We start from the raw sequence: 56,889 nt of genomic DNA on the forward strand, positions 1-56,889 counted from the left end.
CTACCAGGAACGGCTGGATGCGTTGGGCTTCGTGCCCTCCATGAGCCGCAAGGGCAACTGCTGGGACAACGCGGTGATGGAGCGCTTCTTCGGCGCACTGAAAAGCGAGTGGACCGACGCCCGGACCTACCGTACCCGCGAGGCCGCCCGACTGGATGTCGTGGAGTACATCGAAATGCAGTACAACAGCGTCCGACCCCACACGGCCCTGGGCCAACTTACCCCCCGGGAGTGGGAAAAGGCCGTTGCTTAGAGGGGTGTCCGTTCTCACTTGACCAGAACAGTTCGGGGCGGTCCATCATTGCCACGCCGCTTGCAGCGGAATAACCCTGCCTGAATGTTGCGAAGGATCGACGGTGAACAGCAAACGGCGTTCCCATGCCTCCATCGCGGCGCGCTTTTCATCGTCATAGCGGTGGAGGTCATAGACTGCGGCCATGCCCTTCCTGGTGTGGCCAATGGCGAGCTCGGCGATATGCTCCGGCACCCGTGCAGCGGCAAGGCCAGTCCGCATAGTCCGCCGCAAGTCGTGTGGCCGCCAACGGGTTTCGAGTTCCATTCCAAGTTCATCCGCACAGCGCAGCACGGCCTTTGCAATGGCGGCAGTCCCCGGCGCACGGTCCCCTCGGGCCGCGAAGACGAACGCCCGGCTTTCGTTTGTCTGCGCTGCCTGTTTCAGTAGCGCCTGGGCGGTCCCGCTCAGGGGCACGGTGTGAGCGGTTTCGGTCTTTCCGCGCCGGTTCGCAGGGATGGTCCAGATATCGCCGTGGACTTCGGACCACTTCATGCCGGCCACCTCCCCCGGCCTCTGCCCCGTTATGAGGATCATGCGCAACACTAGGAGCGTCATTGGATGCATACCCTCTGGCGGCTCCTCCCGGGTCCAAAGCGCCCGCATTTCTCCGTCCGTCAGGATGCGATCCCTTCGCTTAGGAGACAGGCTCGAGGCCACCTTGCGCGGTTTGATCCCGGCGGAAACGTCCACTTCCACCAAGCCGCGATCCTCCGCCCATCCGAATAGCTGCTTGGTGTACGTCAACAGTAGGGCTGCGGTGCGGCCGTGCGTCGACGCCACGTCCTCAACCACCTCGATCAGGTGATGTTTCCGAATGTCCCGGATCTTGCGGTCACCCAATGCACTGGCCAGGTGGTTCTCCATAATCCCGCGCACACTCGCCAGCGAGCGAATCCCGGCCTTCGATTTCAGGAAGCGTTTGAGGGCTTCGCGGACGGTGGCTTGCGCGCGTTCTTCGCGCCTTTGCTCAAGGATATCGGTTCCGCCGTCGATCTCCTGGCGGAACTCCCCTGCCCGTTTTCGAGCAGCCGCCAGTGACCAGGTGCCGTAGTCGCCAATTGTCATCAAGCGATCCTTGCCTTGCTTCGACTGGTACCGCAGGACGAAGGCCTTCTTTCCTCCGCTGGTGACACGGATACCGAAGCCCTTCGGGGCTTCTTTATGGTCATCGAAGACCAGGCGTCGGCCCTTCTCCGGTGGTTCCAGTTTCGCGAGTCGCGCCTCGGTCAACGTTGGCATGTGAACATTCCTCACTTGCTGTGACGGTCACAGTATGGTCACAGTATAGGAGGATATTTCTTGACACTCAATGTCACTTGGTGTCAGGATCGAAACCACTACCAAACAGGTAGTTGCGAACGGAACGCCCCTTGTGACAAGGGTTTCCGGAAAGGGCTTGGCGCTGACTGTTAATCACTAGGTCGGCGGTTCGAGCCCGTCCCGGGGAGCCAGATACAGAAAAAGGGCCAGGTCTTGTGACCTGGCCCTTTTTCGTGGTGCCGAAGGGCTTCGCAATCCCTAGTCGGGCTCGTGCTCGAGGGCCTCCAGGGACCCGAGATAGATTGCGATGGCGCGCCGGTCGGCATCCGTCAGGTGAGCGGTTCCATGATCGATCACCTCGGCCATACTGCCTCCCGCAAAGTCGCCATCCCGTGTCAGCCCCATTTCCAGATAACGGGCGATATGCCGCTCGCCCCAACGGCCGATTCCAGTCTCACGATCGGGGGTGATGTTCGGCGCGACGTCGCCATCGGGCAGCCGTGCCCCGGCCCCGATGCGGTTCAGGTCGAGGCCCCCGGTGCGGGTCCTCGGGGTATGGCACTCCATGCAGTGACCGAGGGCGTGGGTCAGATACGCCCCGCGATTCCAGTCGTCCGACTGGTCCGGGTCGGCCTCGAAGGTGCCCGGCTCGAAATGCAGCCATTTCCAGCCGATCAGTGACGGACGAAAGCGGGCGTACCAGACCAGGTCATGGGGCGTGTTCTCGCGGGCCACTGGCTCCACCTCGGACTGCAGAAAGGCCCACAGGGCCTCTACATCGCGTGGCTGCATTCGGGTGTACGCGGTGTACGGAAACGCCGGGTAGTAATGCCGCCCGTCCGGACCCCGCCCCTCCAGCAGGGCGCGCTTGAATTCGTCCTCGGACCAGTTGCCGATGCCGTGTTCCGGGTGCGGCGTAATGTTCGGGCCGTAGAAGGCCCCGAACGGGCTTTCGATTGCCCGGCCCCCGGCCAGAAATTCCCCGTCGTCCGCCGTATGACAGGTTACGCAGCCTCCCGCCCGCAGCACATACTCGCCATAGGCGATCTGCTCGTCGCGACCGGCCGACGGGTCATGTTCGCCGATCGAGACTTCCGCCTGGGCGACCGCGCCCACCAGAAAAAGGGCTGACAGACCGGCTGTCAGCCCCTTCGTGCTCATCACCACCGCGGATCAGTCGCGGCGGAAGTCGTCGTGGCAGGCCTGGCAGGACTGACCGAGGTTGCGGAAGCGAATGGCGTATTCGTCCTCGTTGCCGGCCTCCACTGCGGCGTGCAGCGCCTCGGCGGCTTCGCGGGTGTCATTCGAGAGCTCTTCGAAGCGCTCCCAGTTATCCCAGATCTCTTCCTTGGCATCGGTTTCCGGAAAATCGCTTCCCTCCGGAAAGAGGCTCGGGATGTCCTGAGTCAGAGCCACAAGCTGGCTCGTATGCATCTTCAGGTTGTCGCCGAATTCGGCGCCGTCCACGACCACCGCGGCAAACGCCCCCACATTACCCCCAATCGCGCTCATCACCCCCTGGCGGTAGTCGATCGTGGGGCCGTGGTCCTCGAAGGCGTGAGCGGTGCTTGCGGCACCCAGCCCGAGGGTCAGGGCGGTAGCGACGGTGGTGGCGGTCAACAGACTTGCGGCTTTCTTCATGGCGTGTACTCCCTTTAAGAAACAAAGACTTCGCCTGTATCCGGCGAACGGAATATGCAAGTTAACTATAGTCGGTTCACCCGCCGGTTTTCCATTGGATGGACCTGTTCGCATCCGGCGCCCCGGGCTTTCACCGTTGACCCCAGGATTTGCGCGGGGTTCCCGCCGAACCCGGTACAATCCCCCTGTACCCACCACCTTATTATCCCCATGCACGAACACGCTCCCTCGGCCGTAGACGAGACCACCCTACGCAAGGCTGTCATCCACGCCGGTCTGGAGACCAACCGGCGGGGTCTGAACCAGGGCACCTCCGGCAATATCAGCGTGCGTCTGGGTGATGGCATGCTCATCACGCCCTCCGGCGTGGCCTACGAGGCCCTGCAACCGGAGGACCTGGTGTTCGTGAATGGCGAAGGCCGGTGGGATCCGGACCGGAAGCCCTCCAGCGAGTGGCACTTCCACCGCGCCATCCTGCAGGCGCGTCCGGATCTGGGTGCGGTCATCCATGTGCATTCGGTATATGCCAGCGTAGTGGCGATCCAGGGCCTCGATATCCCGGCCCTGCACTACATGGTCGCGGCCGCTGGCGGGAACTCGATCCGCTGCGCCCCGTACGCCACCTTCGGCACCGAGGCCCTCTCGCAGCGGGCGGTCGAGGCCATGCGCGATCGCACGGCGTGCCTGCTGGCCAATCACGGGATGATTGCGGCCGGGCCGGACCTGGCACAGGCCCTGTGGCTCACCGAGGAGGTCGAGCTGCTGGCGCGCCAGTATGTGCTGAGCCTGCAGATCGGGGGGCCGCAGCTGCTGGACGATGCGGAAATGGAGCGCGTCCTGGAGAAATTCCGCCACTACGGACCGCAGCGTGACGACGCCCCGTCCGGGAGCGATTAGGCAGCCGGTTCAGGGGCTAGTCAGAGACCCGGGATCGCGTCGTCCGGGTCGGGTAGCGGCGCCGAGCGCGGGGCGAAATCGGTGCGTTCGCGGGTCTCGAGGTAATGGCGCAGGGCCCAGGTTACGGACGGGAAGGCGCGATCCTCCGGCAGCGCGTCGAACCGGAACAGGCCCACTTCCTCCGATTCCGGCCCTGGCGCGATCGCGTCACTGAGCAGTCGCGCGCGGTAGATCATCTGTACATGTCCCACGTGTGGAACGCTGTAGACGCCCAGCAGCTGATCGGTCTCCAGTACGGCGCGGGCCTCCTCCCAGGCCTCGCGTCGGGCCCCCTCCGCCGGGCTCTCGCCCTTTTCCATGAAACCGGCCGGGAGCGTCCAGTAGCCTCGGCGTGGGTCAATGGCCCGACGACAGAGCAGGACACGGTCTTCCCAGATGGCCACGCTGCCGACGATGATTCGGGGGTTCTCGTAGTCAACGAAGCCACAATGGTCACAGACGCGCCGTTCGCGATCATCACCCTCCGGGATGTGCAGGTGAAAGCTGGGATCAAGACCGGACGGGTTGCGACTCATGGCGGCACCGTGAAGGGTGTTCAGGGACTACAGCAAAGCACGTTGGAAGAACCCGACGCCGCTTGAACACGCAACGCCGGCGACGGTCCACTATAGAGAAAAGCGCACCGAGGCAGTACAGAGGGGATTATGACCACACGCACACGCTTTACCGTCGGTGAGCTCGTTCACCATACCAAGTTCGATTACCGCGGTGTGATCGTTGATGTGGACCCGGTCTACGCCGGGTCTGACGAATGGTACGAAACTGTGGCGAAGAGCCGTCCGCCGAAGGATCAACCGTGGTATCACGTGCTGGTGGACGGTTACTCGCACAGCACGTATGTGGCCGAACGCCATCTGGAGCCGGATACTCGTGGCAAGCAGATCGAGCACCCGGCCCTCGGACAGTTCTTCGACCACTTCATGAACGGTCGCTATTTGCGCCACGGCGATCCCGGCGCCCATTAATCCGCGTTTGATGAAGGCATGATTGCCGGATCGGTGTATCCGGACCTGCCGCCTATCCAGCCACCACGACAGGGAAGAACATGGCACAGGACAACCGTCGCAGCCGCGTCGTCACCGAAGGCCCCCGCCGCACGCCAAACCGCGCCATGCTGCGCGCCGTCGGCTTTGGGGATGATGACTTCCAGCGTCCGATCGTGGGTATCGCCAACGCCCACAGCACCATTACGCCCTGCAACATGGGCATTGGTGCCCTCGCCGCCCGTGCCGAGCAGGCGGTACGCGACGCCGGGGGGATGCCACAGACCTTCGGCACCATCACGATCTCCGACGGCATCTCCATGGGGACGCCCGGAATGAAGTACTCGCTGGTTTCGCGCGAAGTGATCGCCGACGCCATCGAGACCGTGGTCAATGGCCAGAGCCTGGATGGCATCCTGGCCACCGGCGGCTGCGACAAGAACATGCCCGGGGCGATGATCGCCCTCGCCCGCCTCAACGTCCCCGGGATCTTCGTCTACGGTGGCACCATCAAGCCGGGCCACTACAAGGGGCAGGACCTGACCATCGTCAGCGCCTTCGAGGCGGTCGGCCAGCATGGTGCCGGTAACCTGTCCGACGAGGACCTGCTGGGCGTGGAGAAGGGCGCCTGCCCGGGGGCTGGCTCCTGCGGTGGCATGTTCACCGCCAACACCATGTCCAGTGCCTTCGAGGCCATGGGCATGAGCCTGCCCGGCTCGTCGACCCAGGCCGCGGAGGATCCCGAAAAGGGGGATTCCGCCGCGCGCTCGGCCGAGGTGCTGCTGGAGGCCATCCATGCGAACCGACGTCCGCGCGATATCCTGACCCGCGAGGCCTTCGAGAACGCCCTGGCCGTGGTCATGGCCCTGGGCGGTTCGACCAACGCGGTACTCCATCTGCTGGCCATCGCGCACGCCGCCGACGTGCAACTGGACATCGACGACGTCGAGCGCATCCGCCGCAAGGTCCCGGTGCTGTGCGACCTGAAGCCTTCCGGGCGCTATGTGACCACCCAGTTCCATGCGGTGGGCGGCACCCCGCAGGTGATGAAAATGCTGCTGGAAGCCGGCCTGCTGCACGGCGACTGCCTGACCATCACGGGCGCGACGCTCGCCGAGACACTGGCGGACATCTCCGCGACGCCTCCCGCGGATCAGGACATCATCCGCCCCATGGACCGCCCCCTGTACCCGCACGGCCATCTGGCGATCCTCAAGGGGAATCTGGCAACCGAAGGTGCGGTTGCCAAGATCACCGGCCTCAAACGGACGGCGATCTCCGGGCCTGCACGCTGTTTCGATTCCGAGGAGGAATGCCTGGACGCGATCCTGGCCGGCCAGGTGCAGGCGGGCGACATCCTCGTCATTCGCTACGAGGGCCCGCGAGGCGGGCCCGGGATGCGCGAGATGCTGGCACCGACGGCCGCCATCATCGGCGCCGGTCTCGGGGATGCCGTCGGCCTGATTACCGATGGCCGTTTCTCGGGCGGTACCTACGGGATGGTGGTGGGCCATGTCGCGCCCGAGGCCGCGGCCGGCGGCACGATTGCGCTGGTGCGGGATGGCGACCTCATCGAGATCGATGCCGCCGATAATCGCCTGGCGCTCCAGGTCGAAGACGCCGAACTGGCACGCCGGCGCGCCGAATGGTCGGCGCCGGCCCCGCGCTTTGATCGCGGGATCCTTGGCAAGTACGCCCGTCTTGTAGGATCGGCGAGCCGTGGTGCCGTGACCGACGATTTCAGCGGATCGTGATCCGGAACCCGTATCCATGACCCACCCGGATCCCCGGCATCCCGACTTCAGCATGATGCCGCCGGTGATCGGTTTCCTGCTGGTCACTAACGTCGCCCTGTTCCTGGCCATGCCCTGGCTGGGCGACTGGCTGATCAGCCATTTCGGCCTCTGGCCCATCGGGACGCCGGCGACGGTCCATCAGGACGGCACCTGGATGCGGGTGCCGGACTTCCAGCTCTGGCAACTGGTGACCTACGGCTTCCTGCACGGTGGCCCGGTCCACCTGTTCGTGAATCTGTTTGCCGTGTGGATGCTGGGCGTGCAGATCGAGAACGCCTGGGGTTCACGCACCTTCGCCGTGTACTTCCTGGTCTGCGTGATTGGCGCCGGGCTGGTGCAGCTGGTGGTGACCGCCCATGGTAACGGCGACATGATCTATCCGACCATCGGGGCCTCGGGCGGGGTGTTCGGGGTGCTTTTGGCCTTTGGGATGATGTTCCCCAACCAGCGCCTGTTCCTGATCTTTCTGCCGATCCCGATCAAGGCCAAGTACTTCGTGATTGGCTACGGCGCGCTGGAGTTGTACCTGGGGATTTCCGGCACCCTGGCGGGCATCGCCCACTTCGCCCATCTGGGCGGCATGGCCTTCGGTTTTCTGATGATCCAGTACTGGCGCGGGCGGCTCCCGATCCGGCCGCGCCAGCGCCGTTTCTGGTGGTGACGCGAACCCCTCAGGTCGCCGAGCGAGCGCGCAGATAGGCCGCGAAATCGTCCTTCAGCTCCGGATGGTTCAACGCGAACTCCACGGTCGCCTCCAGGTACCCCAGCTTGGATCCGCAGTCGAAGCGGCGTCCCTCGAAATTGAAGGCCGTCACCCGCTCCAGTTCCAGCAGGCGTGCGATCGCGTCCGTCAGCTGGATCTCGCCACCGGCGCCCGGTTTCTGCGTGGCCAGCATCTCGAAGATCTTCGGAGTCAGGACGTAGCGACCGACTACGGCCACATTCGACGGGGCGTTGTCCGGCGCGGGCTTCTCGACGATGCCTTTGACATCCCAGCTGCGCGGCCCGGTCTGGACCGGATCGATGATCCCGTATTGATGGGTACGATCCTCCGGCACTTCTTCCACCCCGAGAACGCTGCAGCCATGCTCGGTGTACTGCTCCACCATCTGCCGGGTCGCCCCCCCGTTGGCTGATTCGATCAGGTCATCGGCGAGGATCACGGCGAAAGGTTCATTGCGGACAATGGGATGGGCGCAGGCGACCGCGTGGCCAAGACCCAGTGCGTCCGACTGGCGCACATACACGCACGTGACTTTGGGGGGGACGATGTTCCGGACCTGTTCGAGAAGCTCCTTCTTCCCCCGTTCCTCCAGTTCGTGTTCGAGTTCGTAGGCCTTGTCGAAATGGTCCGGAATGGAGCGCTTGTTGCGGCCGGTGACGAACACCAGCGTTTCGATCCCCGCGGCCACCGCCTCTTCCGCCGCATACTGGATCAACGGCTTGTCCACCACCGGCAGCATCTCTTTCGGGTTCGCCTTGGTGGCCGGAAGGAAGCGGGTACCCATCCCGGCGACCGGGAACACGGCAGTGCGGATCGGGGCGTGACTCTGGCTCATTCCATCTCCTTAAGGAACACTGATTCATGTACATGCTCGCGCTCGAGTCGCTTTTGCGTGCGAACAAGGCGCGGTGACTGCCGTGCAGTCATTCTGCACAAGGGAGCCGCAACGCCGTGCGCAGGCAAAAGCGGCCGAGCCCCTTCGGGGTTGGCACCCCAGGTTCCCCGATCCTGCGTGGCGGCCCTTGCCGGTAGATCCACTACCGGCTGCGTACCGCGCCTTGTCTCGGAAAACCTGGGGTACCAACGCGAGTGCGTACATGAACCAGTGTTTCCTTACCAGCGAACCCCCAGCCCATGCGTCCTGCCGGACCCATCGACCGGGGGCTGAAAACGGGCGGCGCTGCACACGCCGTCCGCTGCGGGCTACTCGACGACGATCAGGTCGAGATTCATCTCCACGGTGCGCTCGCCGATCCCCGACACGTCCGTCAGGGCCTGCACCGAGGCGAAGTCACCGTGTGCCTCGCGGTGCTCCACGATCGCCCGCGCCTTGACCGGGCCTACGTTCTCCAGTGCCGCCAGTTCGTCGGCCGACGCACTGTTCAGGTTCACCGGCTGGCCACCGGTTGCGGTCAGCATCACCAGCGGCAGGACACAGAGTGCCGCAAGGGCCCAGCATTTCGCGCATTGGAAAATCGGCTTCATCACAAACCTCCCTTTCTTCATTGGACAATCGGTGCATCCATGCACCAACGGCATCCTAGCCGGAACGATCCCGCTCGAAAAGCCCCGGACCCCAGTGGCGTTATACGGCCTGTGCCAAACGTGAGACGAAGGTCTCCATTGCCGCTGCCGGATCCGCCGCACGGGTGATGGGACGCCCGACCACGATCGCGCTCGCGCCCGCTGCAATGGCGCGTTCCGGGGTCATTACGCGTTTCTGATCGTCGCCGCCGGCCGTCTCCAGTCGAATCCCCGGCGTGACCAGTAAGGGCTGCTCTCCCAGGCGCCGACGCAGCACACTTGCCTCCTGTGCGGAACATACCAGCCCTTCGAGCCCGGCTCTGGCAATGGCCAGTTCTCCCAGCAATTCGACCTGTTCGGAGGGTTCCCGGCTGATGCCGGTCTCGCGCAGGGTCTCGGCGTCGCTTGAGGTCAATACCGTCACCGCCAGGAGCGCCGTTGTGTCATTCGTCTCGCGCACCGCCTCGTGTGCTGCGCGCATCATCTCCAGGCCACCGCTGGCGTGTACGTTGATCAGCCATACCCCCGTGCGGGCCGCGGCCCGGCAGGCCGCCGCCACGGTGTTCGGGATGTCGTGGAATTTGAGGTCCAGAAAGACGCGGAACCCCAAGTCGTGCAAACGGTGCAACAGCTCGGGGCCGGCAACGACGAACAGTTCGAAGCCGACCTTCAGTGCGCACTGGGCCGGGTCCAGTTGGCGGGCAAAGCCAAGAGCCTCGTCGGCGTCTGCGAAGTCCAGCGCCACGATCAGCCGTGTTGCGGGTTCCGGGATTGTGTTCATGGATGGGGACTCCCTTCACGGATCAGCGCCTCCTCGGCGGCCTCCGTCGTCTGGTCGATGTCGAAATCAAGCCCGCGCAGCGTATCCCAGCGTCGGCAGCTCGGGCACTGCCATACATGCGCCCGGCCCTGATAGCCGCAATTCACGCATTGATACAGATGCTGACTCCCGAGCTGGTCGGCCAGCGCCTTCTCGAACGCCGAGAACTCGGTACTGTATTGCTGTACGGCTGGCAGGATCTTCATCCAGCGAACCGCCTCCAGCAACCCCGACGTGGGTACGGGCCGCTGGGACAGAATGAGACCCAGTTCGGTGAGGGCTGCATCCAGTCGGCCGGTGCGCCGATAGAGCCGCATCAGCGCGATTCGAGCCATGGTGATGCCGCGATTGCGCGCCAGGTCGTCCAGCAGATCTTCGAGCTGCCCCAGCCGGTTCTCCCCCGGCAATTCCTGGTGCAGGCGCTCGATCCGCGGCACAAGAAGCGGCGCCAGTTGCGGGGTGCGGGCCACGGCGTCCCGACCAAAGCGGATCGCCTCGCGGATCTCGCCCGCCCGTGCGGCAATCTCCGACTGGATCAGCAGGGCACGCGACAGGCCCGGAACCAGCTCCTCGGCCTGCTCCGCCCGTGCCCGCGCCGCGTCCCAGTCGCCCTGATCCAGGGCAATCTGTGCCAGTTCGCAATGGTAGTGCGCGATTCGCTGGTGTTCATGCGGGACACCGTGCCCCTTGAGCCGGTCCCCCACCTCGATCGCCCGCTCCCATTCCCGCTGCGTCTCGTAGACCTGACGCAGGCCCTCCAGTGCCGGTACAGCCTGATGGGGGGAATCCGCTAGTTCGCGAAATACGGCCTCGGCCCGATCGAGGACGCCGGCGAGCAGGAAATCCTCACCGAGTTCGCACAGGGCCTGCGCGCGCTGGGCGTCCGGCAGCGTTGGGCGCGCGACCAGGTTCTGATGGATCCGGATGGCGCGGTCGACCTCCCCACGCCGCCGGAACAGACGGCCGAGGATGACATGGGTCTCGAAGGTCTCGTGATCCACCTCCACCATCTCGATGAAGGCCTGCAATGCATCATCGGTGCGGTCGTCCAGCAGGTGCCGAACGCCCTCGAGATAGCGATCCAGGGACGGTTCGCGTTCTTCGTGGTCTTCCGGGACGCCGTAGCGCGCAAGCCACCAACCGCTTGCCGCCGCGATCGGCAGCAGTAGCCAGAACCAGTCATCGATCATGAGCGAGAACGGTTCCCGGCTGCGAAAGGATCGGAAAGGGAGAGGCGGCGTCGCATGGGTTCACGCGACTAGTAGAAATCCCGCATCGGCGCGGTACGCAACTGCTCGACCTCGACTTTGAGGGCGTGGTTCTGTTCGCGAAGGTCGGCGATCTTTTGCTGGAGGCGGCGGAGTCGCAGCCACAGTACAAGCGAAGCGAGGACGACTCCGAACAGTGCAGCGATCCCGAGAAACACCACCATGGGTGCCTCGATCTGGATACCCGGCAACGCCAGCGTCACCAGATCCTCGTTCAGGACCACGAGAATGCCGACAGCGGACGAGATGATGATCAACGCGGCGAATGCCACGCTGTTGCGAATCTTCTGTCGACGCCGGTCATTCATGGGGAGGATCAGTGTTCCCCTACGCGTTCTCTGCTATTGAATCGTTGACCCGTTCGCGCAGTTCCTTGCCGGGCTTGAAATGGGGCACATGCTTGCCGGGCAAGGCCACGCCTTCACCGGTCTTCGGATTGCGACCCAGCCGCGGGGGCCGGAAATGCAGGGAGAAACTCCCAAAGCCGCGAATCTCGACTCGTTGCCCGTTCGCCAGCGCATGACTCATGCGTTCGAGCAATGCCTTGACCGACATCTCGACGTCCCTGGCAGGCAAATGAGGTGTCTTTCGGGCGAGGTTCTCGATCAATTCCGATTTGGTCATCTGGCACTCGTCACAGACAGGGAGGAATTCCGGTTTCCCGGAACAAAATGGCCCACGGCACCTTCCGGCACCGTGGGCCGCCGCAGGACGGACTTAGTCGTTCTTGTCCATCTGTTCCTTCAGCAGGTCGCCCAGGGTGGTGCCACCGCCGGCATTGCTGCCGTAGTCGGACACCATCTCGGCTTCTTCGGCACGATCCTTGGCCTTGATCGACAGGCTGATGGCGCGGGTCTTCTTGTCGACACCCATGAATCGGGCCTCGACGGTGTCGCCAACCTTCAGGACCGTGCTGGCATCTTCCACGCGATCCTGGGAGATGTCGGCCGCACGCAGGATGCCGTCGATGCCGTCGGCCAGTTCGACCACAGCCGCCTTGGCGTCCACTTCCTTGACGGTACCGGACACGATGCTGCCCTTGCTGTGCTCGGCCACGAAATTGGCGAACGGATCGCGGTCCAGCTGCTTCAGGCCCAGCGAGATGCGCTCGCGCTCGGGATCCACGGACAGGACCACGGCCTCGACCTCGTCACCCTTCTTGAAGTTGCGGATCGCCTCTTCGCCGGCCTCGTGCCAGGACAGGTCGGACAGGTGGATCAGGCCGTCGATGCCGCCTTCCAGACCGACGAACACGCCGAAGTCGGTGATCGACTTGATCTGGCCACGGACCTTCTCGCCACGGTTGTGATTGGCGGCAAAGTCGTCCCACGGGTTGGACTGGCACTGCTTCATGCCCAGCGAGATACGGCGGCGCTCTTCGTCCAGGTCCAGGATCATGACCTCGACCTCGTCACCGATGGCGACCATCTTGCCCGGGTTGACGTTCTTGTTGGTCCAGTCCATTTCGGACACGTGCACCAGGCCTTCCACGCCGTCTTCGATCTCCACGAAGCAGCCGTAGTCGGTGATGTTGGTGACCTTGCCGAAGATGCGGGTGCCGGTCGGGTAACGGCGGGTGATGTTCTCCCACGGATCCTCGCCCAGCTGCTTCAGGCCCAGCGAGACGCGCATGCGCTCGCGGTCGAACTTGAGCACCTTGACCTCGACTTCCTGGCCGATCTCGACCACGTCGGACGGGTGCTTGACGCGCTTCCAGGCCATGTCGGTGATGTGCAGCAGGCCGTCGATGCCGCCGAGATCCAGGAACGCACCGTAGTCGGTGAGGTTCTTGACGATGCCCTTGACCTGTGCGCCTTCCTGCAGGTTTTTCAGCAGCTCTTCGCGCTCGGCGCTGTATTCCTGCTCGACCACGGCACGACGCGAGACCACCACGTTGTTGCGGCGACGGTCCAGCTTGATGAGCTTGAATTCCAGCTCTTTGCCTTCCAGGTACGCGGTATCGCGCACCGGACGAACATCCACGAGTGAACCCGGCAGGAACGCCCGGATATCGCCCAGCTCGACGGTGTAACCGCCCTTGACCTTGCCGGAGATCTTGCCGGTGACGTACTGCTCTTCTTCCATCGCACCTTCGAGACGGTCCCAGGCCTTGGCCCGCTTGGCCTTCTCGCGCGACATGCGCGTCTCGCCGAAACCGTCTTCCGGGGTCTCGAGGGCCACTTCGACGACATCGCCGACCTTGACCTCGAGCTCACCCTCTTCGTTCATGAACTGCTCGGTGGGAATGACCCCCTCGGACTTCAGGCCGGCGTTCACCACGACGACTTCCGGGGTGACCTCAATGACGGTGGCACTGAGGATGGCACCCGGCTGCATCTGGGTGTAGGCCATGCTCTCTTCGAGCAGTTGCGCGAAACTTTCACTCATGGATTTGTGAACCTGTGGTTTAACAAATGCTTGCAGAGACTTCCTGCAACCAGTTCTAGACGTTTATGATCCCGCTTCCGACGGCTTATTCCGCGGGGCGGGGGCTTGGTTCCGGGAGTACGTCCCGGAGGCGCTCCAGGATCATGTCCACCACGCCAACGATGTCGAGGTCCGTGGTATCCAGTTCCCAGGCATCCTCGGCGGGTTTGAGGGGGGCCACGCTGCGTTCGCGGTCACGACGGTCACGGGCTTCCATCTCATCCTGAAGGGCGGAGAGATTAGCACTAAGTCCTTGTTCCTTCAACTGCATGTAACGCCGTCGTGCCCTCTCCTCGGCGGAGGCCGTCAGAAAGATCTTCAGGTCGGCTTCCGGGAAGACCACCGTGCCCATGTCGCGTCCGTCGGCGACCAGTCCCGGGGCCTTGGCAAAGCCACGCTGGCGCTCCAAAAGCGCCTCGCGCACCGCGGGAATCGCGGCCACTTGCGAGGCATCGCTGCCGGCCTGCTCCGTGCGCAGCAACTGATCCACCGGCGCCCCCTCCAGCAGGGTGGTCACGGCCGTGGCGTCGCGATTGACCTCGAAATCCACATCCAGGCCCGCGGCCAGCCGGACCAGCGCGGACTCGTCGGTCAGCTCCACTCCGTGCTGTCGTGCCGCCAGACCCAGCAGGCGGTACAGCGCACCACTGTCCAGCAGGTGCCAGCCCATGGCGGCCGCCACGCGCATGCAGACCGTGCCCTTGCCGGCGCCGCCCGGCCCGTCGATGGTCAGAACCGGTACCTCCGAACTCATGCTGCCTCCAGTTGCAGTCCGGCCTCGCGCGCCAGTTCCACGAAGCCGGGGAAAGACGTACCCACATTCTCGCAGTCACGGATATGGATGGGTGAGCGGGCGCGCAGCCCCGCCATCGCGAACGACATCGCGATCCGATGATCGCCGTGACTGTCGATCTCGCCCCCGGTGAAACCGTCTCCACCCCGGATGCGGATACCGTCCGGCCGGACGTCGCAATCCACACCCAGGGTCGTCAGCCCGTCGGCCATGACCTGGATGCGATCGCTTTCCTTCACGCGCAGCTCTTCGGCGCCGGTCAGCACGGTTTCGCCCTCGGCGCAGGCGGCGGCGATGAAGATCGCGGGAAACTCGTCGATCGCCAGCGGTACCAGATGCTCGGGGATCTGGATGCCCTTCAGCGCGGCGGCCTCCACCTCGAGGTCTGCTACCGGTTCGCCGCCCGCCTCGCGCTCGTCCAGCACCCGGATCTCGGCTCCCATCAGGCGCAGGATGTCGATCACGCCGGTGCGTGTCGGATTGATCCCCACGTGTTCCAGGCGCATGCGTGAGCCGGCGGCGATGGAGGCGCCTACCAGAAAGAAGGCCGCCGATGAGATATCCGCCGGTACATCCACCGGGCTCGCGACCAGCCGGCCACCGCCCTCGACACAGGCCCGGGCGCCGTCACGCTCGACGGTGTAGCCAAATCCGGTCAGCATCCGCTCGGTGTGGTCACGGGTGGGCGCCGGCTCGGTCACGCAGGTCCGGCCGTCGGCCCACAGTCCGGCCAGCAGCAGGGCCGACTTCACCTGGGCACTGGCGACCTTCAGCACGTGATCGGTGCCGCGAAGCGGTGCCCCACCATGCACGCGCAGCGGCGGTGTACCGGCCCCGCTGGTGTCGATATGCGCGCCCATCCGGGCCAGGGGTTCGGTGACCCGGCGCATGGGGCGCCCGCTGAGGGAGCGATCCCCCACCAGCTCGCTGTCGAAGGCCTGCCCCGCGAGCACGCCGCACAGCAGACGCATCGCGGTTCCCGAGTTGCCCATGTCCAGCGGACGGTCGGGGGCCTTCAGGCCGTGCAGCCCGGCACCCTGGATGCGCACGCAGCCCGGTCCGGTCCGCTCGATGGCCACGCCCATGGCGCGGAAGGCCTCCAGCGTGGCCATGCAGTCGGCACCTTCGAGAAAGCCGGTCACGTGCGTCTCGCCCTCGGCCAGCGCACCCAGCATGATCGACCGGTGAGAGATCGACTTGTCACCCGGCACGCGGGCCTGGCCCGCGAGCTGTCCCCCGGGCTGTACGGTAAAGGTATTCATCAGGTTTTCAGGTATCCAGTTGTGCATCCGTGGGGTCGCACAGGCGATCGCGGGTTTCCTTGGCGTGTTCAAAGCGTTGTTCGATGGTCGCGGCATCACCGCGCTCGATCGCGGCGCGCAGGTTTTCGAGATCGGCCTGATAATGCCCGATCACCTCGAGGATGGCGTCGCGATTGGCCAGGCAGATGTCGCGCCAGACCACCGGGTCGCTGGAGGCGATGCGTGTGAAGTCACGAAAGCCCCCGGCGGCGTAGTGAAAGATCTCGTCGCGCTCGCTCATGTCGGCGAGCGACGACACCAGCGTAAAGGCCAGCACGTGCGGCAGGTGGCTGGTCGCCGCCAGCACCCGGTCGTGGTGCGCCGGGGTCATGTATTCGACCCGGGCACCAGCGGCCTGCCACATCGCGGCCACGCGGTCCGTCGCCATTGGATTGGTGGCATCCGCCGGTGTCAGGATCACCAGGCGATCCCGGAACAGGTTGGGGAAGGCGGCCGTCACCCCGCTCTTCTCGGTGCCCGCGATCGGATGGCCGGGGACGAAAGCCCGCGGAAGCTCGCCAAAGCCAGCCGCCAACGCGTCAATCACGGCCTGCTTGCTGCTTCCCACGTCGGTCAGCGGGCTGTCCTCGGGCCAGGCCGCCGCGAGGGCGCGGGCCAGGGGCTCCATCGCACCCAGCGGGACCGCGAGCACGCCCATGTCGGCGCCCTCGGCCGCGGCGGCGACATCCGTGGTCCAGCGGTCGATGACGCCCAGGCGTTGCGCCTCGCGGAGGTTCTCGGCATTGCGCGAACACCCCACGATCTCGCGAACCGCCCCGGCCTCGCGCAAGGCCAGGGCCAGCGACCCGCCGATCAGGCCGACGCCGAAGATCACCAGCCGTTCGATCACGCCAGCGCCTTCTGGAGCGACGCGAGGAAGCGGTCGTTGTCCTCGCGGGTGGAGACGGTCACGCGCAGGTGTCCGGGCAGCCCGTAGTTCTCGACGGGACGCGTGATTACCCCGTCACGCAGCAGGGCGTCATACACCGGACCGGGATCCCGGCCGGTGTCAAAGGTGACGAAATTGGCCACCGACGGGATCACGCGCAGCCCCATCTCGCGCAGTGCCGCGCTCACCTGCCGCAGCCCCTCCCGGTTGATGGCGACGGACTTCTCCACATGCTCGGCATCGTCCAGCGCGGCCAGGCCGGCGGCCTGGGCAATGGCATTGACGTTGAACGGCTGTCGCACCCGGTTCAGCAGATCCGCGATCGCCGGGGAACTGACGGCGTAGCCCAGGCGCAGCCCGGCCAGGCCCTGGATCTTGGAGAACGTCCGGGTCACGATCAGGTTCGGGTAGCGTTCCAGCCACCGGGTGGTATCCGGGTATCCCGCCTCCTCGACATATTCGAAGTAGGCCTCGTCCACCACGACCACGGTGGTCGTCGGCATCGCCGCCACGAAGGCCTCAAGCACCTCGCCGTCCAGCCAGGTGCCGGTCGGGTTGTTCGGGTTGGCTACGAAGACCACGCGGACGTCGCCGTCGATCCGGGCCTGCATCGCCCCCAGATCGTGCCCGAAGGGCTGCTCCGGGTGGTCGGCGGCCAGCGCGGGTGCGACGCGTGCCTCCGCATCCACCGCCTGGGTCACCAGCGGATAGACGGCGAAGGCATGCGCGGAAAAGACGGCCGCGCGCCCGGGCGCCAGCCAGGTGCGCGCGATCAGCTCCAGTACCTCGTTGGAGCCGTTGCCAAGCGTGATCTGGTCGGGTGTTACCCCGTGGCGCTCGGCCAGACGCGCCTTCAGCTCGAAACCATTGCCATCGGGGTAGACATGCGCCTCGGACAGCGCCATCCGGCCCGCCTCCACCGCCCGTGGGGACGGCCCCAGCGGATTCTCGTTGGAGGCCAGCTTGATCGCCTGGGTAATGCCCAATTCGCGCTCGAGCGCGGCCACCGGCTTGCCCGGCTGATACGGGCTCAGGCCCCGGACGCCGGCGACCGCGAGAGCGACCGGATCAAACACCTCGCCGGCCACGGCGGATACGGAGGGGTTGGATGCCATGCGGGAAACCTCGGCCATTCACGTAACGGGTTCAGGTAGATAAGTCGAGCGGATTCAGGTGGCGGCCTGGGGATAGCTCCCCAGCACCTTCACGGTATCGGCGCTCGCGCGCAGCTGCTCGAGGCAATCGCGGATCAACGGGTCCTGCTGGTGCCCGACCAGATCAAGGAAGAAGACGTAGTTCCACGGCGTGCAGCGCGACGGGCGTGACTCGATGCGGGTCAGGCTGATCCCGGCCTCGGCGATCGGCTTGAGCAACGAGTAAAGCGAGCCCGGCCGGTTGGCGGTGCTCAGCATCACCGAGGTACGGTCGGCCCCACTCGGCTCGGTCGTCCCGGAGCCGATGATCAGAAAGCGTGTGGTGTTGTCGGCGCGATCCTCCACATGCTGTGCGCGCACCGGAACATTGAAGTGCTCCGCGGCCGCCCGGCTCGCGAGCGCCGCAACCGTCGGGTCCTGGGCCGCCAGTTCCGCCGCGCGCGCGTTGCTGGAAACCGCCTCGCGCTCGGCATCGGGCATCTCGGTGTCCAGCCACTGCCGACACTGCGCCAGCGCCTGGGCATGCGCGAGCACGCGCCGGATCTGGCCGAGGTCCTCGGCCTGCGCCAGCAGGTGATGGTGAATCGGGGTCACGACCTCGCCGCAGATCTGCAGCGAGGAATCCATGAAGCAGTCCACCGTGTGGGTCACCACGCCCTCGGAGCTGTTCTCGATGGGCACCACGCCGAACTGCGCGCGCCCGGTCTCCACGGCGCCGAACACGGCATCGATGGACGCCAGCGGCTGGGTCTCCACCGCATGCCCAAAGTGCTTGCGTGCCGCCAGGTGGGTGAAGGTACCCACCGGCCCGAGGTAGGCCACATGCAGCGGATGCTCCAGCGCCAGGCATTCGGACATGATCTCGCGGAACAGCCGGGTGATCGCCTCGCCGGACAGCGGGCCGGGATTCTGTTCGCGCACGCGGCGCAGGATCTCCGCTTCGCGCTCGGGGCGATAGAACACCGGATCGCTCTCCTGCCGGCGCTTGACCCGTGCCACCGCCTCGGCGCAGCGGGCGCGCTCGCTCAGGCGCTCGAGCAGCTCGGCATCCAGCGCGTCGATGCGCGCGCGCAGAGCAGCCAGGTCCTCCAGCCCCTCGGCGGGCCGCGACGAATGCGAATCCCCGGCCACGACCTACAGCACCCGCGCTCGCAGCACGCCGTCGATCTGGTGCAGCGCATCCAGCGTTGCCGCGTCCGGATGGCCATCGACGTCCAGCAGGGTGTACGCCAGATCGCCGCGCGAGTCGTTCATCAGGTGAAGGATGTTGATGTTCGATTCGCCCAGGGTGTGCGAGATGCGCCCGACCCGGTCCGGCAGGTTGCGGTTGATGATCGCGATGCGCGTATCGCCCTTGCGGTCCAGGACCAGCGTAGGCAGGTTCACGGAGTTCACCACGTTGCCGTTCTCGAGGTAGTCGCGGAGCTGGTCCGCGATCATCACCGCGCAGTTCTCCTCGGACTCGGTCGTCGAGGCCCCCAAGTGTGGCAGGGTGATCACGCGCGGGTGGCCCACCATGCCCTGAACCGGAAAATCGGTGATATAGGCATGCAGTCGTTCGGCATCGAGGCCCTCGCGCACGGCCTCGTCCTCGACGATGCCCTCGCGCGCCAGGTTCAGGATCATTGCACCGGGATTCATGCCGGCCAGGTTCCGGGCGTTCACCAGATTGGCGGTGTTTTCGGTCAACGGTACGTGCACGGTGACCGCATCGGCCCCCTCCATCGCCGCCTCCACCGAGCGCGCCCGTTCGATGCCGGAATCCAGGCGCCAGGCATTCTCCACCGTCACCTTCGGATCGAAGCCGACCACCTCCATGCCCAGCGCACGGGCGGCATTGGCCACGCCCACGCCGATCGCGCCCAGGCCGAGGACCGCCAGGCGTCGCCCTGGCAGCTCGAAGCCGGTGAATTTCTTCTTCCCCTGCTCCACCGCCGACATGAAGTCGTCCTTGGTGGGATCCAGCTCCTGGACATATCCCGCGGCCGGCAGCAGGTTGCGCGCGCCCAGCAAGAGCCCGGCAATCACCAGCTCCTTGACCGCGTTGGCGTTGGCGCCCGGGGCGTTGAAGACCGCCACGCCCCCTTCCGACAGGGCCTCCACCGGGATGTTGTTCACCCCGCTGCCCGCGCGGCCCACGGCCAGGACTGAATCCGGGATCTCCACCGAATGCAGGTCGAATGATCGCAGCATCAGCGCGTCCGGCTGATGGATATCCGAGGCGACCTCGTACTGGTCGCGCGGGAAGCGGTCCAGCCCGCGCACGGCGATGTTGTTGTAGGTCTGGATCCGGTACATCACGACCTCCTGGCCCGGTGGCATCCCCGGCCACTGCGATTCGACGGGATCAGGCGTGGCGGTTTTCGAAATCCGCCATGAACTCGATCAGGGCATCGACGGCGCTTTCCGGCACCGCGTTGTAGATACTGGCGCGCATCCCGCCCACCGAACGATGGCCCTTGAGCGAGGACAGTCCGGCGGCGTCCGCCTCGTTCAGGAAGGTGCCGTCGAGGCCATCGTCCGCGAGGATGAACGGCACGTTCATCCAGGAACGGGCCGAGGGCTCAACCGGATTGCGGTAGAACGCCGAGTTGTCGATGTACTGGTAGAGCTTCGTGGCCTTGCGCTGATTGATCTCGGCCATCGCCTCCAGGCCGCCCTGCTCCAGCAGCCATTCGAACACCAGCCCGGCCAGATACCAGCCAAACGTCGGCGGGGTGTTGTACATCGAGTCGTTCTCGGCCTGCAGCGCCCAGTCCAGTACCGCCGGCACCGGGCCCTTCTCCCTTTTGAGCAGGTCGTTGCGCACGATCACCACGGTCAGGCCCGCCGGGCCGATATTCTTCTGCGCCCCGGCATAGATCACGCCGAACTTCGAGACATCAATCGGGCGCGACAGGATGGTGGAGGACATGTCCGCCACCAGCGGGACATCGCCCGCGTCCGGCACATCCGGGAACTCCACCCCGCCGATGGTCTCGTTCGGCGTGTAGTGCACGTAGGCCGCGTTCGGGTCAAGGTTCCACGAGGCGCGATCCGGGATCGAGTCGTACCCGCTTGCCTGCGAGCTCGCCACGATATTCACCGGCCCGTACTTCTGGGCCTCCTTGATCGCCTTGCCCGACCAGGCGCCGGTATCGATATAGTCCATGCCCTGGCCATTGGCCAGGTTCATCGGGATGGCCGCGAACTGCCCGGTCGCCCCGCCCTGCAGGAACAGGACCGAGTAGTCGTCCGGGATGTTCATCAGCTTGCGCAGGTCATGTTCTGCCTTCTCGGCCACGGCCATGAAGGGCTTGCCGCGGTGGCTCATCTCCATCACCGACATCCCGGACCCGCGGAAGTCCAGCAGCTCGTCACGCGCCCGTTCGAGCACCGCCTGCGGCAATGCCGCCGGCCCCGCGCTGAAGTTCATCACTCGCGTCATTCCTGTTCTCCATCGTCGCTGGATTCGGGACCCACCTCCGGGTCCGTCCCGGCGTCCGCCTGGCCGGGATCCTCGTCGTCTTCCTCGCCCTGCAACTGCGCCACACGGGCCAGTTCCACCAGGTTCTCGCCTTCGTCGAGGCGGATCAGGCGCACCCCCTGGGTGTTGCGTCCGATCAGCGGGATCTGGTCCACCGGCGTGCGTACCAGCGTGCCGCCGTTGGTGATCAGCATCACCTCGTCATCGTCCAGTACCCGCGACGCGCCTACCAGGAGGCCGTTGCGGCCCTCGGTCTGGATCGCGATCACGCCCTGTCCGCCGCGGCGATGCACCGGGAACTCGTCAAAGCGGGTGCGCTTGCCATAGCCATGTTCGGTTGCCAGGAGTGCGGATCCCTCGTCCACGTTCAGCAGCGCGATCACCCGCTGGTCATCCTCCATGCGCACGCCGCGCACGCCGCAGGCGGTACGGCCCATGGCCCGCACATCGCTCTCGTGGAAGCGAACGGCCTTGCCGGCGGTGGTCACCAGCATGACATCCAGGGTGCCATCGGTGAGGGATACATCGACAAGGTGATCGCCCTCGCGAAGATCCACGGCGATGATGCCGGAGGCCCGGCGGCGCGAGAAATCCGTCAGGGGGGTCTTCTTGACCGTCCCCTGTTCGGTGACCATGAATACGTAGTGGTCCGGGTCGTACTCACGCACCGGCAGGATCGCATTGATCCGTTCGTCGGATTCCAGCGGCAGCAGATTGACGATCGGCTTGCCGCGCGACGCACGCGAACCCTGTGGCAGCTCGTAGACCTTCAGCCAGTAGACCCGCCCGCGGCTGGAGAAACACAGGATCGTGTCGTGGGTGTTGGCGACCACCAGCCGGTCGATGAAGTCCTCTTCCTTGAAGCTGGTCGCCGCCTTGCCACGCCCGCCCCGGCGCTGCGCGCGGTAGTCCGCCACTGGCTGGTACTTCACGTAGCCGGCGTGGGACAGCGTGACGACCACGTCCTCCTCTCCGATCAGGTCTTCCAGGGTCAGGTTTGCCTGGCGCTCGCGGATCTCGCTGCGGCGTTCGTCACCGAACTGTTCGGCCACCGCCAGCAGTTCGTTGCGGATTTCCAGCTGCAGCCGGTCGCCCGAGCCGAGGATGTCCAGCAGGTCGTCGATCAGCTCCAGCAGCTCGCGGTACTCGTCGAGGATCTTGTCCTGTTCCAGCCCGGTCAGGCGATGCAGCCGCAGGTCCAGGATGGCCTGGGCCTGAGCCTCGGACAGGCGGTAGCCGTCCTCGCCCACGCCGTACTCCGGTGCCAGGTCCTCGGGGCGCGACGCACTGGCCCCGGCGCGATCCAGCATGTCGCTGACCACGCCCAGCGGCCAGGCGCGGGCCAGCAGCCCGGCCTTGGCCTCGGCCGGGTTGGGGGCGGCACGGATCAGCTCGATCACGGGATCGATGTTGGCCAGCGCGATCGCCAGGCCTTCCAGGATATGCGCGCGCTCCCGGGCTTTGCGCAGATCGAAGATCGTGCGCCGGGTGACCACCTCGCGGCGATGCCGCAGGAACGCCTCCAGCACCTGACGCAGATCCAGCACCTTCGGCTGGCCGTCCACCAGGGCGACGATGTTGATGCCGAAGACGTTCTGCATTTGGGTGTGCATGTACAGGTGGTTCAGCACCACCTCGGCCATCTCGCCACGCTTGAGCTCGATGACCAGACGCATGCCGTCCTTGTCCGACTCGTCGCGCAGCTCGGAGATGCCCTCGATGCGCTTCTCCTTCACCAGCTCCGCGATCTTCTCGGTCAGGCGTGCCTTGTTCACCTGGTAGGGCAGCTCGGTAACCACAATCGCCTCGCGCTGGCCACCCTCCAGCGGCTCGACATGCGAGCGTGCCCGGATCAGGACCCGGCCGCGACCGGTACGGTAGGCCTCGCGCACCCCGTCGATGCCATTGATGATGCCGGCGGTCGGGAAGTCCGGTCCCGGCAGGTGTTCCATCAGGCCGTCGATCGAGATGTCGGGATCGTCGATCAGCGCCACACAGGCGTTGATCACCTCGCCCAGGTTGTGCGGCGGGATGTTAGTCGCCATCCCCACCGCGATCCCGGCGGAGCCGTTGACCAGCAGGTTGGGGAACTTGCTCGGCAGCACCGCCGGCTCGCTTTCGGAGCCGTCGTAGTTGTCGATGAAGTCGACGGTTTCCTTATCGATGTCGGACAGCAGCTCGGCGGCGATGCGCGCCATGCGCACCTCGGTATACCGCATGGCCGCCGGGGAGTCGCCATCAATGGAGCCGAAGTTGCCCTGCCCGTCCGCGAGCATGTAGCGCATGGAGAACGGCTGCGCCATGCGCACGATCGCGTCATAGACGGCGGAGTCGCCATGCGGGTGGTACTTACCGATCACGTCACCGACTACGCGCGCCGACTTCTTGTACGGCTTGTTGTAGTCGTTGCCCAGCTCGCGCATCGCGTAGAGCACGCGGCGGTGGACCGGCTTGAGGCCGTCACGGACATCGGGGAGGGCCCGGCCCACGATTACGCTCATCGCGTAATCGAGATAGGACTGCTGCATCTCGTCTTCGAGATTGACCGGGAAGATTTCCTTGGCAAATTCAGCCATCGAGGGTTACGCCGTCCGTCTGAACAAGCTCGCGATGATACCACAGGGGTAACCACTGGGGCTCGGCTTTTCGCCCCTCAAAACGGTTCTCCGAGGCTCTCAGCCCCGAGCGCGGCATATTCGCCCACTCTTTTCCAATCGTCAGCGAGCGGATGCCGCCTGATCGGCGGGTACGGGCACTCGCAGGCTCGCCAGTCGTTCACGAGTAGGCGCCTCGACCACGCCGCGCTCGGTCACGATGGCATCGATCAGGTCGGCGGGCGTCACGTCGAAGGCCGGGTTGTAGCTGCGCGCCCCGTCGGCGGCCACCCGCTGACCGGCCAGTGCCAGCACCTCGTCCTCCCCGCGCTGTTCGATGGGGATGCCCGACCCGTCCTCCATCTCGAAGTCGATGGTCGCGACCGGAGCCGCCACCATGAAGCGAACCCCATGGGCGCGCGCCAGCAGTGCCAGGCCATAGGTGCCGATCTTGTTCGCGGTGTCGCCGTTGGCGGCGATCCGATCCGCCCCGACGATCACCCAGCCCACTCGGCCCGATTGCAGCAGACTGGCGGCGGCCCCCTCGCACAGTACCTGCACCGGGATCCCGTCGTGGACCAGTTCCCAGGCGGTCAGCCGGCTGCCCTGCAGCCACGGCCGGGTCTCGTCGGCGAACACCTCCTTGATCCGCCCGGCATCCCAGGCAGCCCGGATGACGCCGAGTGCGGTGCCGTAGCCGCCGGTGGCCAGCGAGCCCGTATTGCAATGGGTCAGCACCCCTCGCCCGGGTTCGATGAGCGCTGCCCCCAGGGCGCCGAGTTCGCGGTTGCCGGCGATATCGGCCTCCAGCATTGCGTCCGCCACCCGCCGGGTCTCGGCGACGGCCGCCTCCGCCGACTCGCTAGCGGCCACGACCTGCTGCATCCGATCCAGCGCCCAGAACAGGTTCACCGCCGTAGGCCGGGAACCCCTCAGGATCTCGATATCGGCGTCCACGCGGGCGCGCCAGTCGTCCTTTCCCAGCGCGCACTGGCAGGCGAGCACCACGCCAAACCCGGCCGTGATCCCGATCGCCGGCGCGCCGCGGACGACCATGTCGCGGATCGCCTCCGCCACGGCCGGGGCATCGCGGTAGGTCTGCCAGACACTCTCCTGCGGCAGGCGGCGCTGGTCGAGCAACTGGAGTTCGCCATCGCGAAAGCGAATGGGGCGGATTGTGTCGGAGTGTGCGCGGTTCATCCCGCCAGTCTACCAGCGTGTCCGATCGCTCGGCGCCTCCGTGCATGGCTCCGCATCCGCCGACGCCGGCATCCGGCCGGGCTGCCAGAGGCGGCGGTCGCGTACCCGATATCCGGACGCCACGTGCAGGTCCGAATCGGCGAGCACCTGCAAGGCGCCTTCGACGCCGGTCTCCCGAAGGGGTATACAGGCCGACCCCAGGCGTGCACGTACCGCGTCCGGCAGGCCCCGCCCCTGCGCATCCGTACTCGCCCACGCCCGGAGCGGCGGCGCATCGCGCAGCCATCCGCGACTCAGGCTATCGGCCCCGGCCCCGCGCGGCAGTATGAGCAGGTCGCTGGCGCGCCGTTCCGGCCCATTCCGCATCAGCACCGCCTCGCCGAGTCCGCCAAGGCCGCCGGTCAGCAGCAAGCGCACGCCCCCGGCGGTCTCGACCGCGAGGACACAGGATGCCGAGGCGCTCCCGTCCCAGCCCGGGGGTGGGTGCAGCACCTCGAAATCCACCTCGTCCCATTGCCAGCGTTCTCCGGCCTCGCAAGCCCGCTCGCGCGGCCCCGTCGGGGCTCGACGCAGGGTCTCCGCAACGGGCATGGCACTCCGGACGCCGGCGGCGCCCCCGGCATGTGCGGCATGCTCGTGACTGAGGATCAGCCGATCCAGGTGTCGCACCCCCACCGCCCGCAGCGCGGGCACCACAATCTGCTCACCCGCACTGTAGCCGCCCGCACGCCCGGGACCGGCATCGAACAGCAGGTTGTGATGGCGCGTCTGCAGCAGCACCGACTGGCCGTTGCCGACGTCCAGCATGTGCGCCCGCACCGCGCCCGATTCCAGATCGGGCCGCATCGGCAGCACCAGCGCCAAACCGGCGAGCAGGATCCACACGGCGGCCCGGCGGAGCCGGGGTTGCATCGCCATGACCACCGCCAAACCACCCAGCAGGCTCGCGGCCAGGGGGACCCGCCGTTCGTCCACCAGCACGGGCAACCCCGACAACCCGTCCAGCACCGCAACCAGCAGCGCCAGCACCGCATCACCCGCATGCATTAGCGGGTACCCCAGAGGAACCCACACGGCCGCCAGGCCGGCTCCCAGCAGCAGCACCGGCAGCACCAGCAGGCTGATCACCGGCACCGCGACCAGGTTGGCCAGCGGTGCCACCCAGGCCCCCAGCTGGAACCAGCCAAGGCTCAGCGGCAGCATTGCCAGCGCGAGCATGACCTGGATGCTTCCGGCCTCGCGCCACCCGGGCCGGCCCGAGCGCCCCTGCAGCAGCATGAGGATCACCGCGACCGCGCCGAAGGAGAACCAGAACCCGGGTGCCAGCACGCTCGTCGGCTGCCACAGCACCACCGCGATCGCGGCCAGCATCAGGCCACGCCAGGCGAATGCCTCGCGGCGCCACAGCAATGCCGCCATGAAGGCCGCCAGCATGATCAGCGCCCGCTGCGTGGGAATACTGAAGCCGGCCAGCGCCGCATACACCAGGGCGCCGCTCAGACTGGCCAGCGCGATGAAGGCCGCCCTGCGCAGACGTCGCTGCAATGGGAGCAGGGACCTCCAGAGCCCCGCGGCCAGGAGGCCGACAAATCCGGCGACCAGACCCACGTGCAGCCCCGAGATCGCCATCAAATGATTGGTCCCGGTGCGCAGGAAGGCGTGCCATTCCTCGTCGGTCATGGCCTGGCGGTCCCCGATCACCAGCGCCTGCACCAACCCGGGGTGGCGCAGGTCCGGCGCAGCCGATTCCACGCGTTCCCGGAGCCAGGCCCGCGCCCCGTGAAGACGGGCGCGCCAGGGCGTCGTGCCCTTCCCCTCGGAAACCGCGTTGGTCCCTTTCAGATCGATCAGTGTGGCAGAGCCATGCAGGCCCTCGCGGTAATACCATCCCGCCCGATCAAAGCCGCCCGGGTTGGCCGGCCCCGCCGCGGGTCGCAGCCGCAGGGTCATGACGGCCCGAGTGCCTGGCCTCACCTCGGGCCGGCCCGGATAGGCCGACACCAATAACTCGGTCGCACGGAACGCCCCCGGCCCCGCCTCGGTCGCCTCGATCGTTACCCGGAAACGGCTGCGATGGCCGGCGTGTTCCGGCAAACTCGTGACGGTCGCCAGGACGGTGACTTCCTCGCCGGAAAGCGCCGGCGTCAGGGTCCGGTCCAGCCATGCGCTCGCGGTCGTGAAAACCAGCCCCCAAGCCACCAGCATGCCCAGGGCCATGGTCCATGCTTTCATCGCGCGCAAGCGGAAAAACCGGAGACCAACCACCGCCACCAGGGTCACGAAAGCGAATACGAGAACCAGAGCGGGGGTCGGCGCAACCGGCTCCGGGAGTCGGTGTAGCCACCAGGCCGTGAGCAGCAGGCCAAGGGCAAACCCGGTCACGGCCGAACCTCCAAAGCCTGCGGCCCGAAACCGCGTGCGATCTGCGCGGCGCCCGCCACGAGCAGACGCCGGCCAAAATCGGCGAGAATGAATAGCCCATGCGCGGGCACCGGTCCGCGCGCGATGCAGCATCGGCAACCCGATAGATGGCAAAACACATCATCAAGAAGATGTTTCCCGGCATGGACCACATGCGCGGGCACAAGGCGCTTGCCCCGCTCGGGCCGCGCCTGGGTTCGCCGGATTTGTGGCATCTGAACCGCCGCTCCGTGGCTGGTGCGTTTGCCGTCGGGCTCTTCGTGGCCTTCCTGCCACTGCCCATGCAGATGCTGATCGCCGCCGCCGTGGCGGTGTTGGTCCGCGTGAACCTGCCGATCTCGGTGATCCTGGTCTGGATCTCCAACCCGGTCACCATGCCGCCCATGTTGTATCTGGCCTATACGATCGGGCGCAAGCTACTGGACGAACCCCGCCGTGACATCCACCTGGACTGGAGTTGGGAATGGTTCACAACGGAGCTGCTGACCATCTGGCAGCCCCTGCTGCTGGGAAGTGTGCTGCTGGGTGCCGCAGCCAGCCTGTCCGGTTACCTGCTCGTCCGGTTCCTGTGGCGCCTGAACGTGGTCCAGCGCGTGCGCAGCCGCCGCTACCTGAGACGCCTGCGCAAGGAAATGGCGGAACGTGAGGCGGCCACCCGGCGCAACGGGCAGCCGAAGAGTGAACAGGATCCGCCTCGCTAGTCCGGCCCGGGAAGGACTCCCGGCCATCACCCGGATCATGCGGGGAAACAGGAGCGGCACCAGGGAAACACTGATTAATGTACGCGCTCGCGCTCGAGTCGCTTTTGCGTGCGAACAAGGCGCGGTGACTGCCGTGCAGTCATTCTGCACAAGGGAGCCGCAACGCCGTTCCCACGCCCGTTTCTGTCAACAACGGGCGGCCGAGCCCCTGCTTTCAATGCCTTGTGGGGTTGGCACCCCAGGTTCCCCGATCCTGCGTTGCGGCCCGAATCAGTCAAAAACGGGCCGGTAGAACCACGACCGGCTGCGCGCCGCGCCTGGTCTCGGAAAACCTGGGGTGCCAACGCGAGCGTGTACCTTGATCCGTGTTTCCCTAGTTGTGCGCGCCCAACTGGCCGTCGAAGGATTCCGGCGCCAGGTGCCCCTTGACCAGCTGGACCGAGCGGTCCAGTTCGCGTGCGAGGGTGATGTCGTGGGTTACCAGGGCCAGCGCGGTACCGGTGGACCGATTCATCGCCCGGAGCAGCTCGAAGACCTGCGCCGCCCGTTCCTGGTCCAGGTTGCCGGTTGGCTCGTCCGCCAGGATGGCCGAGGGCCGCGTCACCAACGCCCGGGCGATCGCGACCCGCTGGCGCTCCCCGCCGGAGAGTTCCGCCGGCTTGTGTTCCAGCCGCGGGGCCAGATCGACCTGGCTTAGCCAGTGACGGGCCTCCTCCCGCGCCTTGCGGTTGGACAGTCCCCGGATCAGCAGCGGCAAGGCCACGTTCTCGGCTGCGGTCAGCTCGGGCAGCAGGTGATGAAACTGGTAGACAAAGCCCAGGTGCTGGTTGCGCAGATGGCCGCGCCGTGCCTCGCTCATCCGCGTCCAGTCCGTGCCCAGCAGGCGGACCTCACCCGCGGTCGGGCGATCCAGCCCGCCCAGCAGGTGCAGCAGCGTGCTCTTGCCACTGCCCGAGGCACCGATGATCGCGGTCTGATCGCCGGGTTGCAGGGCGAAATCGACGCCGCTTAGAACGGCCACATCCAGCTTGCCATCGCGGAAGCGGCGTTCCAGCCCGATCGCCTCGAGCACGGGCATATCGCGATCAGTCATAGCGCAGCGCCTCCGCCGGCTGGGTCCGGGCCGCCCGCCAGGCCGGGAACAGCGTGGCCACCACGGTCAGCAGGAACCCGAGGATCCCGACCCGGAGAACATCCGAAAGCTTGAGTTCGGACGGCAAGTCACTGATGTAATAGACCTCGGCGGACAGGAACTCGACGCCGGAGACGCGCTCGATGAAGGGCACGACCACATCGATGTTGGCTGCCAGCGAGACGCCGGCCAGTGTCCCCAGCAGGATGCCGATCGCCCCGATCACCACCCCCTGGACCATGAAGATCACCATGATCCCGGCTGGCGACAGCCCCAGCGTTCGCAGGATGGCGATGTCCCCCTGCTTGTCGGTCACCAGCATGATCAGGGTCGACACGATATTGAAGGCGGCCACGGCCACGATCAGGGAGAGGATGATGAACATCACCATCTTCTCCATCTGGATCGCGCGAAAGAGGTTCGCATGCTGGCGGGTCCAGTCGGATACCCGAAACAGCCCGTCCAGCTGGGCCGCCACATCGCGGGCCACCACCCCCGCCTCCATCATGTCGGTCAGGCGCAGCCGCAGGCCAGTCACCTGTTCGCCCATCTGGAACACCGCCTGGGCGTCTTCCAGGTGAATGAACGCGGTTCCGCGATCGTATTCGTACATTCCGACCTCGAACAGGCCGGATACCTCGAAGCGCCGCATGCGCGGCATCACCCCGGCCGGCGAGACCGACGCCTGCGGCGCCATCAAAATGATCGAATCACCGACCCGAACGCGCAGTTCGGCGGCCAGTTCCCGCCCGAGCACCACCCGGTAGCGTCCCGCCTCCAGGCTCCCCAGTTCGCCCTGGAGCATGTGTTCGCCGATCCGCGCGACGCGTTCTTCCGCCTCGGGCTCGACACCGCGGATCAACGCACCGGAGATGTTCCCGCGGGCACTCAGCATGGCCTCGCCCTGCACGTAGGGCGCGGCTGCCACCACACGGTCGTCGATCTCCGGGGCCGCGCGCTGCAGCCGCTGCCAGTCCCGCAGCCCGCCATTGGCCTCGCTGATGGTTGCGTGCGAGGCCATACCCAGAATGCGTTCGCGCAGCTCGCGCTCGAACCCGTTCATTACTGACAGGACCGTGATCAGTGCCATCACGCCGAGCACCAGCCCGATGATCGACACCACCGAGATGAACGAGATGAAGTGATTGCGCCGTTTGGCGCGCGTATAGCGCAGGCCGATGGCGAGGGTCAGGGGGCGGAACATCGCGAAATCATGCCAGAGATACTCGGTCGCGCCTATAGCCCGGGACAGGGTGCTGCGAGGGGGAGGCACGGCGTCACACTTGACGCTACCATGGGGGCATCCAGCAAACGGAGAGTTGGCCATGCCAGGGAAATGCAACGCCTCGACCCCCACCCCGAAAGCCGGCGCGCGCCGCTACGGCACCGCGCGCACCGCAACGGCCGCGATCGTGCTGGCCCTGTGTGCCGGGGCCATGGCCACCGCATCGGCCGACATCGTGCGCAGCCCCGAGGGCGGCTTCACCGTGAAGGAGCGTGAAGGCGTTCCCACCCGCGGCCAGACACAGTCGGCGGTCATTCGCCAGCATGGCGAGCCCGAAAAGCGTCATGCCACGGTGGGGGACCCGCCGATCACGCGCTGGGACTATGCCGACTTCTCGGTGGTCTTCGAGGGCGAGTACGTACTGCATAGCGCCGTGCGCAACGGATCCAGCGCCGATCATCGATGAGCGCGGGGGAGACCGCCCCGGCAGCGCCGCACCGCCGCCTCCCGGCCGAATGGGAGCCGCAGGGCGCGATTCAGCTCACCTGGCCGCATGACGGCACTGACTGGGCGCCCGTCCTGGACCGGGTGCACCCGGTCTTTGCGCTGATCGCCGCGAGCATCAGTCAATACGAGCCGGTCATCATCGTCGCCCGCGACCCCGAGCACATCGAGGAGATCTCCGGCTTTCTGACCGAGACCTCGATTCGGCCCGACCGGCTCTGGTTCGCCCTCGCCCCCAGCAACGACACCTGGGCCCGGGACCACGGCGCCATTACCGTGTTCGACGGCGACCAGCCACGCCTGCTGGACTTCACCTTCAACGGCTGGGGTGGCAAGTATCCCGCGGACCTGGACGACGCGATCACCCGCACGCTCGCCAGCCAGGGCGTGTTCGGCAGCTGCGTGCCGGAACCCACCGGCCTGGTCCTCGAGGGCGGTTCCATCGAATCCGATGGTTCCGGCACCCTGCTGACGACCTCGCGCTGCCTGCTCTCGGATACCCGCAACCCGGAACTGGACCGAGCGGGGCTCGAGCAGCGCCTGACCCAGTGGCTGGGTGCCGAGCGCATTCTCTGGCTGGAACATGGCCAGCTGGAGGGTGACGACACCGACGCCCATATCGACACCCTGGCGCGCTTCTGCGCGCCCGATACCATCGCCTATGTCCAGTGCGACGATCCGCAAGATGCGCATTATCCGGAATTGCAGGCGATGGAGCAGGAACTCCAGGCCCTGCGCCAGGCCTCCGGCGAGCCCTACCGGCTGATCCCGTTGCCCTGGCCCGCCGCGATCGTCGAGGAGGGCCGGCGCCTGGCCGCCACCTACGCGAACTTCCTGATCCTGAACGGGGCCGTGCTCCTCCCGGTCTACAACGATGCCGCCGACGCCGTGGCCCGCGACCGGCTCGCCGAGGCCTTCCCGGGACGCGAGATCGTGGAAATCGACTGCCGCGCGATCATCCGCCAGGGTGGCAGCCTGCACTGCCTGACCATGCAGTACCCCGCAGCCGCCCTTGGCATCCCGCAGGAATAACCCGCACCGCGAGCCCGCGCCATGTCCAGCAACGCCCTCTCCGTCGCCTTGATCCAGCACCGGGATACCGGCAGCGTCGAGGCCAACCTCGACGCAACCGCGACCGCCATTGCCGAGGCCGCCGCGAACGGTGCCCAACTGGTGGTGCTGGCCGAACTGCACACCGGCCCCTACTTCTGCCAGACCGAGGACCTCGCCACCTTCGACAGCGCAGAGGCGATCCCCGGCCCGAGCTGCGAACGGCTGGCTGCGATCGCGAGGGAAAACCGGGTGGTGCTGGTCGGCTCGCTGTTCGAGCGCCGGGCCCCCGGGCTCTATCACAACACCGCGGTGGTCTTCGAAACCGACGGCCGCCTGCTGGGTACCTACCGCAAGATGCACATCCCGGATGATCCGGGCTACTACGAGAAGTACTACTTCACCCCGGGGGATACCGGCTTTGTCCCGATCGACACCTCGGTCGGCCGGCTCGGCGTGCTGGTCTGCTGGGACCAGTGGTATCCGGAGGCGGCACGCATCATGGCGCTGTCCGGCGCCGAGGTGCTGATCTATCCGACAGCCATCGGCTGGGACCCGCAGGACACCCCGGAGGAACAACGACGCCAGCAGGAGGCCTGGATCACCGTCCAGCGTGGCCATGCGGTGGCCAACAACCTCCCGGTGATCGCCTGCAACCGAACCGGTCACGAACCCGACCCCTCGGGGCACTCCCCGGGCGCGACCTTCTGGGGCACGAGCTTTGTGGCGGGCCCCCAGGGCGAATTCCTGGCCCGGGCCGGCGAGGACGCGCCGGAGATCCTCGCGGTCGAGCTGGATCGCGGTCGCACCGAGGCCGTGCGCCGGCAGTGGCCATTCCTCCGCGACCGCCGCATCGACGCCTACGCCCCCATCCTGAAACGCTACATCGACCCCGACTGACCCCGGGGCACGGCTATCGAGACCGCTTGGGACTCGGAGGAAAACGATTCACAGGAAGACGCGAAGCTCGGAAGAGGGATAATGATGGGGGCCGCGGCAAGCCCCGCCCCCATGGCACGCTTCCCGGTGAGCCAACGGGCCCAGCCTTCACCCCAGCTCCCTTCCCGTCTTCCAAACTTCCTGTAAATCGCCCTTGGCCTGAACCTCTCCGTGAACTCCGTCGCCTCTGTGGTCAAACCGCCCTTGACCTTCAAGGGACCACGCGCACCCGTCAGGCGGAATCCGTATAATCGCGACCCTTTCCGCAGCCCCAACCCAACAGGCCCATGTCCGAACAACGGCGCAACCCGATCCAGCCCGGCCGCTTCCCCGGCTCCGGTTTCGAGGTCTGGACGGGGCTCAATGCCTCCGCGGCCACCCTCGCCCTGTCCCGCAACGCCGGCGAGTTCACCCGGCCCCTGCTGGTCATCACGGAGTCCAACGAGGCCGCCGACCGCTGGCAGGAGGAATGGGAATTCTTCGCCGGCGACCGCGACCTCCCGTTGCTGCGCCTGCCGGACTGGGAAACCCTGCCCTTCGATGTGTTCTCCCCGCACGAGGACATCATCTCCGAGCGCCTGCGGACCCTGTACCACCTGCCGGGGCTGGAACGCGGCATCGTGCTGATGCCGGTTTCGACCCTGATGCAGCGCCTCCCGCCGCGCGACTGGCTGACCACCCAGGGCCTCTCGCTGCAGACCGGCCAGCGCCTGGACCGCATGACCCTGCGCGAGAACCTTGCCGAGGCCGGCTACAGCGCGGTCCAGCAGGTGATCGGTCATGGCGAGTTCGCGGCGCGTGGCGAGATCCTGGACCTGTTCCCCATGGGTGCCGACGAGCCCGTGCGCATCGAATTTCTCGACGACGAGATCGACTCCCTGCGGAGGTTCGATCCCGAATCCCAGCGCTCCACCGAGAAGGTCGAGCGCCTGGAGATCCTGCCCAGCCACGAATTCCCGCTGAACGAGACGTCGATCAGCGAATTCCGTACCCGCTACCGGGCGCAGTTCTCCGGTGACCCGTCCAGCCACGCGGTCTACCGCGACATCAGCGAGGGCCTGGTCCCGCCGGGGATCGAGGCCTACCTCCCGCTGTTCTTCGAGCACATGGACACCGTGTTCGATTACTGCCCGGAGGCACAGGTTGTGCAGGTCGGCAACATCGCCGGGGCGGCCGAGGAGTTCGCGCAGGAGATCCGCGACCGCTTCGAGCAGCTCGGCCACCAGTACGACCGCCCCCTGCTCCCGCCCGAACGGCTCTACCTCGACCTCGACGATCTGGGGAACGCCCTGCGCGAACACCCCGGCATTGGCCTGGGGGACCCGGCGGCGCCACTCCCGCCGGACCGGGGCGCCCGGATCGAGTTCGCCTGCGACCCGCTCCCGGAACTGGGTATGCAGCAGGGCCGGGAGGATCCGGCCCAGCGCCTGAAGGGCTTCGTCGACACCCAGCAGCGCGTCCTGGTGACGGCCGAATCCGCCGGGCGCCGGGAGGCCCTGCTGACCCTGCTGCGGGAGCAGTCCGTGCCGCATCACGCGGTGGACGACTGGGAGGCCTTCCTCAACGCGGAGCCGGGCCTGCACGTCACCGTCGCGGCACTCGGCGAGGGTTTTGTGCTCCCGGAGGGCGTCGCAGTCGCTCCCGAGGCCGCGCTGCTCGGCGAGCGCGCCCGACAAACCCGCGGGCGCAATCGCACCACGCGCGACGCCGATGCGGTCATCCAGAACCTGAGCGACCTGACCATTGGCGCGCCGGTGGTCCACGAGGAACAGGGCGTGGGTCGCTATCTCGGCCTGCAGACACTGGACTTCAACGGCCAGCCCTCCGAGTTCCTCACCCTGGAATACGCTGACGAGGCCAAGCTCTACGTCCCGGTGTCGTCGCTCCACCTGATCAGTCGCTACACCGGCGCGGACGCGGAGCATGCCCCCCTGCACCGCCTGGGCAGCGAGCAATGGAGCAAGGCGCGTCGCAAGGCGGCGGAAAAGGCCCGCGACGTGGCCGCGGAACTGCTCGATATCCACGCGCGCCGGGCGGCGAAACAGGGCACGGTCTTCGATACCGACACCGCCGAGTACCACGCCTTTGCCGCCGGCTTCCCGTTCGAGGAGACGCTGGATCAGCAGCAGGCGATCGATGCCGTGCTGGCCGATATGGCCGACACCCGTCCGATGGACCGGGTGATCTGTGGTGACGTGGGCTTTGGCAAGACCGAGGTCGCGATGCGCGCCGCCTTCGTCGCGGTGCAGAACAACAAGCAGGTCGTCGTGCTGGTCCCCACCACCCTGCTCGCCCAGCAGCATCACCAGAACTTCACCGATCGCTTCGCCGACTGGCCGGTGCGCATCGAATCGCTGTCGCGCTTTCGCAGCACCAAGCAGCAGGCTGGGGTGCTGGAAGGCCTGAAGGACGGGAAGGTCGACATCGTGATCGGCACCCACAAGCTGCTGCAGGCCAATCTCGACTTCTCCAATCTCGGCCTGGTCATTGTCGACGAGGAGCAGCGCTTCGGCGTGCGCCACAAGGAGGCGCTGAAGAAGATGCGCGCCGAGGTGGACATGCTCACGCTGACCGCCACGCCGATCCCGCGCACCCTGAACATGGCGCTGGCCGGCCTGCGCGACCTGTCGGTGATCACCACGCCACCGCGCGAGCGTCTGGCGATCAAGACCTTCGTCAACGAATGGAATGACGCCATTATCCAGGAGGCGTGCCTGCGCGAGATCCGGCGCGGCGGCCAGGTGTACTTCCTGCACAACGAGGTCAACACCATCGAACGCACCGCCCAGCGCCTGCAGGAGCTGCTGCCGGGGGCGCGCGTGGGGATCGCACACGGCCAGATGCGCGAGCGCGAACTGGAACAGGTGATGCTCGATTTCTATCACCGGCGCTACAACATCCTGGTGTGCACCACCATCATCGAGACCGGCATCGACGTGCCCACCGCCAACACCATCGTGATGAACCGCGCCGACAAGCTGGGGCTGGCGCAGATGCATCAGCTGCGCGGGCGTGTCGGCCGCTCGCACCATCGCGCCTATGCCTACCTGATCACCCCGCCGGAAAAGGCCATGACCGCCGACGCGAAAAAGCGCCTGGAGGCGATCGCCTCGCTGGAAGACCTGGGCGTCGGCTTTACCCTCGCGAGCCACGATCTGGAGATCCGCGGGGCCGGTGAACTGCTGGGCGACGAACAGAGCGGGCAGATCCACGAGGTCGGCTTCTCGATGTACAACGACCTGCTCAACCGCGCGGTCAACGCCCTGCGCTCGGGCAAGATGCCGGAACTGGAGGCGCCCGAGTCCACCGGCACCGAGGTGGAACTCGGGCTGCCCGCGCTGCTGCCGGCCGAATATGTCCCCGACGTGCACACCCGCCTGATCCTCTACAAGCGCATCAGCAGCGCCGAATCCTCCGATGCCCTGCGCGAGCTGGAGGTCGAGCTGGTGGACCGCTTCGGGCTGCTGCCGGATCCGGCCAAGGCCCTGTTCGAGGCCGCCCGCCTGCGCCTGAAACTGACCCCGCTCGGGATCCGCAAACTGGAGCTGGGTCCGGCTGGTGGCCGTCTGGTCTTTGGTCCGAGTCCCAATCTGGACATCGCGGCCCTGATCCAGCTGGTGCAATCCGACCCGCAGGCGTACAAACTGGACGGCCAGAAGGCCTTCCGCTTCTTTGCGCCAATGGAGACACTGGAAGCCCGCGCGCAGGCCGTCCTGCGCCTGCTCAACACGATCAGCCCCGAACAACAGGCCGCCTGAATGTCCAACGCCCCTTCCGAAGCCCCGAATCGTTCCCGTCGCCGCCTGCTGGCCGGACTCGCTGCCCTGCCCGTTGTGGGCGTCGGCGGCCCGGCGCTGGCCCAGGCCGGGCGGGAATATCGCATCGAACTGGTGATCTTCGAGCACCGCACGGACGAGAGCCGGCGGCTGCAGATGGAGCTCGCCGCACCGCGCGAGGCGGCCTTCGGAGAATCCGAGCTGGGCGGGCGGATCTATCGCGACTCCCGCCGGGGTTTCGAACTGCAGCGGGTCGTCCGCCGTGTGGAGGATTCCGGTGCCGGGCGCATCATCGCGCGGCTGGCCTGGGACCAGACCGGCCGTGACCACGCCTCCGCACCGTGGCTGCGGGTCCAGCAGGGCCGGCGCCTGGGCCTGCACGATCCGATTGGCGGTGAGCGCGGCCTGTCGCCCCGCCCGCTGCTGGAAGACCGCGAGGAACGCTTCGAGCTGGAGGGCCGGCTACGGATCTGGGTGGGACGTTACCTGCACCTGGAGACCGACCTGATCTACCACGTCGACGAACCGATGGACGACCAGCCCGCCCGCGCCATCACCGTGCGTGGCAGCCAGCGCATGAACTCGGGCGAGGAGCTGTTCTACCTCGATCACCCGGTGATCGGCATGATCGCCCGGGTGACGCGCATCGACCGGGGCTGATCGGCCCCGGTCGAGCCGCCCGCGCGCCTCCTTCAGCGGGGCTGGATCAACGCCACTGCGGCGTGGATTCCCAGGTCATCCACTGCTGGAAGGCCGCCATGCCCAGATCCTCGAACAGCAGTTGCAGCGGGCTGCGACGCGGCTTGAACACCACCAGCTTTTCCACCCCTATCACGTCCCGGGCCACGCTGCGGTCGGTGCCCAGACCGTCGATCAGCCCCAGCTCCACCGAGTGGTCGCCGGTCCAGATCAGGCCGTTGAACAGGTCGTCCCGTTCGACCAGGCGATCCCCGCGACCGGCGCGCACCACATCCACGAACTGCTGGTGCACGCCCTGCAGGACGCCGTCGAGGTGGTCCACATGCCCCTCGTCCAGCGGCAGGAATGGGTCGAGAAAGCCCTTGTTCTCGCCCGCGGTGAACAACCGGCGTTCCACGCCGATGTTGTCGATCAGGTCCACCAGCCCGAAGCTGTCCATACGCACCCCGATCGACCCCACCATGCTGGCCTGACTGGCATAGATTTCGTCCGCCGCGACCGCGATGTAATAGGCCGCCGACGCGCCCACATCCCCGATCACCGCGTACACCGGGATCTCCGGATGCTTTTCCTTCAGCCGCAGGATCTCGTCGTGGACGTTGGCCGCCTGAACCGGGCTGCCCCCGCCGCTGTTGATCCGCAGCATCACCGCCTGGGTGCCCTCGGATTCGAAGGCCTCGTTCAGGACCTTGGAGATATCCTCGGCATTGGCCGCCGCGCTGGAGGCGATCAGCCCCTCGACCTCGACAACCGCCACGTGTTCGCTCGGCTCGCGTTCGCTCTCGAACATGCCCGCAAGCCCCATGTCGCCGCCCCGCACCAGAATCAGCAGCGCGACCAGATAGAAAAAGAACAGCAGCTTGAAGAAGATGCCCCAGCGCCGGGCCCGGCGCTGCTCGATCACCTGGGCCTGGACCAGTTTCTCGAGGGTCTCGCGTTCCCAGCCCGGTTTGTTGTCGTTTGCCCAGCCCATCGTGGCTCCTTGGTTAATGTGCGCCTTCGGCCTGCCGGAATGCCTCCAGCAGGGCTTCAAGATCGGGTAGCAGCGCCAGCGGCGCCGCACCCTCGAGTCGCCCGGGCGGATGCACCCCGTGGGTCACGCCCACGCCCGGCACGCGGGCATGCCGCGCCATCTCGAGATCATAAACGCTATCACCGACCATGCGCGTTCGGCCCGGTTCCACGCCGGCACGCGCCATCACGAACTCGAGCATGGACGGATCCGGCTTTGACGCATGCTCATCCCCGGTCGCGGTCGCGACGAAATACCGGCCCAGGCCGGTCGCCTCCAGCGCCTGGTCGAGCCCGCGCCGGGATTTGCTCGTGGCCACGCCCAGCAGCACATCGCGGCCTTCGAGCCAGTCGAGGAGCTCGGACACGCCCGCAAACAGGGGGGTCTCCGGGGCATCCACGGCATCCAGATAGCACGCGCGATACGTGGTCGCGAAGCGTTCCACGAAACGGTCATCGGCATCCGGATACAGTTCCCGCACCGCCGCCTGCACCCCGAGCCCGATGATATTGCGCAGGCTCGCCTCGTCACGCACCGGGGCCCCGATCTCCGTGGCAGCACGCTGCAGGCAGTGCACGATCCGCCGCGGCGAATCCATGAGCGTGCCGTCCCAGTCGAACACCACCAGCCGCAGCTCGCCATTGGCCAGGGGTAGCAACGGGGCCGTCACGCCCCCTCTCCCTCATCCGTATCCAGACTGGCGAGCACGGCGGACAGTTCGTCCGGCAGCGGCGCCGAAAAGATATGCCGTTCGCCATCCGACGACTGGTAGGCCAGCGACTGGGCATGCAGGAACAGGCGTTTCAGGCCATGGCGACGCAGGCTCCGATTGGCATCCGGCAGGCCGTAGTCATGATCCCCCCCTACCGGGTGACCAAGCGCCTGCCCGTGCACCCGGATCTGGTGCGTGCGACCGGTCCCGATGCGGACCTCGGCCAGCTGGAACGCCCCATGCGCTTCCAGTGGCTGGAAGACGCTGCGCGCGGCGCGGGCCCGCCCGTCCTCGGCATCGGTCTCCCCGGTCTTCATGCGGCGGCGACCGTCGTCCTGGCGGCCACTGGCGATGGGGGCATCGCATTCGACCGGCTGATCGCTCGGGAAGCGACCCACCAGCAGGGCCAGGTAGCGCTTCTCCACCCGCCCTTCGCGGAGGGCGGCGTGAAAGTCCTGCAGGGCCGCGCGGCGCTTCGCCAGCAGCAGGCAGCCGCTGGTCTCGCGATCCAGGCGGTGACCCAGTTCCAGCTCGCTATCCGGCCGCAACTGCCGCATCGCCTCGATAATCCCGAAGGCGAGCCCGCTGCCACCGTGCACGGCCAGTCCGGACGGCTTGTCCAGCACCAAAAGGTTGTCGTCCTCGAAGATGATCGCTTGCCGCAACCGTTCCAGGACCCTGGGCGGAATCTCGGTGGTCGCCGCCTCCGGCCGGTCAAGGTCCGGCACGCGAACTTCGTTGCCGACGACCAGGCGCTTGTGCGCCTTCGCCCGCCGGCCGTCCACGCGCACCGCGCCCTGGCGCACCAGTCGGTAGATCAGCCCCTTGGGCACGCCCTTCAGTTCGCGCAGCAAGAAGTTGTCCAGGCGCTGGCCGTCGCCACGCTCGGTGACACGGAAGCTACGTGGGCCGGATGGTTCTTGGCGTCCTTTCATGGCGCGGGATGCTACCCGAGCCGTGCACGCCGGGCTACTGCACCCGACCCTCCCACGGGCGAAAAAACTTGCCGAGACCGGGGGTTATGCCCTACATTGGCGCACGGTACGTTCCCGCGACAAGCCGGCAACGCGCCTCGAATCACCTGCCGCTTCGATCCACCAGCCAACGAAGGCTGCCGGTCGAAGGGCCATCGCCGCAAAGCGACACTGTGACGCTATTTTTTCTAACCCAGTCCTGTCCCCCCGGCTCCGCCTCTCGCAGGCGACTGATCCCGTGGTTGCTGGTGAACACCTGGCTGGCACGCTGGCTTTCGCTACGCGCCGCCGCTGCGAGCACGCGTGCGCAAGCGTTGCCGTGCCGCCGCTCGATCGCCGCACCCGGGGTTGTGCTGTCCCTCGCCGGACGCCAGGACGCCCTACCGAGTCCATTGCATGAAACGCATCCTGATCAATGCCACGCAGCCGGAAGAGCTGCGTGTCGCCATGGTCGACGGCCAGAGGCTGTACGACCTCGACATCGAACTGCCCTCGCGCGAGCGCAAGAAGGCCAACATCTACAAGGCCAAGATCACCCGTGTCGAACCGAGCCTCGAGGCCGCGTTCGTCAACTTCGGTGCTGATCGCCACGGCTTCCTCCCGTTCAAGGAGATTGCGCATACGGCCGTCGGCGCCCCGGCCGACAGCGACAAGCCGATCCGCGACTTCCTGAAGGAAGGCACGGAACTCCTCGTCCAGGTCGAGAAGGAAGAACGCGGCAACAAGGGCGCGGCGCTGACGACCTACATCAGCCTCGCCGGTCGCTACCTGGTCCTGATGCCCAACAACCCCAAGGCCGGGGGCGTCTCGCGCCGCATCGAGGGCGAGGATCGCGCCTCCCTGCGTGATGCGCTTTCCGGGCTGACCATGCCGGAGGGCATGGGCGTGATCGCCCGCACCGCCGGGGTTGGGCGCAGCACCGAAGAGCTGCAATGGGATCTGGATTACATGACCGCGCTGTGGGCCGCCGTCACCGAGGCCGCGGACAAGGCCAAGGCCCCGGCGTTGATCCACCAGGAAAGCAACGTGATCATCCGCGCCCTGCGCGATCACATGCGCAACGACGTCGGCGAAGTCATCATCGATGACAACGATGTCTATCAGCAGGCCGAGGACTTCGTCCGCCTGGTGATGCCGAATAGCCTGCGCAAGCTCAAGCGCTACGATGATCCGGTCCCGCTGTTCAATCGCTACCAGATCGAGAGCCAGATCGAGAGCGCGTTCGACCGTGACGTCACCCTGCCCTCCGGCGGCGCGCTGGTCATCGACCATACCGAGGCCCTGATCTCCATCGACGTCAACTCGGCCCGCTCCACCAAGGGTGGCGACATCGAGGAGACCGCCTTCCACACCAATCTGGAGGCGGCCGAGGAAGTCGCGCGGCAGCTGCGCATCCGCGACCTGGGCGGCCTGATCGTGATCGATTTCATCGACATGAACGCCAACAAGCACCAGCGCGAGGTCGAGAACCGCCTGCGCGAGGCGCTGGAGATGGACCGTGCGCGGGTCCAGGTCGGTCGTATCAGCCGCTTCGGGCTGCTGGAGATGTCGCGCCAACGGCTGCGCTCCTCGCTGGGCGAGTCCAGCCAGAACACCTGCCCGCGCTGCGAAGGCCACGGCCAGATCCGCAGCGTGGAATCGCTGGCCCTGTCGATCCTCCGCCTGATCGAGGAAGAGGCGATGAAGGACCGTACCGGTCTGGTGATGGGCCAGGTCCCGGTCGACGTCGGCACCTTCCTGCTGAACGAAAAACGTGAGTCGATCACCGATATCGAGGATCGCCACAAGGTCGACATCAGCATTATCCCCAACCCGCAGTACCTCACCCCGCGCTTCGAGGTCCGCCGGGTACGCGGTGACGAACGCGAGGAGACCCTCAGCGACCGTGGCTCGCACGAACTGGTGGAGATCGTGGAGGACGAGAACGAGCCCCATCAGGAACGCCGAAGCAAGGTCGAAAAGCCGCTGGTCCAGGGCGTGAAGATGACCGGGCCGGCCCCGGTCAGCGAAAGTGCACCCGCGGCCCCGGAAACCTCCGAGCCGGTGCCCCAGCCGGGCTTTTTTGCCCGCATCTGGTCGTCGCTGTTCCCCAACGCCGCCCCCACGGAAAGCGACGACGAGGGGCAGCAAGGCGATCGCAAGGAAGGCGGGCGCCCGCGGCGTGGCGAAGGCAACCGCGGTGGCAAGAACGGCGGACGCAGCGGGGGCCGGAAGAAGGCCGACAACGGCGGCCGCAAGGCCCAGGACAAGCGCGACGATGCCGAAAAGGGCAAGAAAAGCGGCCCTGACAAGACCGAAGGCGCCAAGGACGACAAATCCCGGGCCGATAGCGCCAAGGGCCGGTCGCGCCGGGGCGGCAAGAAGGACAGCGATGCCGACAAGGGCTCCCCGCGGGAAGCGGTGAAGCCTGCGCCGGACGGCAACGGATCCGAAACCCGAGGTGGCGAAAAGGCCGGCGACAGCCGGCCGGCAGAGAAGCCTTCAAAGGCCAGGGACGATGCACCCGCTGCGGAAACGGGCGAGCCACCGGCCGCCAAGGGCCCCGAGAAATCCGACGACGATGATGGCAGCAAGGGTCGCACCCGTTCCCGTCGCTCCCGTCGCGGGGGCCGCCGCCGCGGCGGCCGCGGCCGCTCCGGCGAGAATGCCGGCGACACCGGCAACGAGACCGCGCCGAACGCCCAGGGTGATGGTGCCAAGGCGCAATCGGGGACCGAGACGGCGGGCCCGTCCCCGGCGAAGGCTCAGGCCTCCGAGAAGCCCCGCGATACGGCTCCCGAACACGGCGAACCGTCCGGGGCTTCGGACGCCGTGCCGCCCAAGGCCGACACGACCAGTGAAACCCCGAAGGGTGACGATGCCCCGGCCAAGGGGCGCAGTCGAGGCGGGCGCACGCGCAAGCCGGACGCGGACACCGCCGCACCCGAGGTGACCCCGGCGACGGATGGCGCGGAGACCTCGTCCAAAGCGGAAGCGCCCGCGCCGGCGATGAACGAAGCCGCACCGAAGAAGGCCACAGCGGAACCCGCAGCCGCCGAAGGCAAGAACGAACAGGCCCCGGCCAGGCGTCCCTCCCGGTCCGGGTCTGGTAGCACCTCCGGCGATTCGGCTGGTCAAGCGGAGGTGAACGAGGTTTCGGAGGCACCGGCGAAGCCGAAGACCCGCCGCTCGAAGCCCGCCGCTGCGGAAAGCCGCGCGGACAGCGCGAATGAAGGGACCGCAACGGCCGCCCCGACCAAGCCCGCAGAGGGGAACGAGCAGAAACCCGCCGGATCCGGATCCACCGCGGACTCGACGGAGACGGCAGCCGAGAGCCCGAAACGCAAGGGTGATGACTGACCGATCGACCGGACCTGCGTCCGGGTAGAATCAGAAGGGGCCCGCCATTTGGCGGGCCCCTTTTCATTTGGGCCCCGGGATCTGCCGCGCTGGGAAGCCCGAGCGCGAGGCATCCGGGGAAATACGGATCAGGATGTCTTCAGTGTGTGACGGTCCCGGATATGCTCCAGCAGCCCGTCCGCAGCCGCTTCGACCAGGTCCATCACATGCACGAAGCCGTCGCCGCCGCCGTAATACGGGTCCGGGACCTCGTGCTCGTCGAACTGTGGCGCAAAATCCAGGAAGCGCAGTAACTCCGCCCGCGCAGCCGCCGGGCGGATCCGTTCGGCGTCGCGGTAGTTCGCATCGTCCATGGTGAGGATATAGTCAAACTCCAGGAAATCCTCGGGCTCCAGCTGACGTGCGCGGAGATGATCCAGATCGTAGCCGCGCGAACGCGCCTCCTTTTGGGCTCGACGATCGGCCTTTGCCCCCACGTGGAAGCCCGCGGTGCCGGCGGAATCGACCTCGATGGCATCCTCCAGACCCTGGTCGCGGATCCGCGTCTCGAACACGCCGTGCGCCATGGGCGAGCGGCAGATATTGCCCAGGCACACCATCAGTACTCGTATCTTCGACATCGCGTTGCCATCCCCATCAAGAAAGACTTCAAGGTCACACAGGTCAAAACCACCATTCGCGCGGTTGCCCCATATTCCGGGCACGGGCCGCGCTTCGACGCACTGGCCAACGGGCGGCCCCGTCCCACAAAACCCTGGATCTGCGGGCGCCCGGGCACGAACGTGAACCGTGGTCAGGATCGGGTAAGGATACCAAACCGCGCCGTCGTCCCGTGGGCGTTTCCTGCCCTGCCCTGCGGTATGCGATGCTGAGGCTTTGCATCAAGGAACCTGGCCATGGTCGACCTCGGCGGCCCGCGAATCCCCGGCTCGATGCCGTCCGGAACCGTCACCGTCGGTTCGGGTAGTGGCGATCGGCCCACCCTGCAGCCCGGGGCGCGCGTCGAGGTTCGAGTCCTCGATGTGCTGCCGGATCGCAGCGTGCGCCTGCGCATGGAACCCGCCTCGCCCCAGGCGGGTGCGGCCAGTTCGCCCCGCCCTGCATCGTCCCTCCCGGTGGTCACGGCGCAATTGGCCGGCGCCCTGCCCGACGCGCTGCTGAACCGTCCCGGTGGCGGGGGCGGCCCCGTGATGCTCGCGGAGGTCACCCGTACCGAACCCCGCCTGGAGGTGCGTCTGCTGGCCCTGACTGGGGATCGCGCCAGCCCCCGTGCGAGTCCCGGCGCACCGGCCAGCGCCACTCAGCAGTGGCTGGGTCAGGAACTGCGCCAGCAACTTCCCGGTGCACGACCGCTCGGCCCCGCCATCCAGACACTGCTGACGCAGACCACCCCGGTGCCGCGGGGTGACGCGTCCACCCAGAATGCGGGGGTGGCCGCTCCACCAGCACCGCCTGCCCTGCAGCGTCTCGTGGAACTGCTGCCCACGCCGGGACAGCTGACGCAGCCGGACAGCCTGCGCCAGCACGTCCAGCATTCCGGGCTCTGGATGGAAGCGATGCTGGGGCTGGCGGCCCGCGGTCAGGGGCCGACCCATCCCTTTGCGGCCGATCTCAAGGCTCAGCTGTTGCGGGCCGCGGACCAGCTCCGCCAGGCGGGCGACGCCCGCCCAACCGCACAGCCCGCGGCCCCTGCCACACCCTCGACTGCCACCGCTACCGCCCTCCCGGCCCTGACCGGCCTGCTCGAGGGGCTGCTCAAGCGGGTCACGTCCCTGCAGCTCCAGTCCCTGCAATCCTTCGCAAGCGACGAACCCGGCAACAGTCGCTGGTTCTTCGAGCTGCCCCTCCGCAGCGAGCAGGGCATCCAAGCCATCTTCGGCGAGATCCGGCGCGAGAAGTCGCTCGAGGACGGTTCGGATCCGCCATGGTCCATTGTGCTGAGCCTGGATGTGGGCGATCTGGGACCGACCCGGATCGCAGCGGCCTCGCGCAATGGGGGCGTCAGTGTGCACTTCACGGCCCGTGACCCCGACACCGTCACCCGGCTGCGAAACGAAATGCCGGCGCTGCGCGAACGGCTGGACGAGCGCGAACTGACGGTCACGGGACTGTCGGTTCGTCAGGGTGAGGTTGACCCGGACCCACCGCCGACGAACGCCCATCCGATGCTGGACGAGCAGGCCTGAATCGATGGCCCACAAGGACGCCGGAGGACGGAGCAAAAAAGGTCACTCGCCGCCCGAACGAGCGGTGGCACTGGAGTGGGACCGGCGGCGGGCCCCGAAGATCACGGCCAGCGGCTCGGGCCTGACCGCCGAGGCGATCCTGCGGATCGCGGAGGAACACGGCATCCCGCTGCACCAGGATCCGGCACTTAGCGAGGCGCTGGCCCAGGTCCCGGTGGGGAGCGAGATTCCCGAAGAGCTCTACGTCGCGGTAGCAGAGATTCTGGCCTTCGTGTTCCTGCTGGCCGGGATTACCCCCGACGATCGAGCTGGCGGCTACCAGGACCCATCACGCAGGCCCCCGTCACATCGTGACCGGGGGGGAGCGGACTCATGAACGCCCGGAAAGTCCCGAAGCGTCTGCCGTCCCGGTGCCGTGCAGGCTGAAGAGCAGGTCGAGTTCGGTCGAGGTCAGACCACAGCGCCGGCGCACTTCTTCGCGGCCCTGCCCCTGCTGGATCAGGCGAATGGCCTGCTCGTAGGCCCCGCTGTCCCCTTCGCGGGCGCGCAGCTCGCTGTGCTGGTCGTGCAGACGTTCCAGTGCGCGCTGCACCGACGCCTGAGCCTGACCATGGGTGGCCACCCCCTCGGACAGGGCCTTCATCGCACCCTGCAGGGCCATCACCGATGTGGCCTGGCGCTGATAGTCCTGGCGCAGTGCCGCCAGCTGGCGCCGCAACAGGATCACCAGCCCCACGGAAAACGCCGCTACGATGGTCGCCAGCAGCGCAATCAGCGCGACCAGCCAGATCAGCATTCCCTCTCCCATTGCACGCATTCTCCTGAAAACCGGGGCCGGTCGATTGTCGCGTGAATCAGGGTCGCATGACCACCTGGGGAAACGATTGCCAGTCAGTGTGGATCCGCCGACCCGTTCGATAAACCGGCTTGGGAACGCCCGGATATGCCGTGCGCCTTCAGGCGTAATCGTCGATCAGTCCGCGGCGCTTGCCGCGTTCGTCCTTGCGTGGGGGGCGCTGCTGGGCGGGTCGCACAGCAGGCCGGAACACCGGGTCGCGGTCGTGATCATCGCTCAACTGACGACCGGGCACCGTGGTGTGAACCGGACGTACGGTCCGATCCGGCTGCAGCTCATCGACCATGGCTCACCTCCCGGCTGGTCCTCGTCCATCTGGAGTATAGACCCGGCGTGGCGAGCTACAGTTCGCGCAACTGCGCCCACTCCTCGTCCGACAGCAGCTTGTTCAGGTCCACCAGGATGGTCAGACCCTCTTCGGTGCTGGTCACGCCCTGGATGAAGCGACTGCTGTCATCGTTCCCGACCTCCGGTGCCGGTTCGACGGAGTCCGGGGAGATCCGCACGACCTCGGAGACCGAGTCCACCAGGATCCCCACATTCTGGTTGTCCACGTCGATGATCACGATGCGCGAGGCTTCGTCCGACTCCCGGTCCTCCAGCCCCATCCGGCGCCGTGCATCGATCACGGTCACAACATTGCCGCGCAGGTTGATGATCCCGAGGATGTAGTCCGGCACGCCCGGGACCGGCGCGATCTCGGTCACTTTGAGGACCTCCTGGACCTGCAGGACGTCAATCGCGTAGGTCTCGTCCGCAAGACTGAAGGTCACATACGGAGCGGTGTCGGCCTTGGCCATGGCTTCTACGTCTTGTGCGCTGCTCATGTCGTCCTCGATAGTCCGTGCAGGCGGGGTCCGCCCTGTGATGTCATCCTGACCGGGTTATCGGCCGATCACCGCCATGCTTGAGTTTCGCGGGTCCGCGCTCAGTCCCAGCCGCCCTCGTCCAGTGTCCGGTCCAGTGCCTCCAGGTCGAGGAGAGTCGCCATCTTCTCGCGCTCCACTCCGGCCAGCCAGGGCAGGCGCCGGCGGTGGCTGCGCCAGCGCAGCGAATCCGGTTCGATCACGCGGGTTCCGTGGATCGCCCGGCAGGCCAGCGCAAAGCGGGAACCGGCCAGGAACACAACCTGACGCGCGGTGTCGGGTTCGTAGTCGCGATCTTCCGGAGTGACCACTGCGGCCAGATCGATCAGCTGTACCCGCCCCTGCTTGGTGTCGGCCAGTCCAAGGTACCAGACCGAATGATTCGGGGTCGGCCGCACCTCCAGGCTGTCCAGCGGCGCCACGCCGCCCAGGGCCTGCAGCGGTGCGAGCAGGGTCAGATTCCCGGCCTCGATCACCAGGGCGGAGAAGGGTTGCTCGGGCCGCGGGTAATCGCGCTCCGCGGGATCGGCCGGGGGTGCCGGCGGGGCCTGTGTGACGACCGCTTCAGGTGTTGCCACTTTCACCGGGTTCGCTTCGCGGACCGGGGCTTCCACCGACTCCGCCGGCGGGATTTCCGGTGCGGGCAACGCCGGTTCCAGAAGGTCCGGGCGCAACAGCGAGCGGACCGGTTCCGGTTCGTCCAGAAGGCTGCCGAAATAGTCGTCCAGCGCGTCCGGTTCGGCCTTCAGGGCCAGGTTGTCGACTGTGGATCGTTTCATCCGCGCCGCCTCCGTTCATGGGGTTCGGACAGCTGTCCGCCGATGGCCTCCAGCAGGTCCGAATACGCCAGCACGCCGCGCGCGTCCGGAATCATGAAGCACAACGGCTGACCGGCGCTGGAGGCGTCGCGGAACTTGGTGTCCACCGGGATGACGCCGGGCCAGACATCGTCCCCGTACAGTCGGCGCAGTTCCGCCAGGGCCTCGTGCGCCGCGCGTGTGCGGCGATCGAACAGCGTCGGAATGATCCGGTACTGCAGCTCGGCCTTGCGCGACTTCTGTACCATTTTCAGTGTGTTGATCATCCGTTCAAGCCCCTTCAGGGCGAGGAATTCGGTCTGCACCGGCACCAGCAGCTCGTCACAGGCCGCCAGCGCATTGACCATCAGAACCCCCAGCATCGGCGGGCAGTCCAGCAGCACGTAGTCATACTGCCCGGAGACCTTCTCCAGCGCATGGCGCAATACCAGCCCCATGCCGCTTCGGGTCCCCAGCTGCCGATCCAGCGTGGCCAGCGCGGTACTGGCGGTCAGCAGGTCCAGACCCGGGAAGCGCGTCTCGCGAATGAGCCCGTTCGGGTCCGGATCGGCCCCCTCGGCACACTGGCTGAAGAGCTCGTAGACCCCTCGTGTCGCGGTCTCCGGGTCGTGCCCGAAGTACGCGGTCAACGAACCATGCGGGTCCACGTCCACCAGCAGCACGCGCTGCTCCGGCCCGGAAAGCAGTCCGCCCAGTGTCACCGTGGTGGTCGTCTTGCCCACCCCGCCCTTCTGGTTCGCAACCGCCCAGACCTTCATGGTGTGTCTCCATCCGTCGGGAGCGGTGCGGGCGGAAGATCCTCGCGCAGGCGCTCCGGTTCCTGCGCGCCCTCGGCGCGCGGACGCGCCCCGGGCAGGACCACGATGGACACGCGCCGGTTCTCGGCACGGCCCTCCGCGGTTTGATTGGTGGCGACCGGCCGGTGTTCGCCATAGCCCAGCGCCACGAGGTTCTCCGGGTCTACCCCCGCCGTCTCGAACACGCTCACCACCGCGGCGGCCCTTCCGGAAGAGAGTTCCCAGTTGGAAGGATAGACCGCGGTCTGGATGGGCACGTTGTCCGTATGTCCCTCCACATGGATGCGCGAGACCCGTGGCGCCAGGATCCCGCCCACCTCCTGCAGCAGGTCCTCCGCCTGCGGGTTCAGGGTCGCCGAACCGGACGGGAACAGCAGACGGCTGGTGATCTCGATCTCCAGCCAGTAGGCCTCGCGAGTGACGCGCAGATCGCCCTGCTCGATCCAGCGTGCCATCGCCTGTTCGATCTCGCGCGCCGTATCGGCCAGATCGTCGAGGAACGCCTGCATCCCCTCGTCGCCCGGAGCATCATCCAGCATCCCGCTCAGGGCCATGTCGATGGGCTGCGGGCCGTCTTCCACCAGACCGGGCTGGACCTCGATCGGCACCAGGGCGCGCAGATCCTGCGGACTGCGTTCGCGCGCGACGGTCGGCTCGCCTACCTGGATCGGCTCGGCCTGCATCGGCGCGCGGAAGGCATCCACCAGCGATTCCGACAGCACACGGTACTTGCCGTCATCCACGGACGAGATCGCGTACATCACCACGAAAAACGCCAGCAGCAGCGTGACCAGATCCCCGTAGGGAATCGCCCATGCCTCGTGATTCTGGTGCTCCTCTGCCCGCTTGCGTCGTGCCATGGTGACCTCACTCGTGGATGAAGCCACTCAGCTTGCTTTCGATATTCCGCGGGTTCTCCCCTTCGGCAATGGCGATCAGCCCTTCCATCAGCATTTGCTGGTGTTGCGACCGATTCTGGATAATTGACTTCAACTTGTTCGCCACCGGCAAGAACAGCAGGTTGGCCGAGGCAATGCCGTAGATCGTGGCCACGAAGGCGGCCGCGATCCCCGCCCCCAGCTTGCTCGGGTCCGCCAGGTTCTGCATCACGGCCATCAGACCCATCACCGCACCCACGATCCCCAGGGTGGGCGCGTAGATCCCCATGCTCTCGAAGACCTTGGCGCCCTGCAGGTCGAAGTGTTCGCGGTTGTCGAGATCGGCTTCCAGGATCTGGCGGATCGTCTGGGGCTCGCTGCCATCGACCAGCAGTTGCAACCCCTTCCGGGCAAAGCCGTCGCTCTCCTCGTCAGCCAGCGTTTCCAGCCCGAGGAGGCCTTCCTTGCGCGCCACATGCGACCACTCGACGATCTGCTCAACCATCGCACGGTTGTCGATTTTCGGCGGCTTGAATGCCCAGGGCAGGATGCGCATGCCGTGCATGAACACGGACATGCGCGCCTGCACCAGGGTCGCCCCCAGCGTACCCAGCACCACAATTACAAAGGCCGCGGCGTTCCACAGCGCCCCCAGCCCGCTGCCCTTGGCAATGCTCCCCCCGAGCACGGCCACCAGCCCCAGCGTGACCCCGATGAGGCTCAGGATGTCCATGTCAGCAGAACCCCTTGACCAGGGCGGGACCGATCTCGGGCAGCGGATACACGTGATCGGTCAATCCGGCTTCTGCCACCGCCGCCGGCATGCCGTACACCACGCAGGTCGCCGCGTCCTGCGACCAGACGTGGGCGCCTGCGCCCTTCAGCGCGCGCACGCCCTCGCGCCCGTCCGCACCCATGCCGGTCAGCACCACCGCGAGGACCTGTCCGCGCAGCGCATCCACGGCGGAGGTGAAGGCCGCATCGACGCTCGGCTTGTAGATCGTTCCCAGCGGGCTCTCCGCAATCCGCACGTGCGTCTGGCTGCCACGCTCCAGGGTCATCTGCATGCCACCGGGAGCCAGTAGCGCCACGCCCGGCTTCAGAGCGTCGCCGTCCTTTGCCTGGCGCACCTCGATGTTGCACATGGCATTGAGGCGGTCGGCGAAGGCCGGGGTAAAGCTCGCCGGCATGTGTTGCACCAGGACGATCGGTAGCGGGAATGTCGCCGGCAGCGGCTTCAGTACCTCCTGCAGGGCCACCGGCCCCCCCGTAGAGGTTCCGATCAGGACCGCGCGCAGCTGGCGCAGGGGCGTCGGGGGACGGGTGCTCGTAACCGGCGGTTGTTGCCTGGCGGCGTCGGCGGCTGCCTGACGATCGGCCTCCTGCCGCCGCGCGGTCGGCCGCGCCTCGCGGGCCGGCGTACTGGTACCCGGGGCACTCGCCGAGCGCGCGCGGCTGCGCGACAACGAGCGGACCCGCCGCCGGAGCAGCATGCGAGCGCTGTCCTCGTCCCCCGCCATGTCGCTGAAACGCTTGGGCAGGAAATCCACGGCCCCGGCCTCCAGCGCGTCCAGGGTCGCCTGGGCACCCTCCGTGGTCAGGCTGGAGAACATCAGGATCGGCCGCGGGTGCTCGGCCATGATCTTGCGAACCGCCGTGATGCCGTCCATGACCGGCATCTCGATGTCCATGGTCACGACATCGGGGTCGAGCTCCCGGACCTTGGCAATCGCCTGTTCGCCGTTTTCGGCGGAACCGACCACCTCGATACCCGAGTCGGAATCCAGAATCTCCGCGATGCGGCGGCGAAAGAATCCCGAATCATCGACTACCAGAACCCTGATCGGCATCCTCAGCCCTCGCTCGTGCGCGATGCACGGCGCGGCCGACCGGACATCTGCAGTTGCCGCATCAGGATGGTCACCAGATCGGAGACATCCAGGATCAGCGCAATGCCGCCATCGCCGGTGATGGTGGCACCCGCCAGGCCCTTCACGCCCTGCAGGTTCTGACCCAGCGGCTTGATGACAACCTCTTCCTGCCCCACCAGGTCATCCACCACCAGGCCCACCTTGCGGTCGGCGGTGTGCACCACGACCACGTGCGCGTCCTTGCGTGGCTCGGGCTCGTGTCCCGGCTTCAGCCAGCGCTTGAGGTAGTGAATCGGCAGCGCCTGCTTGCGCACGATGATGACTTCCTGGTCATCCACGTAGTGCGTCTTGGTCAGGTCCAGGTCGAGGATCTCGGAGACCGAAGCCAGCGGGATGGCGAAACGCCGACCGTCGAGGATCACCATCAGCGCGGGCAGGATCGCGAGCGTCAGCGGCAGTTTTACCCGCAGCGTGGTACCGACACCGATCTCCGATTCAATATCGATCATGCCATTGAGTTGCGAGATCTTCGTCTTGACCACGTCCATCCCGACCCCGCGGCCGGACACATCGGAGATCTCGGACTTGGTGGAGAACCCGGCCATGAAGATCACGTTGAAGGCCTCGCGATCGGTCATGCGCTCGGCCAGTGCGGGTTCCATCAGGCCCTTTTCCACGGCCTTGCGGCGCAGGGCCTGCGGGTCCATGCCGCCGCCGTCGTCCTTGATCAGCAGCGCGATGTGGTCACCTTCCTGGGCGGCTCCCAGCACCACCGTACCCTTGCGCGGCTTGCCGGCGGCCTCGCGAACATCCGGTGTCTCGATGCCGTGGTCCACCGCATTGCGCACCAGGTGCACCAGCGGATCGGACAGTGCCTCGACCAGGTTCTTGTCCAGATCGGTGTCCTCGCCGAAGATCTCCAGTTCGATCTCCTTGCCGAGGTTCCGCGACAGGTCGCGGATGACGCGCGGGAATCGGTTGAAGACCTTCTTCACCGGCTGCATCCGGGTCTTCATCACCGAGGTCTGCAGGTCCGAGGTCACCAGGGCCAGGGAGCTGATCGCCTTCCCCAGTTCGTCATCGACATGCTGCGAGCGCAGCATGCTCAAGCGGTTGCGCACCAGCACCAGCTCGCCCACCAGGTTCATGATCTCGTCGAGGCGTTCGGTGTCGACGCGCACGGAGGTCTCCCCTTGCGGCGCCGAACGTCCGCCACCGTCGGCGCCGCCCCCGCCGCCGGCACGGGCCCCGCCCCCACCCTGGCCGCCAGCTGCCGCGCCTTCCGCAGGCGCTGCGGCCTTGGCCGGCTCGGATGCCTCGGGCTCGGGGCTGGATGCCTCGGGCTCCGGTGATTCAACGGCCTCGGAACCGGCCGCCGGGATCGCACCGGTCGCCGCCGGCCCGGCCCCCTTGGCCTGCAGCTCGTCCAGCAGGTTTTCGAATTCGTCGTCGCTGATCAGGTCGCCGGAACCACCGGCATCCTCCGTGTCCGGCGCCTCGGCGGATTCGGCCGCATCACCCGAGTCCACGGGCTTCGGCGGCTGGTCGCCGTGCAGGCTGTCCAGCAGGGCCTCGAACTCGTCGTCGGTAATCTCGTCGTCGGCGCCGACCATGGCTTCGCCCGCGGTCGGGGCTTCGGCGTCCGGGGTCGGTTCCGGCTCGGGCTCGGGCTCCGGGGCAGGAGGCGGCGCAGCCGGCTCGGCCGCGACATCCTCGTTGTTCGCCATGCGCCGGAGATTCTCCACCAGGTCCGCTTCGGCGGGCGTGGGATCCACACCGGAGCGCAGGTCCCCGAACATCACGTTCAGGGTGTCGAGCACCCGCAGCATGGTGTCCATCAGGTGGCTGTCGGCCCGGCGCTCGCCATTACGCAGAAGGTTGAACACATCCTCGGCGTGGTGGCACACGGTCACCAGCGGATCCAGGCTCAGAAACCCGGCACCACCCTTGATGGTATGGAAGCTGCGAAACACCGCATTGAGCAGATCCCGGTCATCCGGGTTCTGCTCCAGGTCGATGAGCTGCTCGTTGAGCCCCTCCAGCAGTTCCCCGGCCTCGATCAGGAAGTCCTGCAGGATTTCGTCATTGGGGTCGATGGCCATTCAGTCTCTCCGGTCGCGTGACGCCAGTCGCATGAGGGGGCGCTGCCTAGAAGCCCAGGCTCGAAAGCAGATCGTCCACCTCGTCCTGTCCTTGAACGACATCTGCGCCGGAATCTTGAGTCTTCGGCACGCTGGGACCATGACCCTTGCGGTCCGCTTCGCGGTCTTCCTCGCTGCGCTCGAGCGACGCCTCGGCCGCCTCGACCTGCTCCATGCGCCCGCTGGACAGCCGGATCAGGGTTACCAGGTTCTCTTCCAGGTCGGTGACCAGCTGAATCACCCGGCGGATCACCTGGCCCGTAATATCCTGATAACTCTGCGCCATCAGGACCTCGGACAGCAGGCGACGCAACTCCTCGGTGTCCTCGCCCGCCTGGGCAAAGAACGAGTCCAGCTCGCGGGCGAAATCCCGGAACTCGTCCACCGAGAGCTGGCGGTTGCGAAACCGCGTCCACTTCGCGGTCAGATCGGCCGCCTGCTGGCTGAACGATTCGGCGATCGGTAGGCTCGATTCGATCGCATTCATCGTGTCGTGGGCCGCCTGCTCGGTCATCGTCACCACGTAATTCAGGCGTTCCTTTGCATCGGGAATCTCGGCCTGGGTCAGTTCGACCAGGCGTGAATCCCCGCGGAAGCTCTGCAGGGCCTCGTGGAGATCGCGGGTCAGCTTGCCCAGCTCGTCGAAGAGTTCGCGGTCATACGGCCGCGCGAGATCCTGGACCAGGGCGCGGGCACCGGCGTCATCGCCCGCCTCCAGCGTCTGCACCAGTTGCCGGGCAAGCTCGAGCTGGCCATCGCGTGGTGGGTGTTCCTGTTCAGTCATGGGGAGCCTCTTGCTGATGCGGCGCCGAAGGAGCCGGGTCACGTCCGCCGTTGCAGGCGTAACGGGCGGCGTACGTACTCAACACAGGGAATCACTTATCCCTGGGCTTCAATACGTTCGAAGATCTTGTCGATCTTTTCCTTCAACGTCTCGGCGGTAAACGGCTTGACCACGTACCCATTCACACCCGCCTCGGCGGCCTCCACGATCTGGTCGCGTTTGGCCTCGGCGGTCACCATCAGGACCGGCATGGACTTCAGGTTCGGGTCCGCCCGGACCGCCTTCAGCAGGTCGATGCCCGGCATGTTCGGCATGTTCCAGTCGGTGATCAGGAAGTCGAAGTCGCCATTTTGCAGCATGGGCAGCGCGGTGCTGCCGTCATCGGCTTCCTGGGTGTTGTTGAAGCCGAGATCGCGCAAGAGGTTCTTGATAATGCGCCGCATCGTGGAAAAGTCGTCCACGATGAGAATTTTCATTCCCTTGTCCACACGTCACTCCGGGGTTCGTAGGGTGGGTTTTAGAATAACTGCAAAGCCGTTCCGTCTTCGAGCCACGAGCCCAGACGTGCACGCAACCGAATGGTGGCCTGACTGCGGATCTGACTGACGCGCGACTCGGTCACGCCCAGCACGGCACCGATCTCGCGCAGATTGAGTTCCTCGATGTAATAAAGCGAGAGTACCAGGCGCTCGCGCTCGGGCAGGTCACCCAGCGCCTCCGCCAGTTCCTCGCGAAATTCACCCGCCTCGAGGGTGCGCGCGGGGGAGACCTCCTGGCCCTCGATCACGCGATCGGCACCGTCCTCGCCGCCGCCCAGATCGTCCAGGGCGAACAGGTGCGCACCGGCGTGATCCTGCAGCATTTCGTAATACTGGTCGATCGGGACTTCCAGTTCGGCGGCCACCTCGCTGCCGCGCGCCGCCCGCCCCTCGCGCGCCTCGACGCTCTGGATGGCGGCGGCAATCCGGCGGCTGTTGCGGTGCACCGAGCGTGGCGTCCAATCGCTTCGGCGCAGTTCGTCGATCATCGCGCCGCGAATCCGGATACCCGCATAGGTGGCAAAGGTCGCGCCCTGCCCGCCCTCGAACTGGCGCGCGGCTTCCAGCAGACCGATCATGCCGGCCTGGATCAGGTCATCGACCTGTACCGAGGCCGGGAGCCGTGCCATCAGATGGTGGGCGATGCGATGCACCAGCTCGACGTGATCGGCAATCAACTGTTCGTGGCCACCACTCGCGGTGGAGGTCGCCTGATAGCCGGAAAGTCGATTTCGCGTCGTCATCATGCGCTCTGCAGCATTCGTTCCACGAAAAACCCGACGCCGCCATGGTCACCGCCACCTACTGGCCAGTGGTCCACCGTGCGCGCCAGTTCGGCAAACGCCTTGCCTGCCGGGCTGCCCGGGTACTGCTGGACCACCGGCGCCCTCTTCTGCACGGCCTTGCGCAGGTGTTCGTCCATGGGAATATAGCCGGCCAGGTCGAGCACCACTTCCGGCAGGTAATTGCCACAGACGGTATTGAGTTTCTGCATCAGACGGTCGGCGCCCTCCCGGCCGCTGACCATGTTGGTGACCATCCGGAAACGGCGCAGGCCGTGGTCCCGGTGCAGGACCTTGATCAGGGCATAGGCGTCGGTAATCGAGGCGGGTTCGTCGCACACGACCACCAGGGTTTCCTGTACCGCCCGGCAGAACGAGGTCACCGACTCCTGCAGCCCCGCGGCGGTATCCACGATGAGCACATCCAGGGGCTTGCGATAAGCGCTGAAGGCATGGATCAGGCCGGCATGTTCGGCGGGCGTCAGATTCGCCATGGCCGCGATCCCGGACGCCGACGGCACCACCTTCACCCCTTCCGGCCCCTGCACGAGGACATCCTCCAGACTCTCGACATCCCCGGTCACCAGGTCATGCAGCGTGCGTTCCGGGCGCATGCCCAGCAGCACATCCACGTTCGCCAGCCCCAGATCGGCATCGAACAGCATGACCTCGCGGCCCAGCCGGGCCAGACCCACCGATAGATTCACCGATACGTTGGTCTTTCCCACCCCGCCCTTGCCCGAGGCGACCGCGATGACCTTCAACGGCTTGTTAGTGCGTGGCATAGCGCCCCTT

The 56,889-nt window shown here is 66.6% G+C and carries 55 protein-coding genes (1 of these 55 only partly in view); 14 read left to right on the top strand and 41 right to left on the bottom strand.

The window, feature by feature from the left end; all coding sequences use genetic code 11:
- A partial coding sequence (locus F572_RS0103315) for an integrase core domain-containing protein (RefSeq protein WP_018158399.1) occupies positions 1-253 on the top strand: 253 nt, incomplete at its 5' end.
- A 45-nt stretch (positions 254-298) separates the two neighbouring features.
- Here the strand turns inward: F572_RS0103315 and F572_RS0103320 are convergent.
- The 3 genes from F572_RS0103320 to F572_RS0103330 all read right to left on the bottom strand — a co-directional run bounded on the left by F572_RS0103320 (position 299) and on the right by F572_RS0103330 (position 3,196).
- Positions 299-1,534, bottom strand: coding sequence for a site-specific integrase (locus tag F572_RS0103320; RefSeq protein ID WP_017942296.1), 1,236 nt, complete (start codon positions 1,532-1,534; stop codon positions 299-301).
- Positions 1,535-1,813: 279 nt separating this feature from the next.
- Complete coding sequence (locus F572_RS0103325; RefSeq protein WP_017942295.1) at positions 1,814-2,716, bottom strand: cytochrome c; 903 nt, start codon at positions 2,714-2,716, stop codon at positions 1,814-1,816.
- 12 nt (positions 2,717-2,728) lie between these two features.
- On the bottom strand, positions 2,729-3,196 hold the full coding sequence (locus tag F572_RS0103330; protein ID WP_017942294.1) for a cytochrome c: 468 nt from the start codon (positions 3,194-3,196) through the stop codon (positions 2,729-2,731).
- 210 nt (positions 3,197-3,406) lie between these two features.
- On the opposite strand from F572_RS0103330, the gene F572_RS0103335 reads away from it, so the two are divergent.
- Entirely contained in the window at positions 3,407-4,093 is a 687-nt protein-coding gene (locus tag F572_RS0103335) for a class II aldolase/adducin family protein (RefSeq protein WP_017942293.1), read from the top strand.
- A 20-nt stretch (positions 4,094-4,113) separates the two neighbouring features.
- Here the strand turns inward: F572_RS0103335 and F572_RS0103340 are convergent, their stop codons facing one another.
- Positions 4,114-4,668, bottom strand: coding sequence for an NUDIX domain-containing protein (locus F572_RS0103340; RefSeq protein ID WP_017942292.1), 555 nt, complete (start codon positions 4,666-4,668; stop codon positions 4,114-4,116).
- 129 nt (positions 4,669-4,797) lie between these two features.
- On the opposite strand from F572_RS0103340, the gene hspQ reads away from it, so the two are divergent.
- The 3 genes from hspQ (at position 4,798) to F572_RS0103355 (ending at position 7,593) form a co-directional block, all read left to right on the top strand.
- Positions 4,798-5,118, top strand: a complete 321-nt coding sequence (gene hspQ / locus F572_RS0103345; protein WP_017942291.1) for a heat shock protein HspQ — start codon at positions 4,798-4,800, stop codon at positions 5,116-5,118.
- An 80-nt stretch (positions 5,119-5,198) separates the two neighbouring features.
- Positions 5,199-6,890, top strand: coding sequence for a dihydroxy-acid dehydratase (ilvD, locus tag F572_RS0103350; RefSeq protein WP_017942290.1), 1,692 nt, complete (start codon positions 5,199-5,201; stop codon positions 6,888-6,890).
- Positions 6,891-6,906: 16 nt separating this feature from the next.
- The gene (locus F572_RS0103355) at positions 6,907-7,593 is read left to right on the top strand and encodes a rhomboid family intramembrane serine protease (RefSeq protein ID WP_017942289.1); all 687 of its coding nucleotides are present in this window, start codon (positions 6,907-6,909) and stop codon (positions 7,591-7,593) included.
- 10 nt (positions 7,594-7,603) lie between these two features.
- Here F572_RS0103355 and galU read toward each other — a convergent pair whose 3' ends face one another.
- The 17 genes from galU to F572_RS0103440 form a co-directional block, all read right to left on the bottom strand.
- On the bottom strand, positions 7,604-8,491 hold the full coding sequence (galU, locus tag F572_RS0103360; protein WP_017942288.1) for a UTP--glucose-1-phosphate uridylyltransferase GalU: 888 nt from the start codon (positions 8,489-8,491) through the stop codon (positions 7,604-7,606).
- Positions 8,492-8,859: 368 nt separating this feature from the next.
- Positions 8,860-9,141, bottom strand: coding sequence for a ComEA family DNA-binding protein (locus F572_RS0103365; protein ID WP_017942287.1), 282 nt, complete (start codon positions 9,139-9,141; stop codon positions 8,860-8,862).
- Positions 9,142-9,241: 100 nt separating this feature from the next.
- Positions 9,242-9,961 carry an orotidine-5'-phosphate decarboxylase gene (gene pyrF / locus F572_RS0103370; protein ID WP_017942286.1) on the bottom strand — a complete coding sequence of 240 codons (720 nt, stop codon included), beginning with the start codon at positions 9,959-9,961 and terminating at the stop codon, positions 9,242-9,244.
- A complete protein-coding gene (locus tag F572_RS0103375; protein WP_017942285.1) occupies positions 9,958-11,190 on the bottom strand; it encodes a tetratricopeptide repeat protein in 1,233 nt (410 codons plus the stop codon). Before F572_RS0103375 ends, pyrF begins: the two co-directional genes overlap by 4 nt.
- 68 nt (positions 11,191-11,258) lie before the next feature.
- Positions 11,259-11,576 carry a LapA family protein gene (locus F572_RS0103380; protein WP_017942284.1) on the bottom strand — a complete coding sequence of 106 codons (318 nt, stop codon included), beginning with the start codon at positions 11,574-11,576 and terminating at the stop codon, positions 11,259-11,261.
- 19 nt (positions 11,577-11,595) lie between these two features.
- A complete protein-coding gene (locus F572_RS0103385; RefSeq protein WP_017942283.1) occupies positions 11,596-11,892 on the bottom strand; it encodes an integration host factor subunit beta in 297 nt (98 codons plus the stop codon).
- A 93-nt stretch (positions 11,893-11,985) separates the two neighbouring features.
- The gene (gene rpsA, locus F572_RS0103390; RefSeq protein WP_026143066.1) at positions 11,986-13,656 is read right to left on the bottom strand and encodes a 30S ribosomal protein S1; all 1,671 of its coding nucleotides are present in this window, start codon (positions 13,654-13,656) and stop codon (positions 11,986-11,988) included.
- 85 nt (positions 13,657-13,741) lie between these two features.
- Positions 13,742-14,449, bottom strand: coding sequence for a (d)CMP kinase (cmk, locus tag F572_RS0103395; RefSeq protein ID WP_017942281.1), 708 nt, complete (start codon positions 14,447-14,449; stop codon positions 13,742-13,744).
- Entirely contained in the window at positions 14,446-15,750 is a 1,305-nt protein-coding gene (gene aroA, locus F572_RS0103400) for a 3-phosphoshikimate 1-carboxyvinyltransferase (protein ID WP_017942280.1), read from the bottom strand. Before aroA ends, cmk begins: the two co-directional genes overlap by 4 nt.
- Positions 15,751-15,757: 7 nt before the next feature.
- A complete protein-coding gene (locus F572_RS0103405; RefSeq protein ID WP_017942279.1) occupies positions 15,758-16,639 on the bottom strand; it encodes a prephenate dehydrogenase/arogenate dehydrogenase family protein in 882 nt (293 codons plus the stop codon).
- Entirely contained in the window at positions 16,636-17,793 is a 1,158-nt protein-coding gene (hisC, locus tag F572_RS0103410; protein WP_026143065.1) for a histidinol-phosphate transaminase, read from the bottom strand. Before hisC ends, F572_RS0103405 begins: the two co-directional genes overlap by 4 nt.
- Before the next feature lie 54 nt (positions 17,794-17,847).
- Complete coding sequence (gene pheA, locus F572_RS0103415; protein WP_017942277.1) at positions 17,848-18,963, bottom strand: prephenate dehydratase; 1,116 nt, start codon at positions 18,961-18,963, stop codon at positions 17,848-17,850.
- A gap of 3 nt (positions 18,964-18,966) precedes the next feature.
- On the bottom strand, positions 18,967-20,130 hold the full coding sequence (locus tag F572_RS0103420; protein WP_017942276.1) for a phosphoglycerate dehydrogenase: 1,164 nt from the start codon (positions 20,128-20,130) through the stop codon (positions 18,967-18,969).
- Positions 20,131-20,179: 49 nt separating this feature from the next.
- Complete coding sequence (serC, locus tag F572_RS0103425) at positions 20,180-21,259, bottom strand: 3-phosphoserine/phosphohydroxythreonine transaminase (protein ID WP_026143064.1); 1,080 nt, start codon at positions 21,257-21,259, stop codon at positions 20,180-20,182.
- A complete protein-coding gene (gene gyrA, locus F572_RS0103430; protein ID WP_017942274.1) occupies positions 21,256-23,874 on the bottom strand; it encodes a DNA gyrase subunit A in 2,619 nt (872 codons plus the stop codon). Before gyrA ends, serC begins: the two co-directional genes overlap by 4 nt.
- Positions 23,875-24,015: 141 nt before the next feature.
- On the bottom strand, positions 24,016-25,092 hold the full coding sequence (gene mtnA, locus F572_RS0103435; RefSeq protein WP_017942273.1) for an S-methyl-5-thioribose-1-phosphate isomerase: 1,077 nt from the start codon (positions 25,090-25,092) through the stop codon (positions 24,016-24,018).
- A 9-nt stretch (positions 25,093-25,101) separates the two neighbouring features.
- Positions 25,102-27,450: a DNA internalization-related competence protein ComEC/Rec2 gene (locus F572_RS0103440; RefSeq protein ID WP_369772117.1), complete on the bottom strand. Its 2,349-nt coding sequence runs from the start codon at positions 27,448-27,450 to the stop codon at positions 25,102-25,104.
- Between the two features lie 170 nt (positions 27,451-27,620).
- Between F572_RS0103440 and F572_RS0103445 the strand changes: the two genes are divergently transcribed.
- The gene (locus F572_RS0103445) at positions 27,621-28,214 is read left to right on the top strand and encodes a DUF2062 domain-containing protein (RefSeq protein ID WP_017942271.1); all 594 of its coding nucleotides are present in this window, start codon (positions 27,621-27,623) and stop codon (positions 28,212-28,214) included.
- Between the two features lie 373 nt (positions 28,215-28,587).
- Here F572_RS0103445 and F572_RS0103450 read toward each other — a convergent pair whose 3' ends face one another.
- Both F572_RS0103450 and F572_RS0103455 read right to left on the bottom strand, forming a co-directional pair.
- Positions 28,588-29,307 carry an ABC transporter ATP-binding protein gene (locus F572_RS0103450; RefSeq protein WP_026143063.1) on the bottom strand — a complete coding sequence of 240 codons (720 nt, stop codon included), beginning with the start codon at positions 29,305-29,307 and terminating at the stop codon, positions 28,588-28,590.
- Positions 29,300-30,550: a lipoprotein-releasing ABC transporter permease subunit gene (locus tag F572_RS0103455; RefSeq protein WP_017942269.1), complete on the bottom strand. Its 1,251-nt coding sequence runs from the start codon at positions 30,548-30,550 to the stop codon at positions 29,300-29,302. Before F572_RS0103455 ends, F572_RS0103450 begins: the two co-directional genes overlap by 8 nt.
- A gap of 121 nt (positions 30,551-30,671) precedes the next feature.
- On the opposite strand from F572_RS0103455, the gene F572_RS14725 reads away from it, so the two are divergent.
- The 5 genes from F572_RS14725 to F572_RS0103480 all read left to right on the top strand — a co-directional run bounded on the left by F572_RS14725 (position 30,672) and on the right by F572_RS0103480 (position 37,500).
- On the top strand, positions 30,672-31,037 hold the full coding sequence (locus F572_RS14725) for a hypothetical protein (RefSeq protein WP_017942268.1): 366 nt from the start codon (positions 30,672-30,674) through the stop codon (positions 31,035-31,037).
- Positions 31,034-32,107 carry an agmatine/peptidylarginine deiminase gene (locus tag F572_RS0103465; protein WP_017942267.1) on the top strand — a complete coding sequence of 358 codons (1,074 nt, stop codon included), beginning with the start codon at positions 31,034-31,036 and terminating at the stop codon, positions 32,105-32,107. The genes F572_RS14725 and F572_RS0103465 overlap by 4 nt, the downstream gene beginning before the upstream one ends.
- Before the next feature lie 21 nt (positions 32,108-32,128).
- Positions 32,129-33,025, top strand: coding sequence for a carbon-nitrogen hydrolase (locus F572_RS0103470; protein WP_017942266.1), 897 nt, complete (start codon positions 32,129-32,131; stop codon positions 33,023-33,025).
- A gap of 326 nt (positions 33,026-33,351) precedes the next feature.
- Complete coding sequence (gene mfd, locus F572_RS0103475) at positions 33,352-36,822, top strand: transcription-repair coupling factor (protein ID WP_017942265.1); 3,471 nt, start codon at positions 33,352-33,354, stop codon at positions 36,820-36,822.
- Complete coding sequence (locus F572_RS0103480; protein ID WP_017942264.1) at positions 36,823-37,500, top strand: CsiV family protein; 678 nt, start codon at positions 36,823-36,825, stop codon at positions 37,498-37,500. It abuts the gene before it with no gap.
- Positions 37,501-37,546: 46 nt separating this feature from the next.
- On the opposite strand, the gene F572_RS0103485 is transcribed toward F572_RS0103480, so the two are convergent.
- From F572_RS0103485 to F572_RS0103495, 3 genes are read right to left on the bottom strand one after another with little or no spacing between them, the layout of a single operon-like run.
- Positions 37,547-38,512 carry a S49 family peptidase gene (locus F572_RS0103485; RefSeq protein WP_017942263.1) on the bottom strand — a complete coding sequence of 322 codons (966 nt, stop codon included), beginning with the start codon at positions 38,510-38,512 and terminating at the stop codon, positions 37,547-37,549.
- A 13-nt stretch (positions 38,513-38,525) separates the two neighbouring features.
- Entirely contained in the window at positions 38,526-39,221 is a 696-nt protein-coding gene (locus tag F572_RS0103490) for an HAD family hydrolase (protein ID WP_017942262.1), read from the bottom strand.
- Positions 39,218-40,198 carry an RluA family pseudouridine synthase gene (locus tag F572_RS0103495; RefSeq protein ID WP_017942261.1) on the bottom strand — a complete coding sequence of 327 codons (981 nt, stop codon included), beginning with the start codon at positions 40,196-40,198 and terminating at the stop codon, positions 39,218-39,220. Before F572_RS0103495 ends, F572_RS0103490 begins: the two co-directional genes overlap by 4 nt.
- 435 nt (positions 40,199-40,633) lie before the next feature.
- On the opposite strand from F572_RS0103495, the gene F572_RS0103500 reads away from it, so the two are divergent.
- Complete coding sequence (locus F572_RS0103500; RefSeq protein WP_017942260.1) at positions 40,634-43,576, top strand: Rne/Rng family ribonuclease; 2,943 nt, start codon at positions 40,634-40,636, stop codon at positions 43,574-43,576.
- 128 nt (positions 43,577-43,704) lie between these two features.
- On the opposite strand, the gene F572_RS0103505 is transcribed toward F572_RS0103500, so the two are convergent.
- Positions 43,705-44,196, bottom strand: a complete 492-nt coding sequence (locus tag F572_RS0103505) for a low molecular weight protein-tyrosine-phosphatase (protein ID WP_026143061.1) — start codon at positions 44,194-44,196, stop codon at positions 43,705-43,707.
- Positions 44,197-44,472: 276 nt separating this feature from the next.
- On the opposite strand from F572_RS0103505, the gene F572_RS0103510 reads away from it, so the two are divergent.
- Entirely contained in the window at positions 44,473-45,762 is a 1,290-nt protein-coding gene (locus F572_RS0103510; protein WP_017942258.1) for a flagellar hook-length control protein FliK, read from the top strand.
- Positions 45,763-45,766: 4 nt separating this feature from the next.
- Positions 45,767-46,138, top strand: a complete 372-nt coding sequence (locus F572_RS0103515) for an EscU/YscU/HrcU family type III secretion system export apparatus switch protein (RefSeq protein WP_026143060.1) — start codon at positions 45,767-45,769, stop codon at positions 46,136-46,138.
- Here the strand turns inward: F572_RS0103515 and F572_RS0103520 are convergent.
- The 14 genes from F572_RS0103520 to flhF all read right to left on the bottom strand — a co-directional run.
- Complete coding sequence (locus F572_RS0103520) at positions 46,133-46,558, bottom strand: DUF2802 domain-containing protein (RefSeq protein WP_017942256.1); 426 nt, start codon at positions 46,556-46,558, stop codon at positions 46,133-46,135. The genes F572_RS0103515 and F572_RS0103520 overlap by 6 nt on opposite strands.
- Before the next feature lie 160 nt (positions 46,559-46,718).
- Positions 46,719-46,904: a hypothetical protein gene (locus tag F572_RS0103525; RefSeq protein ID WP_017942255.1), complete on the bottom strand. Its 186-nt coding sequence runs from the start codon at positions 46,902-46,904 to the stop codon at positions 46,719-46,721.
- A gap of 55 nt (positions 46,905-46,959) precedes the next feature.
- Positions 46,960-47,418: a chemotaxis protein CheW gene (locus tag F572_RS0103530; protein ID WP_017942254.1), complete on the bottom strand. Its 459-nt coding sequence runs from the start codon at positions 47,416-47,418 to the stop codon at positions 46,960-46,962.
- Between the two features lie 128 nt (positions 47,419-47,546).
- Complete coding sequence (locus F572_RS0103535) at positions 47,547-48,263, bottom strand: chemotaxis protein CheW (protein WP_017942253.1); 717 nt, start codon at positions 48,261-48,263, stop codon at positions 47,547-47,549.
- On the bottom strand, positions 48,260-49,060 hold the full coding sequence (locus F572_RS0103540; RefSeq protein ID WP_017942252.1) for a ParA family protein: 801 nt from the start codon (positions 49,058-49,060) through the stop codon (positions 48,260-48,262). Before F572_RS0103540 ends, F572_RS0103535 begins: the two co-directional genes overlap by 4 nt.
- A complete protein-coding gene (motD, locus tag F572_RS0103545) occupies positions 49,057-49,959 on the bottom strand; it encodes a flagellar motor protein MotD (protein WP_017942251.1) in 903 nt (300 codons plus the stop codon). The genes F572_RS0103540 and motD overlap by 4 nt, the downstream gene beginning before the upstream one ends.
- 7 nt (positions 49,960-49,966) lie before the next feature.
- Positions 49,967-50,710, bottom strand: a complete 744-nt coding sequence (locus F572_RS0103550) for a flagellar motor protein (protein WP_017942250.1) — start codon at positions 50,708-50,710, stop codon at positions 49,967-49,969.
- A 1-nt stretch (position 50,711) separates the two neighbouring features.
- Entirely contained in the window at positions 50,712-51,827 is a 1,116-nt protein-coding gene (locus F572_RS0103555; RefSeq protein ID WP_017942249.1) for a chemotaxis response regulator protein-glutamate methylesterase, read from the bottom strand.
- A 2-nt stretch (positions 51,828-51,829) separates the two neighbouring features.
- Positions 51,830-53,950: a chemotaxis protein CheA gene (locus tag F572_RS0103560; protein WP_017942248.1), complete on the bottom strand. Its 2,121-nt coding sequence runs from the start codon at positions 53,948-53,950 to the stop codon at positions 51,830-51,832.
- Between the two features lie 46 nt (positions 53,951-53,996).
- Positions 53,997-54,773 (bottom strand): protein phosphatase CheZ, encoded by a 777-nt coding sequence (locus tag F572_RS0103565; protein WP_017942247.1) that lies wholly within the window; start codon positions 54,771-54,773, stop codon positions 53,997-53,999.
- A 95-nt stretch (positions 54,774-54,868) separates the two neighbouring features.
- On the bottom strand, positions 54,869-55,249 hold the full coding sequence (gene cheY / locus F572_RS0103570; protein ID WP_017942246.1) for a chemotaxis response regulator CheY: 381 nt from the start codon (positions 55,247-55,249) through the stop codon (positions 54,869-54,871).
- A 41-nt stretch (positions 55,250-55,290) separates the two neighbouring features.
- Positions 55,291-56,058 (bottom strand): RNA polymerase sigma factor FliA, encoded by a 768-nt coding sequence (locus F572_RS0103575; RefSeq protein WP_017942245.1) that lies wholly within the window; start codon positions 56,056-56,058, stop codon positions 55,291-55,293.
- Positions 56,055-56,879 carry a MinD/ParA family protein gene (locus F572_RS0103580; RefSeq protein ID WP_018158401.1) on the bottom strand — a complete coding sequence of 275 codons (825 nt, stop codon included), beginning with the start codon at positions 56,877-56,879 and terminating at the stop codon, positions 56,055-56,057. The genes F572_RS0103575 and F572_RS0103580 overlap by 4 nt, the downstream gene beginning before the upstream one ends.
- A protein-coding gene (gene flhF, locus F572_RS0103585) for a flagellar biosynthesis protein FlhF (protein ID WP_017942243.1) crosses the window boundary here: on the bottom strand, positions 56,866-56,889 show its final stretch. It continues 1,236 nt past the right edge of the window; 24 of the gene's 1,260 nt are visible here — the last part of the coding sequence; its start codon lies beyond the right edge, outside the window; its stop codon occupies positions 56,866-56,868. Before flhF ends, F572_RS0103580 begins: the two co-directional genes overlap by 14 nt.

This window comes from Thioalkalivibrio sp. ALE14, assembly GCF_000376845.1.
Taxonomy (GTDB): domain Bacteria; phylum Pseudomonadota; class Gammaproteobacteria; order Ectothiorhodospirales; family Ectothiorhodospiraceae; genus Thioalkalivibrio.

Coding starts and splice junctions, on each gene's coding strand:
- mtnA (WP_017942273.1), bottom strand. CDS start 25,092: ATGAACCGCGCACACTCCGACACAATCCGCCCCATTCGCTTTCGCGAT.
- mfd (WP_017942265.1), top strand. CDS start 33,352: ATGTCCGAACAACGGCGCAACCCGATCCAGCCCGGCCGCTTCCCCGGC.
- F572_RS0103335 (WP_017942293.1), top strand. CDS start 3,407: ATGCACGAACACGCTCCCTCGGCCGTAGACGAGACCACCCTACGCAAG.
- F572_RS0103320 (WP_017942296.1), bottom strand. CDS start 1,534: ATGCCAACGTTGACCGAGGCGCGACTCGCGAAACTGGAACCACCGGAG.
- serC (WP_026143064.1), bottom strand. CDS start 21,259: ATGACGCGAGTGATGAACTTCAGCGCGGGGCCGGCGGCATTGCCGCAG.
- F572_RS0103520 (WP_017942256.1), bottom strand. CDS start 46,558: ATGCTGATCTGGCTGGTCGCGCTGATTGCGCTGCTGGCGACCATCGTA.
- hspQ (WP_017942291.1), top strand. CDS start 4,798: ATGACCACACGCACACGCTTTACCGTCGGTGAGCTCGTTCACCATACC.
- F572_RS0103550 (WP_017942250.1), bottom strand. CDS start 50,710: ATGGACATCCTGAGCCTCATCGGGGTCACGCTGGGGCTGGTGGCCGTG.
- pyrF (WP_017942286.1), bottom strand. CDS start 9,961: ATGAACACAATCCCGGAACCCGCAACACGGCTGATCGTGGCGCTGGAC.
- F572_RS0103485 (WP_017942263.1), bottom strand. CDS start 38,512: ATGGGCTGGGCAAACGACAACAAACCGGGCTGGGAACGCGAGACCCTC.
- F572_RS0103355 (WP_017942289.1), top strand. CDS start 6,907: ATGACCCACCCGGATCCCCGGCATCCCGACTTCAGCATGATGCCGCCG.
- cmk (WP_017942281.1), bottom strand. CDS start 14,449: ATGAGTTCGGAGGTACCGGTTCTGACCATCGACGGGCCGGGCGGCGCC.
- F572_RS0103580 (WP_018158401.1), bottom strand. CDS start 56,879: ATGCCACGCACTAACAAGCCGTTGAAGGTCATCGCGGTCGCCTCGGGC.
- F572_RS0103530 (WP_017942254.1), bottom strand. CDS start 47,418: ATGGCCAAGGCCGACACCGCTCCGTATGTGACCTTCAGTCTTGCGGAC.
- F572_RS0103340 (WP_017942292.1), bottom strand. CDS start 4,668: ATGAGTCGCAACCCGTCCGGTCTTGATCCCAGCTTTCACCTGCACATC.
- galU (WP_017942288.1), bottom strand. CDS start 8,491: ATGAGCCAGAGTCACGCCCCGATCCGCACTGCCGTGTTCCCGGTCGCC.
- gyrA (WP_017942274.1), bottom strand. CDS start 23,874: ATGGCTGAATTTGCCAAGGAAATCTTCCCGGTCAATCTCGAAGACGAG.
- F572_RS0103420 (WP_017942276.1), bottom strand. CDS start 20,130: ATGTACCGGATCCAGACCTACAACAACATCGCCGTGCGCGGGCTGGAC.
- F572_RS0103445 (WP_017942271.1), top strand. CDS start 27,621: ATGGCAAAACACATCATCAAGAAGATGTTTCCCGGCATGGACCACATG.
- F572_RS0103565 (WP_017942247.1), bottom strand. CDS start 54,773: ATGACTGAACAGGAACACCCACCACGCGATGGCCAGCTCGAGCTTGCC.
- F572_RS0103330 (WP_017942294.1), bottom strand. CDS start 3,196: ATGAAGAAAGCCGCAAGTCTGTTGACCGCCACCACCGTCGCTACCGCC.
- F572_RS0103555 (WP_017942249.1), bottom strand. CDS start 51,827: ATGCCGATCAGGGTTCTGGTAGTCGATGATTCGGGATTCTTTCGCCGC.
- F572_RS0103365 (WP_017942287.1), bottom strand. CDS start 9,141: ATGAAGCCGATTTTCCAATGCGCGAAATGCTGGGCCCTTGCGGCACTC.
- aroA (WP_017942280.1), bottom strand. CDS start 15,750: ATGAATACCTTTACCGTACAGCCCGGGGGACAGCTCGCGGGCCAGGCC.
- F572_RS0103560 (WP_017942248.1), bottom strand. CDS start 53,950: ATGGCCATCGACCCCAATGACGAAATCCTGCAGGACTTCCTGATCGAG.
- F572_RS0103450 (WP_026143063.1), bottom strand. CDS start 29,307: ATGACTGATCGCGATATGCCCGTGCTCGAGGCGATCGGGCTGGAACGC.
- motD (WP_017942251.1), bottom strand. CDS start 49,959: ATGGCACGACGCAAGCGGGCAGAGGAGCACCAGAATCACGAGGCATGG.
- F572_RS14725 (WP_017942268.1), top strand. CDS start 30,672: ATGCCAGGGAAATGCAACGCCTCGACCCCCACCCCGAAAGCCGGCGCG.
- F572_RS0103465 (WP_017942267.1), top strand. CDS start 31,034: ATGAGCGCGGGGGAGACCGCCCCGGCAGCGCCGCACCGCCGCCTCCCG.
- F572_RS0103525 (WP_017942255.1), bottom strand. CDS start 46,904: ATGGTCGATGAGCTGCAGCCGGATCGGACCGTACGTCCGGTTCACACC.
- F572_RS0103455 (WP_017942269.1), bottom strand. CDS start 30,550: ATGTTCCGCCCCCTGACCCTCGCCATCGGCCTGCGCTATACGCGCGCC.
- rpsA (WP_026143066.1), bottom strand. CDS start 13,656: ATGAGTGAAAGTTTCGCGCAACTGCTCGAAGAGAGCATGGCCTACACC.
- F572_RS0103480 (WP_017942264.1), top strand. CDS start 36,823: ATGTCCAACGCCCCTTCCGAAGCCCCGAATCGTTCCCGTCGCCGCCTG.
- ilvD (WP_017942290.1), top strand. CDS start 5,199: ATGGCACAGGACAACCGTCGCAGCCGCGTCGTCACCGAAGGCCCCCGC.
- F572_RS0103535 (WP_017942253.1), bottom strand. CDS start 48,263: ATGAAACGATCCACAGTCGACAACCTGGCCCTGAAGGCCGAACCGGAC.
- F572_RS0103385 (WP_017942283.1), bottom strand. CDS start 11,892: ATGACCAAATCGGAATTGATCGAGAACCTCGCCCGAAAGACACCTCAT.
- F572_RS0103495 (WP_017942261.1), bottom strand. CDS start 40,198: ATGAAAGGACGCCAAGAACCATCCGGCCCACGTAGCTTCCGTGTCACC.
- F572_RS0103510 (WP_017942258.1), top strand. CDS start 44,473: ATGGTCGACCTCGGCGGCCCGCGAATCCCCGGCTCGATGCCGTCCGGA.
- F572_RS0103325 (WP_017942295.1), bottom strand. CDS start 2,716: ATGAGCACGAAGGGGCTGACAGCCGGTCTGTCAGCCCTTTTTCTGGTG.
- F572_RS0103575 (WP_017942245.1), bottom strand. CDS start 56,058: ATGATGACGACGCGAAATCGACTTTCCGGCTATCAGGCGACCTCCACC.
- F572_RS0103500 (WP_017942260.1), top strand. CDS start 40,634: ATGAAACGCATCCTGATCAATGCCACGCAGCCGGAAGAGCTGCGTGTC.
- F572_RS0103470 (WP_017942266.1), top strand. CDS start 32,129: ATGTCCAGCAACGCCCTCTCCGTCGCCTTGATCCAGCACCGGGATACC.
- hisC (WP_026143065.1), bottom strand. CDS start 17,793: ATGGCATCCAACCCCTCCGTATCCGCCGTGGCCGGCGAGGTGTTTGAT.
- F572_RS0103380 (WP_017942284.1), bottom strand. CDS start 11,576: ATGAATGACCGGCGTCGACAGAAGATTCGCAACAGCGTGGCATTCGCC.
- F572_RS0103540 (WP_017942252.1), bottom strand. CDS start 49,060: ATGAAGGTCTGGGCGGTTGCGAACCAGAAGGGCGGGGTGGGCAAGACG.
- F572_RS0103375 (WP_017942285.1), bottom strand. CDS start 11,190: ATGATCGATGACTGGTTCTGGCTACTGCTGCCGATCGCGGCGGCAAGC.
- cheY (WP_017942246.1), bottom strand. CDS start 55,249: ATGAAAATTCTCATCGTGGACGACTTTTCCACGATGCGGCGCATTATC.
- F572_RS0103505 (WP_026143061.1), bottom strand. CDS start 44,196: ATGTCGAAGATACGAGTACTGATGGTGTGCCTGGGCAATATCTGCCGC.
- F572_RS0103515 (WP_026143060.1), top strand. CDS start 45,767: ATGGCCCACAAGGACGCCGGAGGACGGAGCAAAAAAGGTCACTCGCCG.